Origin of the sequence: Stenotrophomonas sepilia (assembly GCF_003244875.1) — a bacterium.
Lineage (GTDB): Bacteria > Pseudomonadota > Gammaproteobacteria > Xanthomonadales > Xanthomonadaceae > Stenotrophomonas > Stenotrophomonas sepilia.
Window position 1 is genome coordinate 1 of the sequence record NZ_LXXZ01000065.1, and the last position, 57671, is coordinate 57671.

Annotated in this window: 42 protein-coding genes and 1 pseudogene (1 of these 43 running past the window's edge); 30 read left to right on the top strand and 13 right to left on the bottom strand. The window is 64.4% G+C overall.

Annotated features, from left to right (window positions below; genetic code table 11):
* The coding region (locus A7X97_RS13425; protein ID WP_146260246.1) for a site-specific integrase at window positions 1–910 on the bottom strand (910 nt) is incomplete at its 3' end.
* 461 nt (window positions 911–1371) lie between these two features.
* On the opposite strand from A7X97_RS13425, the gene A7X97_RS13430 reads away from it, so the two are divergent.
* Complete coding sequence (locus A7X97_RS13430) at window positions 1372–2805, top strand: hypothetical protein (protein ID WP_146260247.1); 1434 nt, start codon at window positions 1372–1374, stop codon at window positions 2803–2805.
* A gap of 70 nt (window positions 2806–2875) precedes the next feature.
* Here the strand turns inward: A7X97_RS13430 and A7X97_RS13435 are convergent, their stop codons facing one another.
* Complete coding sequence (locus tag A7X97_RS13435; RefSeq protein ID WP_111008056.1) at window positions 2876–3190, bottom strand: hypothetical protein; 315 nt, start codon at window positions 3188–3190, stop codon at window positions 2876–2878.
* 531 nt (window positions 3191–3721) lie between these two features.
* Between A7X97_RS13435 and A7X97_RS13440 the strand changes: the two genes are divergently transcribed.
* Window positions 3722–4924, top strand: coding sequence for a site-specific integrase (locus A7X97_RS13440; RefSeq protein ID WP_172412108.1), 1203 nt, complete (start codon window positions 3722–3724; stop codon window positions 4922–4924).
* 5 nt (window positions 4925–4929) lie between these two features.
* On the opposite strand, the gene A7X97_RS13445 is transcribed toward A7X97_RS13440, so the two are convergent.
* Window positions 4930–5271, bottom strand: coding sequence for a helix-turn-helix domain-containing protein (locus A7X97_RS13445; RefSeq protein ID WP_088496458.1), 342 nt, complete (start codon window positions 5269–5271; stop codon window positions 4930–4932).
* Window positions 5272–5420: 149 nt separating this feature from the next.
* Here A7X97_RS13445 and A7X97_RS13450 point away from each other — a divergent pair, with 149 nt between their 5' ends.
* Window positions 5421–5954, top strand: coding sequence for a hypothetical protein (locus tag A7X97_RS13450; protein WP_088496446.1), 534 nt, complete (start codon window positions 5421–5423; stop codon window positions 5952–5954).
* A gap of 786 nt (window positions 5955–6740) precedes the next feature.
* Here A7X97_RS13450 and A7X97_RS13455 read toward each other — a convergent pair.
* On the bottom strand, window positions 6741–7238 hold the full coding sequence (locus A7X97_RS13455; RefSeq protein WP_088496445.1) for a MarR family winged helix-turn-helix transcriptional regulator: 498 nt from the start codon (window positions 7236–7238) through the stop codon (window positions 6741–6743).
* 115 nt (window positions 7239–7353) lie between these two features.
* On the opposite strand from A7X97_RS13455, the gene A7X97_RS13460 reads away from it, so the two are divergent.
* The 5 genes and pseudogenes from A7X97_RS13460 (at window position 7354) to A7X97_RS13485 (ending at window position 14105) form a co-directional block, all read left to right on the top strand.
* Window positions 7354–7806, top strand: a complete 453-nt coding sequence (locus A7X97_RS13460; RefSeq protein ID WP_088496457.1) for a hypothetical protein — start codon at window positions 7354–7356, stop codon at window positions 7804–7806.
* A gap of 291 nt (window positions 7807–8097) precedes the next feature.
* Window positions 8098–9171 (top strand): bZIP transcription factor, encoded by a 1074-nt coding sequence (locus A7X97_RS13465; RefSeq protein WP_143592506.1) that lies wholly within the window; start codon window positions 8098–8100, stop codon window positions 9169–9171.
* Between the two features lie 1526 nt (window positions 9172–10697).
* Window positions 10698–11972 carry a phospholipase D-like domain-containing protein gene (locus A7X97_RS13475; protein ID WP_172412107.1) on the top strand — a complete coding sequence of 425 codons (1275 nt, stop codon included), beginning with the start codon at window positions 10698–10700 and terminating at the stop codon, window positions 11970–11972.
* 11 nt (window positions 11973–11983) lie between these two features.
* Window positions 11984–12241, top strand: a pseudogene (locus A7X97_RS13480) (hypothetical protein); the annotation flags it as partial.
* A 130-nt stretch (window positions 12242–12371) separates the two neighbouring features.
* Window positions 12372–14105, top strand: coding sequence for a reverse transcriptase domain-containing protein (locus A7X97_RS13485; RefSeq protein ID WP_181503443.1), 1734 nt, complete (start codon window positions 12372–12374; stop codon window positions 14103–14105).
* A 329-nt stretch (window positions 14106–14434) separates the two neighbouring features.
* On the opposite strand, the gene A7X97_RS13490 is transcribed toward A7X97_RS13485, so the two are convergent.
* Window positions 14435–14767: a hypothetical protein gene (locus A7X97_RS13490; RefSeq protein WP_088496441.1), complete on the bottom strand. Its 333-nt coding sequence runs from the start codon at window positions 14765–14767 to the stop codon at window positions 14435–14437.
* Window positions 14768–14787: 20 nt separating this feature from the next.
* Window positions 14788–15423, bottom strand: a complete 636-nt coding sequence (locus A7X97_RS13495; RefSeq protein ID WP_072166893.1) for a GyrI-like domain-containing protein — start codon at window positions 15421–15423, stop codon at window positions 14788–14790.
* A gap of 353 nt (window positions 15424–15776) precedes the next feature.
* Between A7X97_RS13495 and cyoA the strand changes: the two genes are divergently transcribed.
* The 4 genes from cyoA to cyoD are packed head-to-tail and all read left to right on the top strand — an operon-like array spanning window position 15777 to window position 19793.
* Window positions 15777–16817: a ubiquinol oxidase subunit II gene (gene cyoA, locus A7X97_RS13500; protein WP_005415723.1), complete on the top strand. Its 1041-nt coding sequence runs from the start codon at window positions 15777–15779 to the stop codon at window positions 16815–16817.
* A 2-nt stretch (window positions 16818–16819) separates the two neighbouring features.
* Window positions 16820–18817, top strand: coding sequence for a cytochrome o ubiquinol oxidase subunit I (gene cyoB, locus A7X97_RS13505; protein ID WP_088496440.1), 1998 nt, complete (start codon window positions 16820–16822; stop codon window positions 18815–18817).
* A complete protein-coding gene (gene cyoC, locus A7X97_RS13510; RefSeq protein WP_005408583.1) occupies window positions 18814–19452 on the top strand; it encodes a cytochrome o ubiquinol oxidase subunit III in 639 nt (212 codons plus the stop codon). Before cyoB ends, cyoC begins: the two co-directional genes overlap by 4 nt.
* On the top strand, window positions 19452–19793 hold the full coding sequence (gene cyoD, locus A7X97_RS13515; RefSeq protein WP_005415725.1) for a cytochrome o ubiquinol oxidase subunit IV: 342 nt from the start codon (window positions 19452–19454) through the stop codon (window positions 19791–19793). Before cyoC ends, cyoD begins: the two co-directional genes overlap by 1 nt.
* Before the next feature lie 158 nt (window positions 19794–19951).
* Here the strand turns inward: cyoD and A7X97_RS13520 are convergent, their stop codons facing one another.
* Entirely contained in the window at window positions 19952–22009 is a 2058-nt protein-coding gene (locus A7X97_RS13520; protein ID WP_111008058.1) for a putative bifunctional diguanylate cyclase/phosphodiesterase, read from the bottom strand.
* 151 nt (window positions 22010–22160) lie between these two features.
* Here A7X97_RS13520 and radA point away from each other — a divergent pair, with 151 nt between their 5' ends.
* The 4 genes from radA (at window position 22161) to A7X97_RS13540 (ending at window position 28503) form a co-directional block, all read left to right on the top strand.
* Window positions 22161–23537 carry a DNA repair protein RadA gene (gene radA, locus A7X97_RS13525; RefSeq protein WP_005408586.1) on the top strand — a complete coding sequence of 459 codons (1377 nt, stop codon included), beginning with the start codon at window positions 22161–22163 and terminating at the stop codon, window positions 23535–23537.
* A 202-nt stretch (window positions 23538–23739) separates the two neighbouring features.
* On the top strand, window positions 23740–25596 hold the full coding sequence (locus tag A7X97_RS13530) for an ATP-binding protein (RefSeq protein WP_111008059.1): 1857 nt from the start codon (window positions 23740–23742) through the stop codon (window positions 25594–25596).
* A 49-nt stretch (window positions 25597–25645) separates the two neighbouring features.
* Window positions 25646–27952, top strand: coding sequence for a tetratricopeptide repeat protein (locus tag A7X97_RS13535; protein WP_111008060.1), 2307 nt, complete (start codon window positions 25646–25648; stop codon window positions 27950–27952).
* Between the two features lie 92 nt (window positions 27953–28044).
* The gene (locus A7X97_RS13540; protein WP_088496956.1) at window positions 28045–28503 is read left to right on the top strand and encodes a YqhG/Tai3 family protein; all 459 of its coding nucleotides are present in this window, start codon (window positions 28045–28047) and stop codon (window positions 28501–28503) included.
* 41 nt (window positions 28504–28544) lie between these two features.
* Here A7X97_RS13540 and A7X97_RS13545 read toward each other — a convergent pair whose 3' ends face one another.
* The gene (locus tag A7X97_RS13545; RefSeq protein WP_005415730.1) at window positions 28545–29339 is read right to left on the bottom strand and encodes a cytochrome C assembly family protein; all 795 of its coding nucleotides are present in this window, start codon (window positions 29337–29339) and stop codon (window positions 28545–28547) included.
* A 122-nt stretch (window positions 29340–29461) separates the two neighbouring features.
* Between A7X97_RS13545 and ffh the strand changes: the two genes are divergently transcribed.
* From ffh to A7X97_RS13595, 10 genes are all read left to right on the top strand, one after another.
* Complete coding sequence (gene ffh / locus A7X97_RS13550; protein WP_005408591.1) at window positions 29462–30838, top strand: signal recognition particle protein; 1377 nt, start codon at window positions 29462–29464, stop codon at window positions 30836–30838.
* A gap of 148 nt (window positions 30839–30986) precedes the next feature.
* A complete protein-coding gene (locus A7X97_RS13555) occupies window positions 30987–32063 on the top strand; it encodes an NAD(P)H-dependent flavin oxidoreductase (RefSeq protein WP_088496957.1) in 1077 nt (358 codons plus the stop codon).
* Complete coding sequence (locus tag A7X97_RS13560) at window positions 32060–32872, top strand: aminotransferase class IV family protein (protein WP_088496958.1); 813 nt, start codon at window positions 32060–32062, stop codon at window positions 32870–32872. Before A7X97_RS13555 ends, A7X97_RS13560 begins: the two co-directional genes overlap by 4 nt.
* A gap of 87 nt (window positions 32873–32959) precedes the next feature.
* Complete coding sequence (rpsP, locus tag A7X97_RS13565) at window positions 32960–33220, top strand: 30S ribosomal protein S16 (protein WP_005415733.1); 261 nt, start codon at window positions 32960–32962, stop codon at window positions 33218–33220.
* Window positions 33221–33264: 44 nt separating this feature from the next.
* A complete protein-coding gene (gene rimM, locus A7X97_RS13570; RefSeq protein WP_005415734.1) occupies window positions 33265–33777 on the top strand; it encodes a ribosome maturation factor RimM in 513 nt (170 codons plus the stop codon).
* A gap of 8 nt (window positions 33778–33785) precedes the next feature.
* Window positions 33786–34544 (top strand): tRNA (guanosine(37)-N1)-methyltransferase TrmD, encoded by a 759-nt coding sequence (gene trmD, locus A7X97_RS13575; protein ID WP_005415735.1) that lies wholly within the window; start codon window positions 33786–33788, stop codon window positions 34542–34544.
* Window positions 34545–34698: 154 nt separating this feature from the next.
* Window positions 34699–35100: a 50S ribosomal protein L19 gene (gene rplS / locus A7X97_RS13580; RefSeq protein ID WP_005415736.1), complete on the top strand. Its 402-nt coding sequence runs from the start codon at window positions 34699–34701 to the stop codon at window positions 35098–35100.
* Window positions 35101–35182: 82 nt separating this feature from the next.
* Window positions 35183–35563: a DUF6404 family protein gene (locus tag A7X97_RS13585; RefSeq protein WP_072166884.1), complete on the top strand. Its 381-nt coding sequence runs from the start codon at window positions 35183–35185 to the stop codon at window positions 35561–35563.
* 78 nt (window positions 35564–35641) lie between these two features.
* The gene (locus A7X97_RS13590) at window positions 35642–36076 is read left to right on the top strand and encodes a DUF1801 domain-containing protein (protein WP_088496959.1); all 435 of its coding nucleotides are present in this window, start codon (window positions 35642–35644) and stop codon (window positions 36074–36076) included.
* 38 nt (window positions 36077–36114) lie between these two features.
* The gene (locus A7X97_RS13595; RefSeq protein WP_072166882.1) at window positions 36115–36522 is read left to right on the top strand and encodes a DUF1801 domain-containing protein; all 408 of its coding nucleotides are present in this window, start codon (window positions 36115–36117) and stop codon (window positions 36520–36522) included.
* A gap of 68 nt (window positions 36523–36590) precedes the next feature.
* On the opposite strand, the gene A7X97_RS13600 is transcribed toward A7X97_RS13595, so the two are convergent.
* Window positions 36591–38063, bottom strand: coding sequence for an MATE family efflux transporter (locus A7X97_RS13600; RefSeq protein WP_088496960.1), 1473 nt, complete (start codon window positions 38061–38063; stop codon window positions 36591–36593).
* A 62-nt stretch (window positions 38064–38125) separates the two neighbouring features.
* Here A7X97_RS13600 and A7X97_RS13605 point away from each other — a divergent pair, with 62 nt between their 5' ends.
* Together A7X97_RS13605 and A7X97_RS13610 are read left to right on the top strand one after the other, a co-directional pair.
* Entirely contained in the window at window positions 38126–38365 is a 240-nt protein-coding gene (locus tag A7X97_RS13605; protein ID WP_088496961.1) for a hypothetical protein, read from the top strand.
* Window positions 38366–38374: 9 nt separating this feature from the next.
* Complete coding sequence (locus A7X97_RS13610; RefSeq protein WP_005415742.1) at window positions 38375–38782, top strand: RNA-binding S4 domain-containing protein; 408 nt, start codon at window positions 38375–38377, stop codon at window positions 38780–38782.
* Between the two features lie 219 nt (window positions 38783–39001).
* On the opposite strand, the gene katG is transcribed toward A7X97_RS13610, so the two are convergent.
* From katG to A7X97_RS13630, 4 genes are all read right to left on the bottom strand, one after another.
* Window positions 39002–41239 (bottom strand): catalase/peroxidase HPI, encoded by a 2238-nt coding sequence (gene katG / locus A7X97_RS13615; protein WP_072166880.1) that lies wholly within the window; start codon window positions 41237–41239, stop codon window positions 39002–39004.
* Window positions 41240–41386: 147 nt separating this feature from the next.
* Window positions 41387–41986, bottom strand: a complete 600-nt coding sequence (locus tag A7X97_RS13620; RefSeq protein ID WP_088496962.1) for a DUF937 domain-containing protein — start codon at window positions 41984–41986, stop codon at window positions 41387–41389.
* 257 nt (window positions 41987–42243) lie between these two features.
* The gene (gene mutS, locus A7X97_RS13625; protein ID WP_072166879.1) at window positions 42244–44835 is read right to left on the bottom strand and encodes a DNA mismatch repair protein MutS; all 2592 of its coding nucleotides are present in this window, start codon (window positions 44833–44835) and stop codon (window positions 42244–42246) included.
* 135 nt (window positions 44836–44970) lie between these two features.
* A complete protein-coding gene (locus A7X97_RS13630; protein WP_088496385.1) occupies window positions 44971–45363 on the bottom strand; it encodes a barstar family protein in 393 nt (130 codons plus the stop codon).
* A 437-nt stretch (window positions 45364–45800) separates the two neighbouring features.
* Between A7X97_RS13630 and A7X97_RS13635 the strand changes: the two genes are divergently transcribed.
* Together A7X97_RS13635 and A7X97_RS13640 are read left to right on the top strand one after the other, a co-directional pair.
* Entirely contained in the window at window positions 45801–47489 is a 1689-nt protein-coding gene (locus tag A7X97_RS13635) for a ShlB/FhaC/HecB family hemolysin secretion/activation protein (protein WP_409349628.1), read from the top strand.
* A 21-nt stretch (window positions 47490–47510) separates the two neighbouring features.
* On the top strand, window positions 47511–57671 hold the 5' portion of the coding sequence (locus tag A7X97_RS13640; protein WP_111008061.1) for a hemagglutinin repeat-containing protein. The gene runs 2544 nt beyond the window's last position; only the first 10161 of its 12705 coding nucleotides appear in the window; it begins with the start codon at window positions 47511–47513; its stop codon lies off the right edge, out of view.

The following is a 57671-nucleotide window of genomic DNA, read 5'->3' on the forward strand; positions in this document are numbered from 1 at the left end:
GGTTTTTGGGGGAGGGCGGGATGCGATCCTTGCGCAGCTTGGCGGCGTGGAGTTCTTTAGTCAGGGTGTCCAGCACTGCGACGGCCTCGGATGTGAGGAAGATGGTCCGATTGATGGGCTTGCCCCCCGTGGGGTCCTTGGTGTCCCGGAACGTGGCCTCGGGACGCTGCTTGCTGTAGTCCAAATCCTCCCAGCGTAGATTGATGGCTTCGCTGCGTCGGGCCGCAGTCCAGCGCAGGAAGGCAATGGCAGCACGGGTGGATGGGGACATGGGGGCGAGGGCGGTCAGGATGTCCGCCCACTCCTTATCAGTAACCACCCGCTCACGCTCGTTCCGAACCTTGGGCTTGAGCGTGGCGTGGATGGGGTTGTCAACCTTGAAGCCCCAGCGCTTGATCGCCGCGGTAAAGACGCTGGAGAGAACGGCGAGTTGGCGAGTGATGGTGGCGGGGGCGAGGTAGTAGTCGTCTTCCAACGACCGGGCCATGCCGCCGTTGGCGAGGCCAAAGTCTTGGGGAGTGAGCTTGCCCACCGGCTTGCTGAAGGTGGCAGGGAAGCGTTGGGCGAGCAAGCGGAGGAGCCGGGCATCGTTGTCGCTCCCCTTCTTCTTGCCATCCTTGGCCTTGAGTGAGAGCACCTCGGAGATGTAGCGCTCGATCCAGACCCCCAGATTCTGGTTGCCCATCAGGTTGGAGGCGGGTTGCTTCTCTTCGTGGAGCGCGGCGCGCTCTGAAGAAGCGAACGCCTCGGCCTGGGCGAGGGCCTTGGCTCGGGTCGCTTCGCTGTAAGGGAAGGTGCGGTTGATGGCGTGCAGGTTGCCCGCTGCATCCTTGCGCTTGATCTTCACCTGGAACGCCGAGCCGCGGTCGTAGACGCCCTTCGTGCGTGCAGTTTTTTTGGGGCGGGCCATTCGTTCAGTCCTTGATGAGAAGAATGGATTTTCCCAAGAGTTTCCCTTGAGTGCAATAAGCCATTGTTTTTAAATGGCTACGATGAGAATCGTTCGCATTCGTAATGCGTAGGTCGCAGGTTCGACTCCTGTTTCCGGCACCAGTTGCAATGAAAAGCCCCGGCCTTTGGCCGGGGCTTTTTTTGTTGGGGGGGCTGGAACCTATTGATTGGCCAAGGATTCGTTGCGAGCTGGTCATTGGAGCGGGCATCCATGTCGCTCGTTGCGGGTCGTTCACGTCCACGCGAATCGGACGGGTTGGTCCTGATCACTTGGCTTCATTCCAACTTACATGGAAGCACCTAACCGCCTCACTGATCGAGCGTCCCCCGGTAGCTCGGCGAATTCGCATGGTAGTAGCAAGGTAGTCATTGATGAGGTACGTTCCGCTTTGGCAGTGAAGCCAGCACAGGGGGGATAGGATGCGCGTATCTCAGCAGTACAAGCTAAAACGAAAACAGGCAGAGCTCGATTTCGTTGACGTTCCTTTGGATACAGATCTTCCAGTTTTTGTGGAGCCCACGGCAATTCGGGCAATGGACACTCCGTGGTCTAGTGAGTGCGTGGCACTCCTTCAGAACTTCTTTAGCAATGTTCTCAGTGCGGTGCAAAAGGGGGACAAGGCTAGGGCTGTCTCGCTACTTGGGTCGTTGAACGAAAGAAATGATTTTCATCTTGGTTATTCATCTGGTAAGTCGCGTGGCCACGCATTCGGCAAGGGATCTGCAGGGTCAGTGTGGGAGTCACTCCTGACAAGCAAAGCCGCGAAGTCTGGGGTGCTATCTGACTTGGAAGATACCGCCCTTCTCATCGAAGGCGTGGGTGCTGATATGATCTCTGATGCGGTCTGCAACATAATCCGAGCGCCGCTAATTGAGTACACTCAAGACATGTGCCGATACTACGGCATTCCTATGGTCGCAAATGTTTCATCAGGCCCATGCTGGGACATGCAAGCGCAGAACTGGGTGGCGAGGCATGTAGAGCTTCCCATGCCGAAGGGCGAGAGTCTCGTGTTGGTCCCAAAGTCGATTGTTCGACTCGCGGGTGCTTATGACGCTGGGACCTACTATCGGCACTACTTGTTGCCGGAACTACAGAAACAACACTTGGCCAGTGGATCTGGCCTGGTAGAAGTGCTGAAGAGTAAGAAGCGAAGGGTCACGAAGACCGCTTTGATGAAACACTATGGCAAAGACAAAAATGCTGTAGCAAAATTGACGGAGGACAATCCTGATGTCCTCGCCAAGTATAAAAAGGCGAAATCGGCAGATCCTTCGCCTCCGATCAGTAATGGTACGTTTGCGGAGATTGAGAACGTCGCGAACGTTCAATTGTACGATCTCTATAAGAAGGTGGTAGCTGTCCCTCCTGGAAGAGCCCACGCCCACGACTATGAGCGAGCTGTCGAAGGCCTCCTTTCGGCCTTACTTTACCCGTCTCTCATACACCCCGTGCGCCAAGCCCCAATCAATCAGGGGCGGAAGATTGTCGATCTCCGGTTTTCTAAATCAGCCACAGCTGGCTTCTTCAGTTGGCTTTCAAAGCACTATACCGCGCCTTACGTCTTCGTTGAGTTCAAGAATTACACAGAGGATGTTAAGAATCCGGAGCTTGACCAATTGTCTGGGCGGTTCTCAAAATCCGGAGGGCAAGTTGGCATTCTGATTTGCCGCGCGGTTAGTGATCGCAAGAAGATTGATGCTATGTGCCGAGATACCGCAAAAGATGGGCGCGGCTACATGATCGTGCTTGACGATGCGGACTTGGAGACCCTGGTCAAGTCAACGACGGCGATGCATTACGATGTCTCGAGAACCATTTTGAACGATCGGTTTGATCGCCTTGTCCTTTAGGGCGCGTGCCTTGCCTATCGGCTAGTTGAGACGCTGCGGAAACCAGCCGCAGCGTCTGTTTGGCTTGCTTTTACTCCTCGGAGTTGAGCTTCTTGAGAGTCGTGCTTGCCTTCTGTCCGTCAAAATTCTTGCCGAGGACGCAGCCTGCACCGTGCTGCGACTGCACTTCAGGCACAAACGCAACGCCGTCCCAGCCTTCCTCCACAGCCTTTTGAGAGAACCAAGTCCTGACTGCCTTGGAAATCCTCTTGGCTTCTTTTCCGGAATCTTGGTTGTAGAGCTTGAGTACGCGTTCGCTGGTGCAGAGCACCACCGGTTTTGCCTCGGAGCGCTCAGCTGCTTTAGGGAATTTAACGCGGCGCGGTGCAGTTTTGGTTGTTGCCATGGCTTCTTCCAGTGAGAGTGGGTGCGGGTGCTTAGGATTGAGTCCGCGTGGTGGATCCTGGTTCAGTGAGTTTGATGAGTCAAGTATGGATTAATCAATGTGCTTCGCTTTAGCGTCGTAGCGGCTGCTTGGCAGTCCACGTGGTTTCATGTCTCTCCATACATCAATCGCCGCCAATTCACTCAGCAGGGTGTTCGGCGCCACAATTTCATCATTGTGATTCAATGAGGTAGGTGTTGATCGAATGGCGTACCTGTCTACAATCCTTGGAGATTTGAGGGTGGTCGTATTCTTGACTTTCCTGGTGGCCAATCCTTGATGCCCATGAGTGTCATCATCCGTGTTGATTCCGGGGCATGTGCCCATGCATCGACCTATCGGCAGAATCTCAATTAACTTTAGTGAAGATGGTCGAGGCACGTAAATTGCTTAAGAGCACGAGGTGTACACGCTGCGGACGATCCGCATCCAAACATGGCCTTGCATCCTGTCCTAAGTTGGCCTTATCGCCACTTACGGACGCTCCGCCCGATGTCATCTGCCCTCACCAAGCGCATCGTTCTTACAGCAGAAGCCCGTGACCGCCCCTATGAGCTTAGGGACGCTCAGGTTCGCGGCCTGATCCTGCGTGTGCAGCCAACAGGGCACAAGGCTTGGATCGTGACCTGGGCGCACGGTAAGCGTCGTACCTTGGGTTCGGTCGAACATCTGTCACTTGATCAGGCCCGCGACCAAGCCCGGCAAGCGGTCGCTGAATACGTTCAGTCCGGATTGCCGACACTCGCAAAGTCCAAGCCCACCAGTTGCACGCTTGAAACACTGCTCAATGACCACTTCGAACCTTGGGCGATAGCTGAGCTCAAGGGTGGTCGTCAGTACCCGGACCGCATCCGATCAGTGTTCCCGTGGCTGTTACGCCGTCAGATCATCGAAATCGACGTGCCCACGATGGAGCGATGGTGGCGCGGGCGTGTCACTGGCCCCGATGCCGTCACCAAGGCTACTGCAGCGCGCGACTTCGCTTGCCTGCGATCTGCCTTGTCCCGTGCGGTCGAGTGGAGGTTGATCGAGACCAATCCTTTGATGGGTATGCGTCAACGATCAGCGGCTAGCCGCAAGGTGGTCCGGTTCCTGTCCCCGGACGAAGAAGCGATGCTCCGGGCTGCGCTCGCCGCGCGCGATCTAGCTGGGGTTGAGGGGAGGGCTAACGCCAATGCGGCCCGACGCAAGTACCGGCAAGCGGTTCTGCCTGATTTGCCGATGGACGGGTACGTCGATCACCTGACCCCGGTGGTTCTTACAGCCATTAATACCGGTATGAGACGTGGTGAGCTGTTGTCGATGAGTTGGGCTGACATCAACTGGGAAGCCAAGATGCTGACCATTCGAGCCGAGAACGCCAAGTCCGGTAGGCAGCGTCACATCCCGCTAAACGTCGAAGCCATGGAAGTCCTGCAGCGTTGGGCTAGACAAGCGGGCGAACGCCGTGCGGGCAAGGTCTTCGACGTGACCGACATCAAGAAGGGGTGGGGAAAACTCATAGCCGATGCCCGCATTGAAGAGTTCCGCTTCCATGATCTGCGCCATCATTTCGCATCACGCTTGGTGCGGGCAGGCGTGGACCTGAACACGGTGCGAGAGCTCTTGGGTCATGCTGACATCACCATGACTCTTCGTTACGCCCACTTGGCCCCGGACACACTGGCGGCGGCTGTCGCCAAGCTGGCGGCGTGAGCGGGCTAGCGCCTCTGCTTCCCAGCCAAACGCTCGAGCTCTTCCCGCATCCTTTGGCGCTCCGCAGAGGGAAGCTTGGCGAACGCCAAGATCGCCGCAGCTAGGTCATCGTCCTCAGCGAACAGGTAGGCGACCGGGACATCCAATGCCTTGGCTAACTCCGCAGCCTTGGTCATGTCAGCTTGGTTTCGTTCGCGCTCGTACCTGTTGATCAGCACGGCACCCCGGTTCTTGTCCTGGTCCTTATCCACCAGCGCCCCCAGCGCGCGCTGGGAGAGCCCGCGCAGTGCTCGAGCTTCGGAGAGCCGCTTGGAAAACGTTGCAGTAATGACAGTGGGCGAGGGCACGCGAAGGTAACGGTCTGTGAACCTGTAGAAGCATGGGACATATACCTGATCAGTAGAAGTCATTACCATAGCAGTATATAGCGTTGTGCGTGGTATGACTGGCCGCAAGGGGTGGTCGGGCCCGTCAGCGCTCAGTCGGGGACGTTGAGATGAAGAACCGGATTACGCATGTTGCCGTCATGTCGTTGGTGCTGACGGCTGTTGTTCCCGGGGAGGTAGTGGCTCAACAACAGCGGTCTTACGACCGTTTCAAGGATCGAACCTCCTACGAGGCCAAGGTGGAGCTATCGGAGCTGTCGAAGACCAGCAGGGGCATTTCTCTGAGCCTGCAGAGCGTGGTAGACGGAGACCGCGCCGTGACGAAGTTGGATTCTTTCACCGTCTCGGCCATCGTCACCTTCAACATGTCCTATGACGTTCGCTGTGCTGGTACAGGCTTTGACATGCTCGTGGACGGAAGGGCTGTTTCGCTTCCCAGCGACATGCCGGCGTTCAATCGATATGAGTACGCCATCCTTTCCTTCGGCAAGAAGATGACCTTGGCAGAAGCAGGGGCCTTCGCCCGTGCCAATAGGATCGAGGTCCGGGTCTGCGATACCGAATACAGCCTAGATGACGAGCAGCGCGCTGCGCTGCGTGATCTGGTCAAGGACGCTCAGATTAGTAGTTCAACCGGTGGCTGATGTCGGAAACGTCGCACATCCAATCATGGAGGAGAGAACATGCAAACCAGCGATTCAGCAACTAACCTTTATCAACGCCCTGCTTGCCGTGCTGCCATCCCCTCGGGTAGATCATCCGCGAAGTGTCCTAAGTGCTATGCGAACCTGCCCAAGGCAATTGTTGAATCGAATCGTGCGAGCGCGAATGCCAGGGAAGAGTGTGGCTCGACAGCGGCGTGTGTGGCATTGGGGCTAGTTTCACTCGCCATTGGGCTCTACTTCCTGACAACCCCTCAGCAAGCGGCTACCGCAACATTGCCAACATGCATGCGCTCGCAGTGGGGCAAGCCCTGACCATCGCTGGGGCTGTGTTCCTGGGGCTTGGTATCCGCCCTCGTTGAGGGACTAAATGCATCCCAACCGGGCCTGCTGATGGCAACGTCAGCGGGCCTTTCTATGTCAGTTGATGCACCATCTGGCTGCTGTCTCAGTCGCCGGGTTAGCAGCATCGAGTAGGCGCTATAGGATCGCGCTACCGATCAATGTGGGGCTGTCCGAGGACTGTCGATGCAGGGGTGTAGCTGCTTCACCAGGCGAGCCTTGTGCAGCGATTGGTGCGCGTTGGCAGACATTGGGCTTTTAGTGCGGATGCGGATGAGTTGCGTCCAAAACACGAAGTCCTAGGTGGTTCGCAAAAGTCGCAGTGCATAAGCGGCGAAGTGGCGTCGTCGGCAGATTACTCCATACATAGCATGACGCACCGTGCTCGCTGCCGTGTGATCGCCTGCTACGTGTATGCCTGTGACATCAGGGAGCCCGCATGTACTTTGCCCTCTCCTCAATCCGCCTTTTCTCCCGTGCAGTGGTGAGCTTTTTGATCATCTCGAACATTTGTTGCCACTCTAGTGGCGACAGATCGCATTTGGACCTTTGAAAGCAAGTCTTCCAGTCAGCAGCTGCCTGGGCAAGCAGGACTCGCCCCTCCTGCCTGATTTGAAGTCCACGAGACCGGTCATCCAACGGCCTGTCCTCTAGAAGTTCTTCTCTGATCAATCGGGCGACGAGAGACGACATCGACGAAGGCGCAACTTTCATGAGCCGGGCCAAGCTGGCTCGGGTCAGTGGTCTTGCCTTGGAGGAATCGGCCCGAGCGACCGCATCTAGCACCATTAACGCGGCGGTGGAGAGCTTGATGGGCTTGTATAGCAATAGCTCTGCATCCAACTCGCCGGTCAAGTCATTAGCAAGGATCAGGAGTTCCTTGAATTCAGCATGCGATAGGGGGGTGTAGGGTGCGGTTGCCATACCGCATTTTAGGTTGGCGGACTGTTCGACTTCAATGAGTCCCCCAAATTATTCGCCCTCAATATTGCTTTTGACGGAGGCCGCCGGCAACCGCGACAAAAGAAGGGAAAATTCAATGAAGAAGAATAGCTGCATCGAGCGCTTGACCCGCCTGTTTGCTGCGCAGCGCGAAGGTAACGAGGCATCTCGCGTCGCCCAGTACAGCATTGCCGAGGAAATCATGGGCCCGGAATCGCTTTCTGCGGAAGATTGCTGCAAGGCGCGACGGGATTCTCCCTGTCGCGACATGACTGCTTTTGAGGCAACGATGGAGTTCGCCAAGGTGGTCCAGCTGAACACGGGTGTCTCTGGCCGTCGCTTCGACCTGCGCGTATGCGATGCCTCGATGTTCCGTGCGATCTGGAAAGCTCGCCAGATGGTTGACATGACCGGTATCAACTACCGCGACTACGTTCAGCGTGCTGTGACCTACTTGCGCCACTGCGGCAAGAAACGCATCACTCCTGCAATGCTTGTCTCTGCTGAAGTACAGCTGCACGTGATGGAACTCGACGCCGTCAGTCGCTGAGGCCCGAGCCGGTAGCGGCCCTTGGCGACCATGTTGGGTGCGGAGGGGCCCCTCTGCGCCTAACGGCACTAAGGAGCGTGATGGCTAGGGATGGCCTGGGACCAGGTGAAGTTCAGGCTGTCACATTTGGCGATAGCGCCATCCAACCGCTTGGGGGCCGTTCCCTCATCCAATCCATTGCGCGCCCGCAGCGGAAGCGTCCGGGCGCGCCGTGCGCTAGTGAAATCAGAAGACCGGCGATTTCATCGGCCCGGTCGGTATAACACTGTCTTTATCGAGGAGGGCAGGAGAATGGCTAGGAACAAAGAGTCAGGCGCGACGGGCGGGAAGGCAAAGGTAAAACGGCCTAATCCGGCCCGAAAGAAGGCGTCTGCGAAGAACATGATGGAGGCGCAGAGCAGGGATGCCTCGTATCAGCGCGCGCTGAAGTCGGCTGATCCCGTGGAGCGACAGGTGGGAGAGCTGGTCTTCCAGCGCACGTACATCGATAAAGGCTTGCTTGCTAAAGAGGCATTGTTGCTGCGCAACCGTTGGATCGGGAACCGCTACATGTCCCCGGTGCAGGCCACGCAGGCCTTCACGGAGGCATACACCGCCGCGTACCGTGCTGCTTGGGCGCGCCACTTTGACCTTTCCGAAGCGCCGCATAAGCAGCCCTGTGCGCCAAGTCTCGCATTGAACGACAGGGCGGTTATTACCAGCTTGTGGCGGGCCCGTCAGAAGGCTGACGAACTGGGAATGCCGTACGATCTGTTCTGCGAGGTCGTCATGGAACGATGGATCGTGGGCCGGAAGGCGAAGCGCCCACCATTGCCAAACCAGCTGATTTCCGGGAAGTTGTTCGGTGCATGGATGCGAGGACATCCGACCTGGGCTGAAGCTAGTGAACGGTTGTTCTTGCCCGCTTGGGATCGGCGCTTCTTTATGGAGCCGTCTGGAGAAGATCCCGTGCATGCTGCGGCAATGCGAGCATTGCGTGCCGATGTGTTGCATGCAAAGGACCGTTCCGCCCAATTGGCGCGATATCTTGGGGCTGGTGGACCGCTGACAGAGGCGCGTGCCAAGGCGATGTTTGAAGCAGATATGGTCCGGGATGCGCTAGCGATGGTCGCCGTGCCTGCTGAGGTCAACGACGCGCCTGAAGGATACGTTCCGGCGTGCATCGGCAATCGTAACGACGTGCGGGATATGCCGTGTCACAACTGCCCATTCGCCGTGCGGTGCTCGAGCGTAAAGCGGAAGGTGACACGCGCGCTGAACGCGGCAGGCGCCTCTGGCGATCCCCGTGCGGACAGGAGGCGTGAGCAGAACCGGAACAGCCAGCGCAAGCATCGCGAGGAGCAACGGCGAAAACTGGCTGCATAGCGAGCGCCAATAAGGTCTTATGAGCGCAAACGAGCTTGCTTGTCAGCGGCCCCATAAGAGCTATAAATCAAGAGCAACTACCTTCTCTTTGAGAAGGTAGATATTTATTGGGATGCCAACGTTGATGTCCCGTGACTGGTCCCATCGGTACTCGGGCCTTCGGCCCTCGCACCTCGGGTCCAGATGCGCGCCCCTTCGGGGACGCGCAGAAAATTATAGCCGGGGTTGTGTGGAGAGCGCGCCTCGGAGTCATCGAGGATGATCTGTAAGCCTCTGTGTTGAATCCCACCGGTATTTGCGTAGGGGTGTCGCTGGCCGGTCCTGCGGCGCGCTCAGCGAGCTTCTGGTGAGCCCTGGCGAGCATCCTGCAGGCCGCTTATGAGCGCAACCTCCCGGCAATCACTGTGATGTATAGATTGCTCGCCCATGTATGCAGTGTTTATGACGATCCACATGACACATGGTCGATTCGATGGCTACCCGGATAATCATGTCGATTGTTGTGAACCGCAGTTGTCATTGATCCACGGCGAAATGGCCGCGAGGTTGCACGGGGACTTGGCCGTGAAAGCGCGCTTTGGAGGTCCCGCATGCGGATGTAAAGCGCATACGAAGCGCTATCAAAGTCCATGTGCCCTAAGCCTAACGTGCAACGTGTGGGCGGCGGTGTACGAGCTCGTGCCTGCAACCGCAAGATGTGGTGGCCATGTATGAAGCGTGCGGTGGTGTTCGATCTTGTACGAGCGGTAAGGAATGTGTTCCTTTCAAGTCTCATCCCCTGCGACCGATATGCTCAAGGATGCATAAAACAATCAGCGGGACGGCTACATGGATCGTTGGACGTGGATGATGGTAAGGATGTATGCGCCCGCACTTGGGGCTTTGGCGCTGGGGTTGCTGCTGATGCTGCCGTTGGGAATGCTCCGGGAGAGTCCGGTGCTTGCAGGGGTGTATGCGATGGCGCGATGGCTCCCTGCGTTGGCTATCGCGGTATCGGTCACCCTTGCACTTGTCGCTACTGTGCGGCTATGGCGCTGGGATCAAGGGCGCAGCCAGCTGGTGTGCGAATGCGGTGGCTTGCTTGGCCGGGAGCGTACTGGGCGCTTTGGTGCATATCGGAAGTGTCTCGCCTGCAACCGTAACGTCAATGAGAGGTACTACACGTAGGTTCGGTCTCGAGGCGCGTACACCGCGAGCCGCTGTCCGCCTTGAAAGTAGGTGTGAGTCCAACCTGGCTTTCCATGGGGCTTCACGGGCCCGAATCGGCTCAAAGTGACGGCTACTTGGCTTACAAGGCACTTATCGGCACCCTGGTTGCCAGTTGGGGTTGGCTAAGTCATTGATCCAAAAGGGCGCCTGACCATCTGTGGTGCCATGGGTAACTGCATCAGTACTGCGTGACCCCTTCGTGCGGCGAGTGTGGGGTCTGATGTGAGTGAGTAGTGCGCTTTCCGAATTGGTGGCTCCTGCCAGCGCTTTGGCGGGCTATACAATCCTTCCATACATACAGCGAACCGGGGACTTGCGTGAGATCGATCTATGCAAACAGGAATTCCAAGGGCGATTTTCTGCTGAACGAGTTGGAGCGATGGGCAGATCGCGGTCTCTCCGTCTGCATTGCTTCTGCATTTTTCACGGATGCTGAAGTTGTCGAGAGGTTGTTGTACAAGGGTTGCAGCGTCTATATGGTCGTTCGACTCGGATTTCCTACAAGTCCTGATGCGATAGAGCGTGTGCGAAAGCACCCGAACATGAACTTGCGAGTCTATACAAGCAGAACATTCCATCCAAAGCTCTACATCCTAGGGGATGAGGAGGCCTTGGTCGGATCTGCGAATCTGACTCGATCTGCTCTGATGACGAACCAGGAGGTTGTGGTCCACATCGATCAGCATGACGGCTGCCTTCAGGATCTTGTATCGATATTTGATGACTATTGGGCCGGCGCTTCGGTGCCGACTGACTCAGAGCTGTCGACTTACAGAGGCCTCTATCGACAATTTTCCAAGCTCGACCATGAGGTTGGAGTGCTGGAGCAGAAGGTCCTTGGAGAGCTTGGTGAGACGTCACCTGCAAACATCGATCGCAGTGAGGCCAGGCAGGATAAGCGCTCTGCCTTCGTCGATGGGTTCAGGCGTAGTTATCAGGAAACCACTTCAGCCTTCAATGTCATCAGGCGGGTCTATGAGGCTAGTGGGTATAGAAAAGTCTCTGAGGAGGAAATTCCTCTGCGCATTGAGATCGACTCGTTCCTTAGCTATGTGCGCGAGACTGTGGCAAGTGGCGACTCTTGGGCGAGTGCGCCGTTACGTTCAGAGACTGAGCAGCGGTCGATGCTTGAGCCGCTGATTGAAGCTTGGAGCCGAACCCCTTGGCCGCATTTTGAGGGGAGGATTGTCGTCGATAACTATCCTCGCTTGAGGTCTGTCTTCTCAACCGAAGATTCGATTAGTCAGGCCGACGACTCGGAGTTGTTCGATGCCTTGGCAACGCTGCACTCATTCCATGATCGATTCAGGTTCTTTGAGGGAGGGCTGCCAACCTGGAAGAAGCAGTTTCCAGCCCTCAATGACCCGGCCAAGACGAGGAAGACCCTCGCATACATCGTACATGGCCGAGGAGACATCGTGGAGAGGATGGCGAACGCCATCTACTCGCCGAAGTTCAAGTTGAATGAGTTTGGGCGGGCGAACGTACAAGAACTGGTTGGCTGGACCAATCGCGAGGAGCTGCCAATCATCAATGGTAGAACGACAAAGGTCTTGCGGTACTTCGGCGCGAGAGTAAGTCAAGTAGGATGAGGTGGCTGTTTGGGCATTGCGGCGACAACGCGGCGTGCGAAGGCACTTTGGTGCCGTTCAAGCGCGAAAGGATCTGCAGAAAGAGCTACCTCACAATGGGTGCGGCACGGGCGGGTGCGCTTGACTAGATCGAGCGAACCCATCACTTAAGAATGAGGCGGAGGGTTGCCAGGCAGAATCAGAAGGTCGCAGCTCCTTTAGAGCCGTCCGTGAAGGGGGGTATCCCTCTTTTGTCTGCGATTGCGGTGAGTTATCATCTGAATTGGTGAGGCGGCATGGACATGTTGTTGGCCGATGCATTCGTCGGCATTGAACGGACCTGTTGGTCCAAGAGCGTCCCCGCTGTCCCAATGTGGACTTTGCGCACTTAACGTTACATTACGCGGTAAGTTGATGCCCATGTCAGCCTCACCACCTCCTATCAAGAAGACATCACTGCTCTCGCCCAACGCGATCGCGTTTAGGTCCATCAAAAGCAGGAGTGAGCTTGCCAACTGGATTGGCATCAAAGAGTCCACGCTGATTTACATACTGTACCGACTGCCCACCAGCAAGAAGTACACGGACTTCCTGATTCCAAAGAGGAATGGGGGAACTCGAATGATATCGGCGCCGCGTAAAGCGCTGAAGTATGCTCAGAAGCGAATTTCGAGCGTGCTTTATGATATCTCGCCTCCGCGCAACTTGTCGAAAGGCTATATTCCAGGTCGCGGCATTTTTGATCACGCATACAGACATAGGCGGCGCTCTACCGTCGTTACAGCTGATATTAAGGGATTCTTTCCCAGCATCAATTTTGGCAGAGTGCGAGGCATGTTCGCGGCGGCACCTTTTGGCCTGCCTTTGGACGTAGCAACAATGCTCGCCCAACTTTGCTGCAAAGACGGTGAGCTGCCGCAGGGGTCTCCTTCCTCTCCCGCCATATCAAACATCATCTGTCGCTCTCTTGATCTAGATCTCGCTGGATTTTCGCGCAAGCATCGAATCACGGTCACACGTTATGCTGATGACGTGTGCTTCTCTACCAATATGCGAAAGAACCTGTTCCCCCTGGTCGAGCGAAATGACTTGCTGGGAGAGGTGCCGGGAGGAGAGGTATCCCGGATTTTTGAAAAGAATGGATTTGAGTTGAATCTGAAGAAGTTCAATTTATCTAAGTCCAACTCTCGTCAAATGATCACAGGCTTAATCGTCAATTCGCACGTGAATGTTCCGAGGCAATGGAAGCGGCAGCTCCGCACCCTTCTGCATCTTCGCAGCAGGATGGAAGATGCGCAGGCTACTGAGATCGCCAATACGTGGGCACGCCCTCAGGCATCAAGGAAGGGCGTGACAGAGTCTATAGACCACCTGATCCGCGGAAAGGCCAGTTTCGCGGCGTACATTGATTCCCGCTCCGGCACCAGACATATTGCATCACTGCATCGGGGATACCCCAAGCTGCGGCAGATGCTTCCTAGGATGAATCCTAGCTTTCCAGTCCGAATTATGGCGGAGGGTCCAACAGACTTGCTACATCTAGAGGCAGCATTGCGCCACTGTTCCGATCGGATCGACTTCTCTAATGTGGCACTAAGACTCCACAACTACCAAGGGGATGTCGGTGATACAGACATGATCAAGACGCTCCATCGGATCAACAAGGTTGACGTCGAAGAGCTGACCATTGGGATATTTGACCACGACAACCCGAGCTTCCTTAAGGAAATTTCACTGAACGAGGGTTCGCACGTTCGACTCGGAAGAATGGTTTTTGCTGCGTGCCTTTCTAGGCCAAAGTTCGTAACTGGGAATTACTGTATCGAATCACTCTACAGGAGAATTGATTCCTCCAGGGTTACATCAGAGGGCAGGCGCCTGTACTTCTCGGACGAATTTGATGCTGAGGGTCTTCACTCGCAAGGGGTTTTGAGGCGGCAGTACCCGAAGAAGACTGCTCTTGTGCTATCTGAGCGAGTGTTCGATCCCAAGGATCCCAACGTTTCGTTGACACTATCGAAGACCGATTTTGCTGCGATGGTCAATGCTGGCGCGGCTCCGTTTAGCGACATGGACTTCTCAGGTTTTCTACCCACGCTGGCGCACTTGAGAAAAATGATTGACGAGGCAATGTACTTTTCCGGAAATTCCTAGGGTTGTTTTGAACAAATATCAAGCTGGTAGAGGCTTAGATGGCGCTTACGGCCGTTCGGGTCGCTTCTGGTCAGTTTCAGGAACTGCTTCTTGGCAGTTGGAACTCAGATCCCGCACAGTGTGCCATTGGCGACGGTCCTTGCCGGTCCGCTCTGCGCGAGTAGTGCTTATCCTGTCTGTTGCTAGCCGCTTTGTTTGCTCGCGTGACTTATCGGTCGGGTTCGTAATGCGTAGGTCGCAGGTTCGACTCCTGTTTCCGGCACCAGTTGTAGAAAAGCCCCGGCCTTTGGTCGGGGCTTTTTGTTTGGCCGATTAGCGGCGCGACGCCATCAACGCCGCGTCATACCCGCATCCTTCGCCAGCCACCACGCCAGCTGCCGGAGATAACCACCTGCTGCTCCCGCCGATGCGCCGATCATCAGGCGTGCAAGCACTCTGATCCCGCGCGCGGCCCGCTCCCGCACCCAAGGCAGTACCGCCACCACCTGCGCACCCAGCAACAGCATCAGCACGTCCAGCCCCAGCGCATCCACCACCGGCAGCAACGGCAGCAGATCCGGATTGCAGGCCAGCACGATTACCAGTGCAGCACCCAGCACGGCCATCAGGCGGCGCCCGGCGGGCACGGTGGTCCAGTGCAGCAGTCGGCTGATCAGGCGCATGGCATTCCTTGTGCCTTGTGTCATCTGCGGGAATCCTCATCAGGCCCGATCGGCCGCACCGGCTGCCGCAGCACGGTTTTCAACCGCGCCGCCGCGGTCCTGCGTGGGTCGCTGAGGTAGATCTCATGATGGGGCCCGGCAAAGGTGTATCCCAGTGCGGGCATCACTTCGTCATGCAGCTGCGCCAGGATGGGGCCTTCGTCGTCGTAGGCGCCCACGTGCAAGGTCTGCAGGCTGGGGCCCTCGGCAAGGAGTTCATGGCGAAGGCTGGGCGGAGCCTCTCCCAGCTTCGTGCGCGCCTTGCTGATCGCGGACTGCCACTGTGCAGGGCCGATGCCCTCGGGCGTGCGGATCATTACGGTCCAGGCCCACTCATCCTTGCGCCGCGCGGCGAAGCTGGCCGGGTCCTCGGCGCTCCACAGCGCTTCCAGCGGTGGCACCACGTAGTCGCGCCCTTCGGCCTTCAGCGCGAACTTCAGTGCATAGCTCACCGAATACAGCCACTGCACGGCCTGCAGGTAGGCGGGGGCCGTGTTCGGGTCGCCGCGACCATCGACCATCACGTAGGGCAGGGGCGGTACGTCCACGGTCACGAACCGGCCCATCGGGGCCTGATAGAGCGCCCGGTCGCGCTTCCTGAAGTCGATCTTGTCCACGGGCCTTCCTCCTGCGCCGAGCATCCCACGCCAGGCACCTGCCAGCACGCCTGAACAGGTTCAGATGACTTTGCCGAACGAGGGCGGAGCGCCGGCCACCACTCGATGCTAGGATGCCGCCCCCGGCTGTTTTGCCCGTCGCGCCTGCGCGGTGCGACAACGTGTCGCAGCCAGAATCGGGCCTTTCCTGCGCTCGATCATTGTCAATGCCTTTCTTAAATGGTGGGTGACGGCCTAAAATTGAAAGGCTGACTCGCCCCCACCTCCCTGCCTGTCTTCCGGACCGGTGGGACCGGCTTTGGCTGGAACAGGCAGGGACGGGGAACGGCATTCCCTCGCAATTGGATCGACCGATGATTCCGTTGAAAACCCTTGGGCGCTGGTTGCGCCCGGGCCTGCTGCTGTCGTTGCTGGTGATGCTCACCGGCTGCGATGCCGTGGCCATCCTCAGTCCGAAGGGCCAGATCGGCCAGGATGAGAAGACCCTGCTGATCACGGCCACCGTGCTCATGCTGCTGGTCGTCATCCCGGTCATCATCATGACCCTGACGTTCGCGTGGAAGTATCGCGCCTCCAACACCAAGGCCCGTTACGAGCCGAAGTGGTCCCACTCGACGGCGATCGAGGTGGTGGTGTGGTCCATTCCCTGCATGATCGTGCTGGTGCTGGCGGTCCTGACCTGGCGTTCGTCGCACGCACTGGACCCGTATCGTCCGCTGGATTCGGACGTCAAGCCGGTCACCATCGAGGCGATCTCGCTGGACTGGAAGTGGCTGTTCATCTATCCGGAAGAGAAGGTGGCGGTCGTCAACGAAATCAAGTTCCCGGTCAACACGCCGCTGAACTTCAAGATCACGTCCGATTCGGTGATGAATGCATTCTTCATCCCGCACCTGGGCAGCATGATCTACTCGATGGCTGCGATGGAGACCAAGCTCCACCTGATCGCCAACGAGACCGGTGAATTCCCGGGCATGTCCTCGCACTACAGCGGCGCGGGCTTCGCCAAGATGCACTTCACCGCCTACTCGGTCACCGATGCCGAGTACCGCCAGTGGCTGGACCAGGTCCGCGCCGGCGAGCAGACCCTGGACAAGGCCTCGTTCAAGGCCCTGGGTGAAGCACGCAACGCCGAGTGGTATCCGGTCACTTACTTCGGCAAGACCGAAGAAGGCCTGTTCGACTGGGTCATCGCCAAGCACATGGGCGACAACAAGCATTACGGCATGAAGCACTCGCATGCTGGTGCCGCCGCTGCCGATGCCGCCACCCATGAAGCGCACGAGGGCCACGCCCCGAGTGACGCGCATGATTCCAAGGAATCGGGTGAAAACCTGGATGCCACCGAACACGAACACGCAGGCCATGCCGGCCACGCGGGTTCGGGAGAATGAACATGTTGGGAAAACTCTCTCTTGAGTCGATCCCCCACGATCCGATCGTGCTGACCACCCTGGTCGGCGCGGTTCTTGGTGGCCTGGGCGTCGTCGCCCTGATCACCAAGTTCAAGCTGTGGGGCTATCTGTGGAAGGAGTGGTTCACTTCGGTGGATCACAAGAAGATCGGCGTGATGTACCTCATCGTCGCCTTCGTCATGCTGCTGCGCGGTTTCTCCGACGCCATCATGATGCGTACCCAGCAGGCAATCGCCGTCGGTGGTTCCGAGGGTTACCTGCCGCCGCACCACTACGACCAGATCTTCACCGCCCACGGCGTGATCATGATCTTCTTCGTGGCGATGCCGCTGATCACCGGCCTGATGAACCTGGCCGTGCCGCTGCAGATCGGTGCGCGCGACGTCGCGTTCCCGTTCGTCAACTCGCTCAGCTTCTGGCTGTTCGTGTCCGGTGCGGTCCTGATCATGCTGTCGCTGTGGATCGGTGAGTTCGCTGCCACCGGCTGGCTGGCGTTCCCGCCGTTGTCGGGCATCGAATACAGTCCAAGCGTCGGCATGGACTACTACATCTGGGGTCTACAGGTCGCTGGCCTGGGTACCACGCTGAGCGGTATCAACTTCTTCATCACCATCCTGAAGATGCGCACCCCCAGCATGAAGCTGATGCAGATGCCGGTGTTCACCTGGACCGCCCTGGTGACCAACGTGCTGATCGTCGCCGCGTTCCCGGTGCTGACCATCACCCTGGTGCTGCTGACCCTGGACCGTTACCTGGGTACGCACTTCTTCACCAATGACGGCGGCGGCAACGCCATGCTGTACATCAACCTGATCTGGATCTGGGGTCACCCGGAGGTGTACATCCTGGTCCTGCCGGCGTTCGGTGTGTTCTCCGAAGTCATCGCGACCTTCTCGCGCAAGGCGCTGTTCGGCTACAAGGGCATGGTCTACGCCACCGCCTGCATCGGCGTGCTGTCGTTCATCGTGTGGCTGCACCACTTCTTCACCATGGGTTCGGGTGCCAACGTCAATGCCTTCTTCGGCATCACGACGATGATCATCTCGATCCCGACCGGCGTGAAGATCTTCAACTGGCTGTTCACCATGTTCCGCGGTCGCGTGCACTTCACCAGCCCGGTGCTGTGGACCATCGGCTTCATGGTCACCTTCGTCATCGGCGGCATGACCGGCGTGATGCTGGCGATTCCGGCCATCGACTTCGTGCTGCACAACAGCCTGTTCCTGATCGCCCACTTCCACAACGTCATCATCGGCGGCGTGGTGTTCGGCATGTTCGCCGGCATCACCTACTGGTGGCCGAAGATGTTCGGCTTCCGCCTCAATGAGTTCTGGGGCAAGTGCGCGTTCTGGTGCTGGTTCATCGGCTTCTACGTGACCTTCATGCCGATGTACGTGCTGGGCTTCATGGGCATGACCCGCCGCCTGCAGAGCACCGTGAACCCGGCCTACGAGCCGCTGCTGCTGGTTGCTGCCTGCGGCGCGTTCATCGTCGGCGCCGGCATCCTGTGCCAGATCATCCAGGTGGCCGTGTCGATCCGCGACCGCAAGAAGACCGTCGACCTGACCGGCGACCCGTGGGATGCCCGTACGCTGGAGTGGGAAACCTCCTCGCCGCCGGCCTTCTACAACTTCGCGACGCTGCCGGAAGTCACCGAGCTGGACGATTTCTGGGAGCGCAAGCAGCGGGGTGAAGCCTGGCCGAAGCCGGCCAAGTACACCGACATCCACATGCCGCGCAACACCGGCACGGGCGTTGTCATCGGTGCCTTCAGCCTGGTGTTCGGCTTCGCGATGATCTGGCACATCTGGTGGCTGGCCATCGTCGGCTTCGTCGGCATGATCGCCACGTTCATCTACCGCACCTTCGACCAGGACGTGGACTACTGGGTCCCGGCCGCCGAGGTGGAACGCATCGAGAACGAACACCGCAAGCACCTGGAAGCCCAGGGCCTGGTGAAGTCGGAGCTGAAGGCATGAGCACCAATACCTCGACCCTGAGCCACGGGCACGCCGCGCATGCGGCGGCCCATGGCCATGACGACCACGAGCACCACGATACCGGCGGCAACACCGTCTTCGGTTTCTGGGTGTACCTGATGAGCGACTGCCTCATCTTCGCCTCGCTGTTCGCCACCTACGTGGTGCTGGCAGGCGGTACCGATGGCGGTCCCACCGCGAAGGACCTGTTCGAGCTGCCGTTCGTGGCGTGGGAAACCGCGCTGCTGCTGACCTCGTCGCTGACCTTCGGCCTGGGCATGATTGCCATGCACCGCAAGCAGATGGGCCAGATGTACCTGTGGCTGGGCATCACCTGGCTGCTGGGCTTCGGCTTCATGTGCATGGAAGTGTGGGAGTTCCAGCACCTGATCCATCAGGGCTACGGTCCGGACCGCAGTGCCTTCCTGTCGGCGTTCTTCGCCCTGGTCGGTACCCACGGCCTGCACGTCAGCGCCGGCCTGTTGTGGCTGCTGGTGATGTTCGTGCAGCTGAAGAAGTACGGCCTGACCCCGACCAACAAGACCCGCATGGCGTGCCTGAGCCTGTTCTGGCACTTCCTGGACCTGATCTGGATCGGCGTGTTCTCCGTCGTCTACCTCAATGGAGCGCTGTAATGGCACATGACAACCATGCACACGACCACGGCACCGGCGGCGAAAGCCACGGCAGCGTGAAGTCGTACCTGATCGGCTTCGTGCTGGCGGTGGTGCTGACCGTCATCCCGTTCTGGATGGTGATGTCGGGCGATTTCTCGCGCACCGTCAACGGTGTGGTGATCGCGGTCACCGCGGTGCTGCAGATGCTGGTCCACCTGGTGTTCTTCCTGCACCTGGACCGCTCTTCGGAAAGCCGCTGGAACGTCAACGCTGCGGCCTTCACCGTCGTGGTGATCGGCATCATCGTGATCGGCACCCTGTGGGTCATGCACAACATGAACGTGCACATGATGCACTGACGTCCTCGCGACGTTGCCACGCAGAAAGGCCGCCCTCGGGCGGCCTTTCTGGTTTTCCGTTGTCCGGTAGTGCCGGCCGCTGGCCGGCAATTGCGGGACGCCGGCCAGCGGCCGGCTCTACCCGTGGTTCCACCCCGTGCGTGGAGGAGACGCGCGCCTCATCCCACCCGGCGCAGGAACTCTTCGGCTTCCATCGGCCGGCCCAGATGGTAGCCCTGCAGCTGGTCGCAGCCGAGCTCGCTCAGGTACTCGCGCTGCGCCTGGGTCTCCACGCCTTCGGCCACCACCTGCAGCTGCAGGGTTCGGCCCAGCGCGATGATCGACGAGACGATGGCGGCGTCCTCGTCATTGCGCTCCAGGTCGTGCACGAACGCACGGTCGATCTTCAGTTCGGTGGCTGGCATCCGCTTGAGGTACAGCAGGCTGGAGTAGCCGGTACCGAAATCATCGATGGCGATGTGCACGCCCATTGCGGTCAGGTCGCTGAGGATCGCCAGGCTGGCATCGACGTCCTTCATCGCCGTGGTCTCGGTGATCTCCAGGGTCAGCCGTGCCGGTTCGATCCGGTGCCGCTCCAGCACCTCGCGCACGCTGTCCAGCAGTGCCGGCGAGGCGAACTGCAGCGGCGACAGGTTCACCGCCATTGTCCATTCCGCATGCCCGGCATCGTGCCATGCCCGCAGCTGCGCGCAGGCCTGGTCCAGTACCCAGTCACCGATCGGCAGGATCAGGCCGCTGCGTTCGGCGATCGGAATGAACACATCCGGCGCCAGCAGCCCCAGCTCCGGGTGCTGCCAGCGCAGCAGCGCCTCGGCGCCGGTGGCCGGTGCGCCCGCGGCCGGAAATTTGGGCTGGTAATGCAGGATCAGTTCGTTGCGGGCGATGGCCTTGCGCAGGTCCTGCAGCAGGCGCAGCTGGCGATTGGCACTGAGCTGCATCGAGGGCGTGAAGAAGGTATAGCCGTTCCGCCCGGTTTCCTTCGTGTGGTACATCGCCGCATCGGCGTGCGCCATCAGCTCGCGCTCGTTGCTGGCGTCATCCGGGTACAGGGCGATGCCCAGGCTGGCGCTGACCTGCAGTTCGGCCGCATCCAGCGTGAACGGCTCACCGGCGGCGGCAATGATGCGCTCGGCCACCACGACCGCATCGTCGGGAGTATCGATGGCCAGCACGATCACGAACTCGTCGCCGCCGAGACGGGCGAACGTGTCCTGCGGGCGCAGCAGGTCGCCGATGCGCTGCGCCACCGCCACCAGCAGGCGGTCGCCAAGCTGATGGCCATAGGCATCATTGACCGCCTTGAAACCATCCAGGTCGCAGAACATCACCGCCACCGCATGATTGCGGCGCCGCGCCTTCTCGATGGCCTGCTCGATGCGGTCCTGCAGCAGCATGCGGTTGGGCAGCTGGGTCAAGGGATCGTGCAGCGCGGCCTGGATCAGCTTGTCGTTGGCGTGCGCCAGCGAATCGGCCAGCAGCCCGGTGCGCACGCGCATCTGCCGGTCGAACAGCGAGGCCACCAGGGCGATGCCCAGCGTGGCCACGGTGGTGACGATCACCAGCACCGCCAGCCAGCGCGTGTCGATGCCGCCACTGCCGACGGCGCCACAGAGGCTGCCTTCGGGGAAGCGCGCCGCCGCCATGCCGGTGTAATGCATGCCCACGATGGCCAGGCCCATCACCAGCGATGCGAGCGCGCGCAGGAGCAGGGTGTGGCGCTGCTCGGCGCGCAGGCGGAAGGCGATCCACAGGGCGGCGCCAGCGGCACCGATGGCCACCGCGATGGAGGCGGCAAACCAGCCCGGGTGGTAGTCGATGCCGGGCTGCATGCGCATCGCTGCCATGCCCAGGTAGTGCATGGCTGCGATGCCCAGGCCCATCAGCACGGCCCCGGCCAACAGCCGGCGCCACGGCAGGCTGGGGCGCGATACCAGCCACAGCGCATAGGCCGAGGCACCGATCGAGACCGCCAGCGAGTACAGGGTGATGCTGAGGTCATAGCCCACCGGGATCGGCAGGTCGAAGGCGAGCATGCCGATGAAGTGCATGGACCAGATGCCCAGGCCCATGGCCGCCGCGCCTCCGGCCAGCCACCAGCGCGCCACGCGCCCCTCGGCGGTGGCCAGGCGCCCGGCCATGTCCAGCGCCGTGTACGAAGCAAGAATGGCCACCAGCAGGGAGATGATGACCAGGCTCTGACTGTAACTGCCAGTCATGTTGAATCCAGTGGGGGAGGAAGGGGGGCGCCCGCAAGGCGCACGCCCGCGACCCCTATCGGCGCGGGTGGGCAGGACTTGAGCGGTCGCAGCAGCTGCGACCCGGCTCGGCTATCCTGCCACGCCTGTTCCCGTTGCTGGAAATCCTCCGATGGCCAAAGCCCGCACCGCCTACGTCTGCAATGAATGCGGCGCCGAATTCAGCAAGTGGCAGGGCCAGTGCACCGAGTGCAACGCCTGGAACTCGTTGTCGGAAATCGTGCTGGAGAGCGCGGCGGCGGCCAAGGCGCCGGCCTCGCGCCGGGCGGGCTGGGCCGGCAAGATCGATCCGCCGAAGATCACTGCGCTGAAGGATGTGGAGCAGACCGAGCATCGCCGGGTCTCCACCGGCATCGGCGAGTTCGACCGTGTGCTGGGCGGCGGCCTGGTCGAAGGCGCGGTGGTGCTGGTGGGCGGCGACCCGGGCATCGGCAAGTCGACGCTGCTGCTGCAGGCGGTGGCGAAGATGGCCGCTGAACTGCCTGTGCTGTACGTCACCGGCGAAGAGTCACTGGCGCAGGTGGCTGGCCGTGCGCATCGCCTGGAGCTGCCGCTGGACGGCGTCAATGCGCTGGCCGAGACCGGGGTCGAGTCGATCCTGCAGCATGCCTCCAGGGCTGGGCCGCGGCTGATCGTGGCCGATTCGGTGCAGACCCTGTGGACCGAGAGCCTGACCGCTGCGCCCGGTTCGGTCAGCCAGGTGCGCGAGAGCGCGGCGCGGCTGGTGCGGTTCGCCAAGGAAACCGGCACCGCCGTGTTCCTGGTCGGCCATGTGACCAAGGAAGGCGGCATCGCCGGCCCGCGCGTGCTGGAACACATGGTGGACGCGGTGCTGTACTTCGAAGGCGAGAGCGGCAGCCGCTTCCGCCTGTTGCGCGCGTTCAAGAACCGCTTCGGTGCGGTCAACGAGCTGGGTGTGTTCGCGATGGGCGACAAGGGCCTGAAGGAGGTCTCCAACCCCTCGGCGATCTTCCTGTCCGGCGGCAGCACCCATCAGCCGGGCAGCTGCGTGATGGTCACCCGCGAGGGCACGCGGCCGCTGCTGGTGGAGGTACAGGCGCTGGTCGACGCATCGCCGCTGTCGAACCCGCGCCGTGTCGCGGTCGGCCTGGAGCAGAATCGCCTGGCGATGCTGCTGGCAGTGCTGCATCGCCATGGCGGTGTACTGGTCGGCGACCAGGACGTGTTCGTCAATGTGGTCGGTGGCATCCGCGTCCAGGAGACCGCCGCCGATCTACCGGTGCTGCTGGCGGTGTTGTCGTCGCTGCAGGATCGGCCGCTGGCGGAGAAGACCATCGCCTTCGGCGAGGTGGGCCTGTCCGGCGAGATCCGCCCGGTGCCCAATGGCGAAGACCGCCTGCGCGAGGCCGCCACCCATGGCTTCAAGCGCGCCATCGTGCCCAAGGCCAATGCGCCCAAGGGCGGTTCGGTGAAAGGCATGGAGGTGATCGCGGTGGAACGCCTGTCCGAGGCCATCGACGCGGCGTGATGCCAGCCCTGTAGAGCCGAGCCCACGCTCGGCTGCTTTCTGTGGAGTCGAGCCATGCTCGACTGGTGGTCGAACAGCAGCCGAGCATGGGCTCGGCTCTACAAGTGCCCAATGCAGTAACGGTCAGCTTCACTGTGCTAGTTTTTCCCGCTCGACGAAGTCGCCCTCTGGCGTCTTTCCGTGCCCAGGAGTAAACGATTACATGCAGGACACCGCACTCACCACCCCCAACGCCGAGATCCGTCGTGCCGGGGTCGATCTCAATGGACTGATGACGGTGCTGGGCAAGCACCTGTATTCCACCCCGGTGGTGGCGCTGCGTGAGCTGGTACAGAACGCGCATGACTCGATCATCCGCCGCCGCATCGAGCAGCCCGGCGTTGACGTGCCTTCGCGCATTTCGGTGCAGGTTGATGCCGGTGCCGGCGTGCTGCGCATCACTGATACCGGTGCTGGCCTGACCCGCCAGGAGATCCACGATTACCTGGCCACCGTCGGCGTCGGCTACACCCGTGGCCTGCGCCAGGGCGGAGAGGACGATGAAGGGCTGATCGGCATGTTCGGCCTCGGCTTCCTGTCGGCCTTCGTGCTGGCCCGCCGGGTCAGCGTGCGCACCACCTCTTACCAGACGCCGGATCTGGGCCATCTGTACGTGTCCAGCAACGCCGAGCAATACACCGTCAGCGCAGTGCCTGCACGCGCGGTGGGCACTGAGGTGGAGCTGGAGCTGCATCCGGACTTCCTGCCGCTGGCCAACGAGGCGCGCCTGCATGAGGTGCTGGGCCGCTACTGCGCGTTGCTGTCCGAGCCGATCTTCATCGGTGCTGCGGGCGAGGCGCTCAATCCCGAGCCGCCGCCGTGGCGCGGCCAGGGGGAGGTCGCCGTGCATCCGGTGCAGGCCCGCCGGCAGGCGCTGCAGTTCGCCGCGCGGTTCGAGCACGATTTCGAACCGATCGTCACCGTGCCGTTGCGTGCCGATGGCAACAGCGATGCCACTGGCCTGCTGTGGGTGCAGGACGGCGCCACCTATGGCACCAGCGACAACCGCAACCTGTCGGTGTTCGTGCGTGGGATGCTGCTGGATGACGACGCGCGCGACCTGCTGCCGCCGTGGGCCGGTTTCATCGGCGGGGTGATCGAATCCTCGCGGTTGACGCCCACCGCCAGCCGCGAAGACCTGCAGCGCGATGACCAGTACCGCGCGGTGCAGCATGCACTGCTGGAGGCGCTGATCGACGGCCTGGCCGACGTTGCGAAGCAGCAACCGGAAGCCTGGCGGCGCGTGCTGACCCGCCACAACGAGGCGCTGCTGGGTGCGGCACTGTGCGATGACCGCCTGTTCGAACTGCTGATGGAGCATGTGCGGGTGCCGACTTCGCAGGGCGACCTGCCGGCCAGTGCGCTGCCGGCGCGCGGTGCCGTGCATGTCATCCTCGACAACGGCGGTGGCTTTGAAGAGATGCTGTTCCGCGCGATGGGCGTACCGGTCGCGCATGGCCATCGCTACGCGGTGGTGCCGTTCCTGCGGCGCTGGGCCCAGGCCAAGGGCCTGCGCCTGGTCGAGCTCGGCACCGAGCAGGGCAACCGCGCACTGTTCCGCAGTGATGACAGCCTCGACGAGGCGCAGCTGGCGTGGCTGCGCGAACAGCTGGGCGACGGCGAGCAGCTGCTGCCCGCACGTTTCAGCCCGGAGGCGCTGCCGGTGGTGGTGGTGCCCGACCGCGAGGCCGAGCTGAAGCAACGGCTGGAAGACGACGAGAACGACAAGCGCGTCTCGATGGCCGCGCTGCGCCTGGCGCGACAGTTCACCGCGCGCATCGAATCACGCGCACCGTCGCGGCTGTATCTCAATCTCGACAACCCGGCGGTGCAGGCACTGCTGCGCGCCCAGCGCGAGGGCCACCCACAGGCCGAGGCCGCAGCCCGCCTGCTGCGCTCGCTGAAAGTCATCGTCGCCGCGCAGGGCCGCCCGCTGGCACGCGCGACTGCTACGCCGGGCCCGGATCTCAATGGTGCCTTCACCGATATCGCCGGTGCCCTGCAGCAGATGCTGCGCTGAGCACCGCACCTTCTCATCCAGCCTTCGCTAGACAGGAGCAATTACCCCCATGGACATCTGGAACTGGGTCGAAAAGCTGCAGGGTGACCTGCGCCAGGCCGGCCAGGCGCAGAACGCGCACCTGCTGAACCGCCTCGCCGACGAGGTCAGTGAACTGCAGATCGACCGCGTCGATGCGCTGCTGCCCGAAGCACGCGCCCTGGGCAAGGCACTGGACAACCCGTGGCTTGACGTCTATGTCGGCCACTGGGCGCTGCGCAACCGCGTCGGCAACCGCGTGGAAGGCGAGAGCGCACTCGGCGAAGCCGTAGCGCTGTTCGAGCGCGCGCACCGCGAGGACACCCTGGAATGCCCGCAGTCGATCTGCGTGACCCAGGACCTGGCCGCCTGCTACGGCAACATCGACGGCCCGGGCTGGGTGCCCGAGCGCATCGAGGTCTGCGACGAAACCCTTGGCCGCATCGATCCGAGCTGGGCCTGTTTCCAGTGCCTGAGCTGCGAGAAGGCCGATGCGCTGCTCGATGATGGCCGTGGCCAGGCGGCGCTGGATTACCTGCAGGTGCAGGCCGATGCCGTGGAAGCCTGTGGCAAGGAAGTGTTCGACAGCTTCCCGGAGATGCAGATCAAGATCCTGCTGGGCATGGGCCGTGCCGATGAGGCACTGGCGCTGATCGAAAAACGGGAAGCCGAAGTTGCTGCGTCCGGAGAGTACGAGCCGGCCAACTGCACGGTGCCGCGTCGCTTGTCCAAGGCCTGGGCGCTGGCCCAGCTTGGCCGCGACGAAGAGGCGCTGCAGCAGCTGGTACCGTGGAGCGAGCTGACCCCGAACTACTGGCGGCTGTGGGCAAACACCGCCGCAGCACTGTGCCAGCGTGATCCCGCGCGCAATACGTGGGATCTGGGCACGCGCTTCAACACCATCATCGAGCACTTCGCACGGGTCGGTTCGCACCGCCTGCTGATCGAAGTCGCGGCGTTGAGCCTGGAACTCGCCCTGCAGCGTGGCGCGCGCTGGGTCGCACTGCGGCAGCTCGAACTGGCCCGCACCCATCTGGCGCAGCTGCGCCAGGATCGGGGTGCTGCGGCGCTGGTGGCAGGCCTGGCCGCGCGCATCGAGGCATTGCCGGACGTCGCGCCGCTGCCGGTGCCGGCGGGCGAGCTGCTGGTATGGCTGGACGCGCAGGGCGAACAGAACCAGTCGCGCGATCCCGAGCGCGAAGCGCAGTGGCTGCTGCAGGCGCATGCCGAGCTGCCCGATGACGAGGCGCTGGCCGACATGGCCGCCTCGGCACTGAATGCCTGCGGCGCGCAGGCCGAGGCGCGGTCGCTGCTGTGGCGGTTCGTACGCGGCCATGTGCAGCACGATGGCCCCGTGGCCTACACGTTGATGCGCTGGCTGGCCGAACAGGGCGACGACGACGGACTGCGCCAGCTGGCCGATCTGTATCGCGGCAGCGTGCCGGTGTTCGCGCACTGGTGCGAGGTGCAGCGTGCACGCCGCGTGTCCGACTGGCCGGCGCTGGAGCAGGCGGCCCGATCGCTTCTGGAGCTGTCTCCGGGCTCGCACGGCGCGCGCGGCACGCTGGCGCGCATGTACATGGAAACCGGCCGTTTCAGCGAGGCCCAGGCCTGTTATGCACAGCTGGTGGAGCTGCTGGACGAGCCCAATGCCGCGCATTGGGACCACATGAGCGCAGCCAGCGCCGCGCGCGACTGGGACGCCGTGCGCCGCTCGGCGGCGGCGCTTGGCATGGAATTGTCCAGCCAGGACGGCGTGGTAGAGGAGCCGTGGGGCTGGGTGATCATCCGCAGTGAAGAAAACGGCGAGCCGATGGAGTACTACGCCCGTCGCAGCGGTCCGGTGACCGCGCGCATCGTCGAGAACGCGCCGTCCAACCGCGCCCAGCAGGTGGGCGACTGGGTGGTGTTCGATGCCGCGCTGGTGCATCCGGCACCAGAGGAGGAGGAAGCACGCGAGCATTTCATCCCGACCTATGCGCAGGTGCATGTGCTGGAGCGCGGCGGCTTCGCCCGCAGCTGGATGATCGATGGCGCGCACCCGGGCGAAGATGCCTGGAATGCCTTCGTCGAGGCGGCCGAAGCACAGGGCTGGAAGGTGTGGTCACACAGCCGGCCGGACTACACCGTCACCGACCCCGATGTGGAAGAGGGTACGCTGCCCGGCCTGCTGTTCACCGTGGCCCAGCCGCAGGACCACGCACCGCTGGCACTGCACCGCTTCCTGCAGCAGCACACCGCGACGTGGCCGCATCCGCATTGCTGGCTGCGCCTGGCTGAAGCCTGTGACCAGGATCGCCAGCCGCATCTGGACGTGATCGAGCGTTACGGGTTGTAGGCCGGATATCGGGTAGTGCCGGCCGCTGGCCGGCAGCACCGGGAGATCCTGTATTGCCGGCCAGCGGCCGGCACTACCTCAGGGAAAAATACATGCGAAAGACAGGGATGTTGATGATCGCCGGGCTGCTGCTGGCCCCTGCCGTGCAGGCGTCACCCGCCTGCCAGGAACCAGAGGCGGTGGCCCGCGCCTTCTACGCGGCAACGACGGGCGATGGTGATCTGCTGGAGCCACCCCCGGCGCTGGTCAGCCCTGCCTTCGGCAAGGCACTGCGTGGAGAGCGCGCCTGCCAGCAGCGCGAAGAGGGCATCTGCACCATCGATTCGGATCCGTGGCTGGATGCGCAGGACGGTGACATCGAAACCCCGGTGCGCTACAGCTGGAAGGAGGCTTCGGCCTCCGCCGGCCAGGTCGAGATGCGCTATTCGGTGTGGAAGAAGGCCTACCTGACCCGCCTGCCGATGGTGCGCCACGGGCAGGGGTGCTGGCAGGTTGATGACATCGTCACCAACAGTGGTCGTTCGGTGCGGAAGATCCTGGCCCAGCCTTGACGGTAGCGCCGGTGGGTGCCGACCGTTGGTCGGCACACCGCCTATCGCGAATGCCCGAACACCAGTTCGATCACGAACTGGCTGCCGAAGAAGGCCAGCAGCAGCAACAGCATCGCCGCCAGCGTCCAGTGCACCGCCTTCATGCCGCGCCAGCCGTAGCGCCGGCGGCCGATCAGCAGCACGCCGAACACGATCCACGACAGCACGCTCAGCACGGTCTTGTGCACCAGCTTCTGCGCCAGCAGGTCGTCGACGAACAGCACCCCGGTGACGAGGGTCAGGGTCAGCAGCGCGAAGCCGACGGTGATCACCCGGAACAGCAGTGATTCCAGGTCGGCCAGCGGCGGCAGTGCCCGCAGCCAAGGCCGGAACTCGCGGCGGCGCAGCGCGCGTTCCTGCAGCCACAGCATGATCGCCAGCAACGCGGCGATGCTCAGCGTGGCGTAGGCCAGCAGGGCCAGCCAGGCGTGGCTGGCCAGGCGCCAGCCCAGTACCTTGCTCGGTTCGTGGCCGTAACCATGGTAGGCCAGCAGCAGCACGGCGGCCAGCGGGAACACCACCACGCCCAGCGCCGACATCCGCCCGCGCGCGCCGACCAGCGACGTCAGCCAGGCCATGCCCAGGCCGACCAGCGACAGTGCGGCGAAGAAGTGCATGTCCGGCCCGCCGTTGGTGCGCATCGCCACCATCACGTGGTAGCCGCCGTGCAGCAGCATGGCGGGCAGGGCCGGCCACAGCCAGATGGGGGAGCCGGTCGTCTCATCGCGGCCAAGCGCGCGCACCAGCAGGGCACTGGCAGCCAGGTAGAGCAGGACGGCGATGAGAACGATTGTCATCGTTGCAGTTTCGCATACCCCCGTGATGCTGGCGACGGCCCCGTGGCCGCAGTCCGGGGAGACAGCCGGACCCGTTATACTGCCTGCCTTATTGTCCCCCGCTTTCAGACAGGTTGCGCCGCATGTTCGAGTCCCTGACCCAGCGCCTTTCCGGCACCATCGAGCGCCTGCGTGGCCGTGGCCGCCTGACCGAGGAGAACATCCGCGAGGCGACCCGCGAAGTGCGCATCGCGCTGCTCGAGGCCGACGTTGCGCTGCCGGTGGTGCAGGCCCTGATCGAGCGCATCAAGGTGCGCGCGGTCGGCCAGGAAGTGCTGAAGTCGCTGACCCCGGGCCAGGCGCTGATCAAGGTCGTGCGCGACGAGCTGACTGCGGTGATGGGCGCCGAAGCCAGCGACCTGAACCTCAATGTGCCCGCTCCGGCCATCATCCTGATGGCGGGCCTGCAGGGCGCCGGCAAGACCACCACCGTGGGCAAGCTGGCCAAGCACCTGAAGGAAAAGCGCAAGAAGAAGGTGATGGTGGTCTCGGCCGACGTCTACCGTCCGGCCGCGATCGAACAGCTGAAGACCCTGGCCGAGCAGGTCGGCGTGCTGTTCTTCCCGTCCAGTGCCGACCAGAAGCCGGAAGCCATTGTCCGCGCCGCCATCGACGATGCACGCAAGTCGTTCGTCGACGTGCTGCTGGTCGATACCGCCGGCCGCCTGGCCATCGACGAAGCGATGATGGCCGAGATCAAGGCCCTGCACGCTGCGGTGAATCCGGCCGAAACGCTGTTCGTGGTCGACGCCATGACCGGCCAGGACGCGGCCAATACCGCCAAGGCCTTCGGCGATGCCCTGCCGCTGACCGGCGTGGTGCTGACCAAGACCGACGGTGACGCCCGCGGCGGCGCCGCGCTGAGCGTGCGCTACATCACCGGCAAGCCGATCAAGTTCGTCGGTGTCAGTGAAAAGCCGGAAGGCCTGGACGTGTTCCACCCGGACCGTATCGCCAGCCGCATCCTCGACATGGGCGACGTGCTGTCGCTGGTCGAGCAGGTCGAGCAGCAGGTCGACAAGGACAAGGCCGCCAAGCTGGCCGAGAAGGTCGCCAAGGGCAAGAAATTCGACCTGAACGACATGCGTGACCAGCTGGAGCAGATGCAGAACATGGGCGGCATCGGCGGCCTGATGGACAAGCTGCCGGGCCTGGGCAACATCCCCGACCATCTGAAGCAGCAGGTCAGCCAGGGCAAGGAAGTGCCGCGCATGATCGCCATCATCAGCTCGATGACCAAGAAGGAACGGCGCAATCCGAACCTGCTCAACGGCTCGCGCCGCGCGCGCATCGCCAAGGGCTCGGGCGTGACGCCGGCCGACGTCAACAAGCTGATGAAGCAGTACATGCAGATGGAAAAGATGATGAGCAAGATGGCCGGCGGTGGCATGAAGGGCATGTTGCGCAGCATGAAGGGCATGATGGGCGCCATGGGCGGCCGCGGCATGCCGTTCCGTTGATGACGGCCCCGTCCGCAATCTGATGTAGCGCCCGGGCCCACGCTCGGGCGGCGGCGCACAAGCGCCGCAGCAGGCCGTCGGGCAGCAGGCTCGACTCTTCCCCTGTCCTGCGCGCACCATGGGGGCCTGTCCGAAACGATGGGCCGTCATGCAGAGTTCCGCTGTAGCTTCCCGCGCCGAGGCGTTCTGCCGGCGCTTTGGCGTTTCCGTTCCGATCCTGCTGGCACCGATGGCCGGTGCCTGCCCGGTACCGTTGTCGGCTGCGCTGGCCAACGCCGGCAGCATGGGCGCAATGGGCGCGGTGTTGTCCTCTTCGGCCGATATCGGTCGCTGGATGGATGACTTCCGCGCAGCCTCCAGCGGTCCGGCGCAGGTGAACCTGTGGATGCCGGACCCTGTACCTGCCCGTGACGTTGCCGCCGAGGCCGCCAGCCGCGCCTTCCTCGCGCAATGGGGCCCGGAGGTGCCGGCCAGCGCCGCCGACGCCACGCCGGCCGACTTCGAAGAACAGTTCGCCGCACTGCTGGCGGCGCGTCCTGCGGTGGCCTCGACCATCATGGGCGTGCTGCTGCCGCGCCACGTGCAGCAGTTGAAGGACGCCGGCATCGCCTGGATCGCCTGTGCCACCACCTTGTCCGAAGCGCGCGCGGCACAGGACGCCGGCGCCGACGCGGTGGTGGCGCAGGGCGCGGAGGCCGGCGGCCATCGTGGTTCCTTTGATCCGGCGATGGCCGAGCGCCAGCTGGTGGGACTGTTTGCGCTGCTGCCGCGCCTGGCCGATCAGCTGCAGATTCCGGTGATTGCCGCCGGCGGCATCGCCGATGGCCGTGGCATCGCTGCCGCACTCACCTTGGGTGCCAGTGCGGTGCAGATCGGCACCGCCTTCCTGCGCACGCCGGAAGCGGCGATCGCTTCGGCGTGGGCCGATGGGCTGGCCGCCAGCGAACCGGAAGATACCTGGCCGACCCGCGCCTTCAGTGGTCGCCTGGGCCGTGGCCTGGCGACGCCCTATGTGCGCGCCGCTGCCGCAGAAGGCGCCCCCGCGCCGCGTCCATACCCGGTGCAGCGCGGCCTGACCGCCCCGATGCGCGGGCAGGCGGCGCAGGACAATCGTCTCGCAGCGATGCAGGCCTGGGCCGGGCAGTCGGCGTGGATGGCGCCGGCGCAGCCGGCCGCCGACGTGCTGCGCGGCATGTGGGAACAGGCGCAGGCACTGCTGCCATGATGGTGAGCTGCAACGGCCGGGCGGCGCAGGTGGAGGATCTCCTGCCGGCGCTGGTGAATTACGGCCACTTCACCTCGCTGCAGGTGCGTGGTGGTGCAGTGCAGGGGCTGGACCTGCATCTGGCGCGGCTGTCACAGGCTACGCGCGAACTGTTCGGCAGCGAACTGGACACGGTGCAGGTACAGGCATGGATGGCGCAGGCATTGCAGCAGTCAGGGCAGGCCGATGCCTCGCTGCGGGTGACGGTGTACTCGCGCCGCTTCGATTTCCGCAATCCGCTGGCGGCGGTGCCGGTGGACGTGCTGGTGGCGGTGTCAGCGCCGGTGACGCTGACCGTCGCCAAGCGCGTGCGCAGCGTGGCCTGGCAGCGTGAACTGCCGCAGATCAAGCACGTCGGCACGTTTGGTTTGTTCGCCGAACGCCGCGCGGCGCTGGCGGCCGGATTCGACGATGCGCTGTTCGTGACCGCCGATGGCGACGTGAGTGAAGGCAGCACCTGGAACCTGGCCGTGCACGATGGTGAGCGGCTGCTCTGGCCACAGGCGCCGGCCCTGCGCGGGACTGCCGAGGCACTGCTGAAGCAGCATTGGCCGGGACCTCAGGTCACTCAGCCGCTGCCGCTGGCCGATCTGGCCGGCGTGAAGGCGGCTTTTGCCTGCAACGCCAGCGGCCTGTGGGCGCTGGAGGCCATTGACGGGCATGTCCTGCCCGGCTCGCAGGCGCTGGCTGAACAGGGCAGGGTGGTGCTGGCGGCGGTGGCCTGGCAGGGATTGGGGTCAGCCCGCTTTTGCGGCACAAAAGCGATCTGACCCCCCGGGGTTGGCCCGGCCGCGATCTGCCGCTATAATCGCCCGCTTACCTCGCCATCCTGGCGACTGGGCAATAGGAAAAACACCATGGTCAAGATCCGACTGACCCGCGGCGGCGCCAAGAAGCGTCCGTTCTACCACATCATCGTCACCGACGTGCGCAGCGCGCGCGACGGCCGCAACATCGAGCGCGTTGGCTTCTACAACCCGGTCGCCCAGGGCGCCGAGAAGCGCATCGAGCTGGACCTGGCCCGCGTTGACCATTGGGTCAAGAACGGCGCCCAGCCGACCGACAAGGTCCGCAACCTGATCAAGGAAGCGACCAAGTCCCAGGCCGCTGCGGCCTGATCCTGACGGGCCACGCTTCGGCGTGGCCCTCTTGGTTGACGCAGATGAAAGATATCGAGCGCCGCATCCTGCTGGGCAGGGTTGTCGGCGCTTTTGGTGTGCGCGGCGAAATCAAGCTCGAGTCCTGGACCGAGCCTCGTTCCGCCATTTTCCGTTACCAGCCGTGGATCGTGCGCAGCCCGTCCGGCGTGGAAACCACGGTTGAGGGTGTACGCGGCCGCGACAGCGGCAAGCACCTGGTGGCCCGTTTTCCCGGGGTCGAGGATCGCGATGTGGTCGAAGCGATGCGCGGCACCGAGATCTACGTGGCCCGCAGTGCCCTGCCGCCGCCGAAGCCCGATGAGTATTACTGGGTGGACCTGGAAGGCCTGGATGTGAAGACCACCGAGGGCGTTGCCCTGGGCCAGGTCTCGCATCTGTTCAGCACCGGCGCCAATGACGTGGTGGTGGTCCGGGGTGATCGCGAGCGGATGATTCCGTTCGTGCAGCCGGACTTCGTCAAATCCGTCGATTTCGAGGCCAACCTGATCGTGGTCGACTGGGACCCCGAGTTCTGAGTGTGAGCATGCGTTTCGACGTCATCACCCTGTTTCCCGAGTTCCTCGCCCAGTCCGCTGGACTGGGCGTGGTCGGGCGCGCGCAGGAGAAGGGACTGTTCAGCCTGCATGGCTGGAACCCCCGTGATTACGCCGAAGGCAACTACCGCCGGGTGGACGACCGTCCGTTCGGCGGTGGCCCGGGCATGGTGATGCTGATCGAGCCGCTGCAGGCCTGCCTGCAGGCGATCCGCGAGGCCGATCCAACCCCGGCGCGGGTGATCTACCTCAGCCCGCAGGGCGCGCCGTTGACCCAGGCCAAGGTGCGGGAACTGGCGGCGCTGCCGCGCATGGTCCTGCTCTGTGGCCGCTACGAGGGCATCGACGAGCGTTTCCTGGAGGCCAATGTCGACGAGGAAATCTCCCTCGGCGACTACGTGCTGTCCGGGGGCGAGCTGGGCGCGGCGGTGATCATCGACGCCGTGGCCCGCCTGCAGGACGGTGCCCTGAACGATGCGGAGTCGGCGGCGCAGGACAGCTTCGAGGGCGACCTCGGTCTGCTCGACTGCCCGCATTACAGCCAGCCGGCCCAGCACCCGCTGGGGGACGTGCCGGAGGTGCTGCGCTCGGGCAACCACGCTGCCATCGCCGCCTGGCGCCGCCAGCAGTCGCTGCTCCGGACCGCCCAGCGGCGCCCGGACCTGCTGGATGAACAGGCACTGGGCAAGGCCGACCGCAAACTGCTGGAGCAGGGCCGCCAGGCCCGGAACCAGAAGGCCAGCCCCTAGCGCAGGGCTGGCTTTATCGGCTATCATGGCCAATTCCCGCCAGCCCCGGTTGGCGCGCGCAGTACCCAAAACAAACGTGCAGCACAGTCCGGTGACTGCATGAGCCCACGTTGTCGATATGACACGCCCACCCGAACAAGAATCGGTGTAACCCATGAGCAAGCTGAACAAGTCCATCGTCGCGGAATTCGAATCCGCCCAGATCACCCGTGAACTGCCGAAGTTCAGCCAGGGCGACACCGTTGTCGTCAACGTGAAGGTGAAGGAAGGCAGCCGCGAGCGCGTGCAGGCCTACGAAGGCGTCGTCATCGCCACCAAGAATGCCGGCCTGAACTCCTCGTTCACCGTCCGCAAGATCTCGCACGGCTACGGCGTCGAGCGCGTTTTCCAGACCCACAGCGCCATCATCGACTCGGTCGAAGTGAAGCGTCGTGGTAAGGTCCGCGCCGGCAAGCTGTACTACCTGCGTGGCCTGGAAGGCAAGGCTGCCCGCATCAAGGAAGACCTGGCTGCCGCTGCTGCCGCCAAGGCTGCCCGTCTGGCCGACAAGGCCTGATAAACAACTTCGGTTGTTGCCGCGACGGCCACCTTCGGGTGGCCGTTTGCGTTTCCGGCATCGCATCGGCCACGATCAGGTGATGAGCGACATCAACCCGCGCTATCCTGCCGTGATCCAGTCGGCGCTGCGCTTCCTGGACGGCCAGGGGCTGGCGCGCGTGCAGTCGGCACCGCTGCTGCATCGCCTGCTGTGGCGCCTGGGCATTGCACTGCCGCCGCCGATCCTGGCCGGATTTGCTACCAACGCGTTGGTGCAGGGCCTGCTGTTCGGGCTGTTCTGGACCGCGCTGATGTGGCTGATGCTGTGGCAGGGCAGCGAGCGCCCGCTGGCGCTGTTGCTGGTGGCCGGCCTGTCGGCTGGCGTGCTGTTCGGCATGGTGATGGCGGCGCTGATGCGCTCGCTGCGCCGCCACCGCAAGCTGCCGGACTGGCGACGGTTCCGCGCACGGCAGGCAGACTGAGCCGATGGCGCACTGCGCCGTGACCACACGGCGGGCCCGCGCTAGGCTGCAGCTTCATCCCGATGCCCGTGCCGTGCGATGCCTGCCAAGCGAACCGCACCTTCCACTGCGCCCACGCTGCTGTCCGGTGGCAACCCGCAGATCGCCAAGGGCGAGGGCGATGCGCCGGTGCAGGCATACATCGCCGCCATGCCGGACTGGAAACGTGCGATCGGCGCGCGACTGGATGCATTGATCGAGCAGGCCGTACCTGGCGTGCACAAGGCGGTGAAGTGGAACTCGCCGATGTATGCGGTTGCGCCGGGCGAAGGGTGGTTTCTCAGCTTCCATTGCTTCACCCGCTACATCAAGGTGGCGTTCTTCCGCGGCGCGGCACTGGCGCCAGTGCCGCCCGAGCCGTCCAGGAGCGCCAATACGCGTTACCTGCACATCTTCGAAGATGCCCCGTTGGATGAAACGCAGTTCCGCGACTGGGTGCGCCAGGTCGCCGCGTTGCCCGGCGAGCGCATGTAACCCCGACGTTCCGATTCCCTTCCCGACGAGAGCCGCTGATGGTCACGCATGCACCGAACCCTGCCGATGCCGGAACACCGGCCGCTGAACTGATCGACGCGCGCATCGCCGAACTGGGTGACTGGCGCGGCGAAACGCTGGCACGCGTGCGCGCCTTGATCCATGAAGCCCTGCCCGACGTGCAGGAAACCTGGAAGTGGCGCGGCACGCCGGTGTGGGAGCAGGACGGCATCCTGTGCACCGGCGAAACCTACAGGCAGGCGGTGAAACTGACCTTCGCCCACGGCGCGGCGCTGCCGGACCCGAAGGGCCTGTTCAATGCCAGCCTGGACGGCAACACGCGGCGTGCGATCGATATCCATCAAGGCGCGATGCCGGATGCCGCTACGTTCAAGGCGCTGCTGCGCGCGGCGGCGACGTTCAACGCGGCGAAGAAGAAGCGCTGACCGTCTTCTGTAGAGCCGAGCCCATGCTCGGCTGACAGGCCTGTGCGGACCAACGGTCCGCACCCACCTCAACGTGGCGGCGCTGGCTCCAGTGCCGCATCCGGGTCGGCCACCGGCGAGGGTGGGCAGGCGGGAATCTCCGAGGGCGTGGCCAGCGCTTCGGCATGCGAGGGCTTGCCCATCATCTTCGCCTTGCGCCAGCCACCCCAGCGGTAATACGCCAGCGACAGCAGCATCGACACCAGCGAGCTGACCGGGAAGCTCCACCAGATCGCATCGGCGCCCCAGTAAGGCTGCAGCAGTTCGGCGAACGGCACGCGCACGCCCCACAGCGAGCCAGCCAGGATCAGCAGCGGTGGAATCACCGCGCCGGTGGAGCGCACCACGCCGGAGATCACGAAGCTGACGCCGAAGAACAGGAACGAGCCGATCACTACGTGGTTGAGGTGGCGCGCGATCTCCAGCGCCTGGCTGGCCGGTGGCAGGAACAGCGCCAGCAGCTGGCGATCGAACAGCACCAGCGGCAGGATCAACGCGCCGGTCAGCAGGAAGTTGAACAGCACGCCTTGGCGCGCGGTGCCGCGCACGCGGTCCCAGCGCTGCGCCCCCACGTTCTGTGCGGCCATCGAAGAGCACGCTGCACCGATCGCCATCGCTGGCATCTGCAGGTAGTTCCACAGTTGCAGGGCAGCGCCGTAGCCCGCGCCGGTGTCGGTCCCGTACTGGTTGACCATGGTCATCAGCAGGATCACCGACAGCGAGATCAGCACCATCTGCAGGCCCATCGGCACGCCCTTGACCACCAGCGCCTTGAGGATGGTCATGTCGAGCTTGAACAGGCGCATGTCGGCGCGGCCCAGCCACAGGGTGTGGCGCTTGTGCCGCATGTACAGCAGCAGGCCGGCCAGCGACAGCGTCTGCGCGACCAGCGTGGCCCACGCCGAGCCGGCGATGCCCAGCGCAGGGAACGGCCCCATGCCGAAGATCAGTACCGGGTTCAGCACGATGTCCAGCGCCACCGACACCATCAGGAAACGGAATGGCGTGCGCGAATCACCGGCACCGCGCAGCGCGGCGGTGAGGAAGGCGAACGCGTACAGCGTCGGCATCGCCAGGAAGATGATCTGCAGGTAGGCCTCGGCCAATGGCAGCGAAGCGGCCGGCGTGCCCATCGCCGCCAGCAGCGGATGGGCCATGAACCAGCCGGCGAGGGCGATGATCACCGACAGGCCGATGAAGAAGGTGGCGCTGGTGCCGACCACGCGCCGCGCCTGCGCGATGTCGCGCGCGCCGATCGCCTGGCCGATCAGGATGGTGGAGGCCATGCCGAAACCGAACACCGAGCCGATCAGGAAGAACATGATGTTGTTGGCGTTCGCGGTGGCGGTCAGTGCCGCCTCGCCCAGGAAGCGCCCGACCCAGACCGCGTTCACCGAACCGTTCAGCGACTGCGCGATGTTGCCCGCCAGGATCGGCAGGGAGAACAACAGGAGATTGCGCCCGATCGGGCCGGAGGTCAGGTCAAGCGGCGCTTTGGCCATGGAGTGGTGATCGAATCCCGGGAGGCGCACACTAGCACCAAGCCAGTTTGCGGGATGTGGCAATGCATCAACGACTGCAGGTGGAGCGGAGGTTGGCGCTGGCCTTGATCGGCGCTGTATTGGCCGCATGTTCGATGGACGACCGGCTGGGTGATACCCAGATCCGGCCAACCGACCGTCCCGAGTGCCTGGTCGGCAGCCAGCGCCAGGACCTGGCCTCCGGGGTGCGGCCATTGATCGGCGGCACCGGCTGCCGGGCCGACCCGGACAACCCGCGTCCCCTCAACAAGCCACTGGAGTAGCCTGCCCCCATGCCCGAGCTTTCCCCGCTGTCACCCAGTGTCCGCCTGGACATCTGGTTGTGGGCGGCCCGTTTCTTCAAGACCCGCAGCCTGGCCAAGCAGGCGATCGAGACCGGCAAGGTCAGCGTTGCCGGGCAGCGTCCGAAATCCTCACGCGCGGTGCGCGTGGGCGAGCAGCTTCAGGTCGACCGTGGTGAAGAGCATTTCGAGGTCCAGGTGCTCGGCCTGAGCGATCAGCGCGGGCCCGCAGCGACGGCGCAGCAGCTGTATGCCGAGAGCGAGGCCTCCAAGGCGCGTCGTGCCGAACAGCGTGCGCTGCGCATCGCCGCGCGTGACGGGTTCCAGCCGCCGGAGCACAAGCCGGACAAGCGCGCACGCCGGTTGATCCGCGCGCTGGGGGACATCGACGCGCTGTGACGCAGCCCCGGCGTTCGCCGGCGACATCACCTTCCGGGATACGCCGCAGCGCGGTGGCAACGGCTTCAACGAGAGCTCGCCGGACCGTGCCTGCGTCCAGGCGCTGCGGGACGCCAGCCGAAATGGCGTACTGCTGCGGAGAGCATGCGAACCGACGCTTCGCACCCGGTTGAGCGCGCCGGTAGCGCCGGGCCATGCCCGGCGACTACCCCGAACGCCTCAACCGTGCAGGTCGTAGCGGTCCAGTTCCATCACCCGCGTCCAGGCGGCGATGAAATCCTGCACGAACTTCTTCTCGCCATCGGCGCTGGCATAGACCTCGGCCAATGCGCGCAGCACCGCGTTTGAGCCGAACACCAGGTCGGTGCGGGTACCGGTCCAGCGCACAGCGCCGTCGGTGCGGCCACGGCCTTCGTAGCTTTCGCGGCCGGTGGCCTTCCACTGCGTACCCATGTCCAGCAGGTTGACGAAGAAGTCGTTGCTGAGCGTGCCTGGGCGCGTGGTGAACACGCCGTGCTTGCCACCATCGGCATTGGCACCGAGCACGCGCAGGCCGCCGACCAGCACGGTCATCTCCGGCGCGGTCAGCGTAAGCAGCTGCGCCTTGTCGATCAGCAGCGCCTCCCCGGGCACGCTGTAGGCGCCCTTCAGGTAATTGCGGAAGCCATCGGCGACCGGCTCGAGCACCGCGAACGATTCGACGTCGGTCTGTTCCTGGCTGGCGTCGGTGCGGCCCGGGGTGAACGGCACGCTGACCTCATGGCCACCGGCCTTGGCCGCCTGTTCGACACCTACGCCACCGGCCAGCACGATCAGGTCGGCCAGTGACACGTGCTTGCCGCCGGCATTGAAGCTGGCCTGCACCTTTTCCAGCGCGGCCAGCACCTTGGCCAGCTGCTGCGGCTGGTTCACCTCCCAGTCCTTCTGCGGCGCCAGGCGGATGCGCGCACCGTTGGCGCCGCCGCGCTTGTCCGAACCACGGAAGGTCGAAGCCGACGCCCATGCGGTGGACACCAGCTCGGCGACGCTCAGGCCCGCTGCGGCGATCTGCTGCTTCAGCGCGGCGATGTCCTTGGCGTCGATCAGCGGGTGCTGTGCTTCCGGCAGCGGGTCCTGCCAGATGAACTGTTCGGCCGGAATTTCCGGGCCGAGGTAACGTGCGCGCGGGCCCATGTCGCGGTGGGTCAGCTTGAACCAGGCGCGGGCGAAGGCATCGGCGAAGGCCTGGGGCTCGGCGAGGAACCGGCGCGAGATCTTCTCGTAGGCCGGATCCATGCGCAGCGACAGGTCGGTGGTGAGCATGGTGGGGCGGTGCTTCTTCGACGGGTCGTGCGCGTCGGGAATCACCGCTTCGGCGTTCTTGGCCACCCACTGGTGGGCACCGGCCGGGCTCTTGCTCAGCTCCCATTCGTTGCCGAACAGGATTTCGAAGAAATCGTGGCTCCACTGCGCCGGGGTGCGCGTCCAGGTCACTTCCAGGCCGCTGGTGATGGCGTCGCCGCCCTTGCCGCTGCGGAAGCTGCTGGCCCAGCCCAGGCCCTGGTTTTCCAGCCCGGCGGCTTCCGGTTCCTTGCCGACGTTGTCGGCCGGGCCGGCACCGTGGGTTTTGCCGAAGCTGTGGCCGCCGGCGATAAGCGCGACGGTTTCCTCGTCGTCCATGGCCATGCGGCCGAACGTATCGCGGATGTCATGCGCGGCCAGCACCGGATCCGGGTTGCCATCCGGCCCCTCCGGATTGACGTAGATCAGGCCCATCTGCACTGCGGCCAGCGGGTTTTCCAGCGTGCGCGAGTGCACGTCGCCGTCGGCATCGTCATCGGATACGAGCACGCCATGGTTCTCTTCAACGCCTTCCGAGCCATGCTTGTAGCGCACGTCACCGCCCAGCCAGGTGGTTTCGCGGCCCCAGTACACATCCTGGTCCGGCTCCCAGGTATCGGGGCGGCCGCCGGCAAAGCCCAGGGTCTTGAACCCCATCGATTCCAGCGCGACGTTACCGGTGAGGATGAGCAGGTCGGCCCAGGAAATGGCCTGGCCGTACTTCTGCTTGATCGGCCACAGCAGGCGCCGGGCCTTGTCCAGGCTGACATTGTCCGGCCAGCTGTTGAGCGGTGCGAAGCGCTGCTGGCCACGACCGCCGCCGCCGCGGCCGTCGCCGATGCGATAGGTGCCGGCACTGTGCCAGGCCATGCGGATGAACAGGCCACCGTAGTGCCCGAAGTCGGCCGGCCACCAGTCCTGCGAATCGGTCATCAGCGCCTTCAGGTCCGCCTTCAGCGCGGCGTAGTCCAGCCCCTTGAAGGCCTTGGCGTAATCGAAGCCGGCATCGAGCGGATTGGAGCGCGCCGAATGCTGGTTGAGCAGGTCCACGCGCAACTGGTTCGGCCACCAGTCGCGGTTGGTCGTCGCGTCGCCGACGACGGCATGGTTGAACGGGCACTTCGCTTCGCTTTTCATGGGTCTCTACCTGTGGACTGGCGAAAGGTGGAATCGGGGGAGGCCTGACCACGATAGGTGGCGCCTAGCAATGGGTAAATTCGATTGATTCAACCGATGCGATAGTGGTGAACTATGGAGCCGTCCGACTAGGACGGTCGTGTCCGATCAACGCTTCAGCAGACCCGCGCCCAGCTTCATCAAGTCACTGGCTCCGAACTGGCCGTCGCCGTCCTGGTCCAGGACGCCGCCGAGCAGGTTGCCGATGCCGCCGGACTGCTGCGTTTCCTGGCCCAATGCCTGGCTCAGCTGGCCTGCGTTGCCACCCTGGGCGAAGCGCTGGGCCAGGAAGGACATGACGATGGGGGCGAGGATTGCCAGCAGCTTGCCCGAAGTGCCGCTGTCGAGACCGGTCTTCTGCCCGAGCAGTTGTGCCGCCTGCGGTTGCTGGCCACCGAACACGTGGCCGAGGATGCCGGCGCCATCGGTGGCGCCGCTGCCGCCCCCGCCCATCACCGCGCCCAGGATCCCGCCCAGGTCGAAACCGCCGCCACCGCTGTGGTCGCGCTGCAACGCGTTGAGCAGCGACTGCGCGCCCTGCGGCTCACTGGCGTTCTGCCCCATCGCGCCGAGCAGCAGGGGCAGGGCGCTGCCGACGGCCTGGGCGGTCTGGCTGCTGTCCAGGCCGAGTTGCTGGGACAGCTGCTGCAGGCCCTGGCCCTGCTGCAGCTGCTGGAAGAGGGATGCAGCGAGCGATTCGGTGTTCATGGCAGTCTCTGTTCTGTGAAGGAAGGACGGCCCGAGCATAACGCTGCGTGCACTACGGGAATGCGAAGGCAGCCGAGCATGGGCCCGGCTCTACATACAGAGCGCGACGGGGTCGTTGTGGAGCCGAGCATGGGCCCGGCTCTACATACAGAGCGCGACGGGGTCGTTGTGGAGCCGAGCATGGGCTCGGCTCTACAGGCAGGGCGTGAGTTGTAGAGCCCTGCCCGCGCTCGGCCCAGGCCTGCCAGCGGGCGCGGTTACAGCAGCGTCTTCAACCGGTACAGCGCCTCAAGCGCCTGCTTCGGCGTCAACTCGTCCGGGTCGATCGCCGCCAGCGCTTCCTGCGCCTTGCTGGACGGCGCGCTGAACAGGCCGAACTGCTGCGGTGCATCCAGTGCCTGCGGTGCCAGTTCGGCCGCGTGGCTTTCACCGCCGCGCTGTTCCAGCTCGGCCAGGCGGCGACGCGCCTGCGCCACAGTAGCCCGCGGCAGGCCGGCCAGTGCGGCCACCTGCAGGCCGAAGCTGCGGTTGGCCGGGCCATCCTTCACCGCGTGCATGAACACCAGCGCTTCACCGTGCTCGACTGCATCCAGGTGCACGTTGGCAATGCCGCTGCGGCCGCCCTCGTGTTGTTCGTCGGCCAGCGCGGTCAGCTCGAAGTAGTGGGTCGCGAACAGCGTATAGCAGCGGTTCTGGTAGGCCAGGTGACGTGCGACCGCGTCGGCCAGCGCCAGGCCGTCGTAGGTGGAGGTGCCGCGGCCGATCTCATCCATCAGCACCAGCGAATGGGCGGTGGCGTGATGCAGGATGTAGCTGGTCTCGGCCATCTCGACCATGAAGGTGGATTGCCCGCGCGCCAGGTCGTCGCCGGCGCCGATGCGGGTGAGGATGCGGTCGATCGGGCCGATCACAGCGCGGCTGGCCGGCACGAAACTGCCGATATGGGCCAGCAGCACGATCAGCGCGTTCTGCCGCATGTAGGTCGATTTACCGCCCATGTTCGGGCCGGTGATGACCAGCATGCGACGATCGGGGTGCAGGTCCAGGTCGTTCGGTTCGAACGGCTGCTCACGCACCGCTTCGACCACCGGGTGGCGGCCACGTTCGATCTTCAGGCACGGTGCCGTTTCCAGTTCCGGGCGTGACCAGTCCAGTGCCTGCGCGCGCTCGGCGAAGGCGGCCAGCACGTCCAGTTCGCTCAGCGCAGCGGCGCACTGCTTCAACGGTTCCAGCTGTTCGCCGAGGGTGTCCAGCAGCTGCTCGTACAGGTACTTCTCGCGCGACAGCGAACGGTCGCGCGCGGACAGCACCTTGTCTTCGAACGCCTTCAGTTCTTCGGTGATGTAGCGCTCGGCATTGGTCAGCGTCTGGCGGCGGGTGTAGTGCACCGGCGCACGGTCGGACTGGCCCTTGCTGATCTCGATGTAGTAGCCATGCACGCGGTTGTAGCCCACCTTCAGGGTGGGAATGCCGCTGCTTTCGCGTTCGCGCTGTTCCAGATCGACCAGGAACTGGTCAGCATGGGTGGACAGGCGGCGCAGCTCGTCCAGCTCTTCATCGAAGCCGTCGGCCAGCACGCCGCCGTCGCTCAGCTTCAGTGGCGGCATTTCGGCAATGGCGCTGGCCAGCAGCTGCGCGCACGCGTCATGCTCGCCCAGCGCGGCGTGCAGGGCCTGCAGGCGCGGCGAATCCAGCGGCGCCAGCACCTCGCGCACGGCGGGCAGCAAGCCCAGGCCATCGCGCAGGGTGGAGAAATCGCGCGGGCGCGCCGAGCGCAGCGCGACGCGGGTGAGGATGCGTTCCAGGTCGCCCAGGCGGCGGAACTGTTCGCGGATATCGGCGTCGCTGCCGCGGTCGATCAGGGTTTCCACCGCATGGTGACGCTGTACCAGGACCTCGCGCAGGCGCAGTGGGCGGTGCAGCCAGCGCCGCAGCAGGCGGCCGCCCATCGGCGTCACCGTGCTGTCGAGCACGCCCAGCAGGGTATTACGGGTATCGCCGTCGACGCGCGTGTCCAGTTCCAGGTGGCGACGGGTGGCGGCGTTCATCGCGATCGCCTCGCCAGCGGTTTCCATCGCGATCGAGGTCAGGTGCGGCAGGCGCTGCTTCTGGGTCTCCTCGACATAGCCGAGCAGGGCACCTGCGGCAGCGGTCGCGCGCGGCTTGTCATCGATGCCGAAGCCGCTCAGGTCATGCAGCTTGAAGAAGTTCAGCAGCTGGCGGCGGCCGCTGTCGGCGTCGAACAACCAGGGGGCGCGACGGCGCACGCCGGTGCGCTGGCGCAGGAATTCCGGCCAGTTTTCTTCGTCGGGCACCAGCAGCTCGGCCGGCTCCAGTCGGGCCAGTTCGGCTTCCAGGGCGTCGTCGGTTTCCACTTCGTTGACCAGGAAGCGGCCACCGGCCAGGTCGGCCCAGGCCAGGCCGTAGCCCTGCTTCGTGCGCGACAGCGCCATCAGCAGGGTGTCACGGCGCTCGTCCAGCAGCGCTTCGTCGGTGACGGTTCCGGGGGTGACGATGCGCACCACCTTGCGTTCGACCAGGCCCTTGGCCAGCGCCGGGTCACCGATCTGCTCGCAGATCGCCACTGACTCGCCCAGCGCCACCAGCCTTGCCAGGTAGCCCTCGTAGGCATGCACCGGCACGCCGGCCATCGGAATCGGTGCGCCGCCGGAGCTGCCACGCTGGGTCAGGGTGATGTCGAGCAGGCGCGCGGCCTTGCGCGCATCGTCGTAGAACAGCTCGTAGAAGTCGCCCATGCGGAAGAACAGCAGCAGGTCCGGGTACTCGGACTTGGCTGCGAAGAACTGCTTCATCAGCGGGGTATGTTCGGCGGACTTGTCTTTGGACATGGGACTCGTGGATCAGGGCATCCGGCCGCGCCGGAGGGCAGCGGCAGCGGAGCGCGTACAGGTCCGTCCATGGTAACTGCTGGGGCGCAGGGCTGCCGCCACCGGTGGCAGGCCGGTACGGCACGGAAAGGGGGGTCAGGCCGGGACCAACGTGATCTGCTGGTGGCCGTCGATGATCTGCATGACGATCTCGAAGTAGGTCGGGCCTTCGCCCCGTTGCATGTCCTGCAGCTGGAGGGCAATGGCCTGCGTATTGAAACTGCCCGGTGTGTCCAGCTTTGCCTGCAGCCATTGGCGGGTGGTCTCCATGCCCAGGGCCGTGCGGCTGTGGGCGATATCGCGCCAGATCAGCGTGGCCTGCGCCTGGCCGGCCAACGCGCCATAACTGCCATGCAGCAGGTCGTCCAGCGCATCCAGGCTCGGCCCGAGCTGCCACGCCTCGCCAGCCATGAACACGCGGTTGATCTCCGCGTACAGGCTGGCGATGTCATCGATGGCGGCGCCTTCAATCTGTAGGACGATGGTCATGCGCCGACTGTAGCGTGACCCGCGCGCAGGGCGTGTGCGGCTGAACGGAATCGCTTTGCGGGCGTGGGCCGTGCACCGCATACTTCGCGGCTGCACTTCGCTGCACGGCTGTCGTGCAGCAGCATGCGCCGCTTTGCAGGCACGAGGCGAACGCTCGTTCCGCAACCTGCCAGCGCTTTGCCGCGAGCCTTTGCACCGGGCTGACGCGCGCCCTCCGGAAATTCATCCTTCAGAAACTCCCGCGCCGGCCGATCTGTACTCCGGCATTGCGCCTGTCGCGCGATGCCGTGGCTGTCCATGGTGGCGCAGCCTCGGTTCACGTTCCTGCAGCACCGCGGCTGGCACCGCGGGCGCTGGCAGGACGATTTCGAATGGAACGTAGCGTGGAAACAGGGAAGAAGCACCCGGGGCCGAGGCTCCATCGTGGTTGGTCATTGATGCTCGCCGTTGCCGCATGGCCGGCGACCGCCCAGCAGGCCGGTGATCCCGCCGCGCAGGAACTGCTGCGGCAGCAGGAGCGCGAACGCGTGCTGCGCGAGCAGCAGGAACAACGCCCCGACGTCCGCCTGGAGCGGGACGCGCAGAAGGAGGGCGACCGCCTGCCGGCGCGGGAGAACCCGTGCGTACGCATCGATCGCATCGTGCTGGAAGGCGAAGACAGCCAGCGCTTCGGCTGGGCACTGGCGGCGGCCGACCCGACGGACGATCCGGCCACTGGCCGTTGCCTGGGAACCGAAGGCATCAACGTGGTGATGAAGCGTGTGCAGAACGCGATCATCGCCCGTGGCTATGTCACCACGCGCGTGCTGTCGGCACCGCAGGACCTCAACCAGGGCACGCTGGCGTTGTCGGTGGTGCCGGGCCGGTTCCGCGAGGCCGTGTTCTCCGATCCGCAGGGACGGCATCCGGCCCTCGCCAATGCACTGCCGATCCGCAGCGGCGGCCTGCTCAACCTGCGTGACATCGAGCAGGGCTTGGAGAACCTGCAGCGCGTGCCCACCGTCAGCGCCGACATCAAGATCGCGCCGGCCGACGGCGAGGGCGCGGCGCCGGGCCAGAGCGACCTGCAGATCGACTGGACGCAGCGCTCGCCGGTGCGCGCCAGCGTCACCCTGGACGATGCCGGCAGCCGCGGCACCGGCAAGCTGCAGGCCAACGCGACGCTGTCGCTGGACAATCCGCTGGGCCTGAACGAGCTGTTCTACGTCAGTGCGGGCCGTGGCGTGTTCAACGGCCGCGGCAAGGACACCGACAGCTGGACCGCGCACTACGACGTGCCCTACGGCTACTGGCTGTTCGGTGCTACTGCCAGCGCCTACGACTACAGCCAGAACGTGGTCGGCGCCTTTGAACGCTATGAGTACAGCGGCCGCAGCCGCAACGCCGAAGCGCGGGTGGACCGGCTGCTGCTGCGCAATGCCAAGGTCAAGTTCAGTGCCTACGCACGCGGCTGGCAGCGCGAGTCGAAGAACTACATCGACGATACCGAGATCGAAGTGCAGCGCCGCCGCACCGCTGGCTGGGAACTGGGCCTGACCCACAAGCAGTTCATCGGCACTGCCACGCTCGATGCCAGCGTGGCCTACCGGCGTGGCACGGGCGCCTTCCACGCACTGCGTTCGCCGGAAGAGATGGCGCAGTTGTGGGACCCGACGTTGCCGCTGGAAGGCACCTCGCGGATGAAGCTGATCACCGCCGACGCGCAGTTCAGCGTGCCGTTCCAGCTGGGCAGGCAGCGCCTGCGCTACACCGCCGCATGGCGGGCGCAGTGGAACCGCACACCGCTCTCGCCACAGGATCGCTTCGCCATCGGTGGCCGCTATACCGTGCGCGGTTTCGACGGTGAAAGTTCGCTCAGTGGCGAGCGTGGCTGGTCGCTGCGCAACGATCTTTCGCTCGGTATCGGGGGCGGCCAGGAGTTCTACGTGGCTGCCGACTACGGCCGCATTGGCGGCCCATCCGCGCAGTGGCAGTCCGGCCATGACCTGGCCGGCATGGCACTGGGCCTGCGCGGCGGCTGGCAGCAGCTTTCCTGGGATGGCTTCGTGGGTTCGGCGCTGCACAAACCCGCCCATTTCCCCGCCGACTACACCACATTCGGCTTCAGCCTGGCCTGGCGCTACTGATCCGCCACAAGGACACGTGACATGAACACTATCTATCGTCTGGTTTTCAACCGCGCGCTGCGCGTCTGGCAGGTGGCTTCGGAGCTGGTGAAGGGCGGCGGTGGCCTGGTCGGCCATGTGCCGGGCCGGCAGAGCGTCGCGCTGTCGCCGCTGGGTTTCGCACTGATGTGCTCACTGGGCTGGGTCAGCCTGGGAACGCCTGCGCTGGCGCAGTCCGATGCGCGCATCATTTCCGATCCGAATGCGCCGGGCCGTGAACGGCCGACGATGGTGACCGCACCCAATGGCGTGCCGATGGTGAACATCACCACGCCGTCGGCGGCGGGTGTGTCGCGCAACCGCTATTCGCAGTTCGACGTGGGCCGCGATGGCGTCATCCTCAACAACGCCCGCGGCCAGGTGCAGACGCAGCTGGGCGGCTGGGTGCAGGGCAACCCGTGGCTCGCCACCGGCAGTGCACGGGTCATCCTCAATGAAGTGAATGGTCCGGCCAGCCGGCTCAACGGCTATGTGGAAGTGGCCGGGCAGCGCGCCGAAGTGATCATTGCCAACCCGGCCGGGATCCAGGTCAATGGCGGCGGTTTCCTCAATGCCAGCCGGGTGACCCTGACCACCGGCACGCCGATGTTCACGGGTGCAGGCGCACTTGAGGGCTATCGGGTCACCGGTGGCGCGATCCAGATCGATGGCGATGGCCTGGACACCAGCCGTGCCGATTACACCGACCTGATCACCCGTTCGTTGCAGGTCAACGCCGGCATCTGGGCCAACCAGCTGCAGGCGACGCTGGGCAACAACGTAGTCAGTGCCGACCACAGCCAGGCCAGCGCGACCGCGGCCAGCGGCGAGGCACCGGCCTTCGCGCTGGACGTTGGCGCGCTGGGCGGCATGTTCGCCAACAAGATCTGGCTGGTCGGCAACGAGCACGGCGTGGGCGTGCGCAATGCCGGCAGCATTGGCGCACAGGCCGGCGAGCTGGTGGTGACGGTGGATGGCCGGCTGGAAAACACCGGCGCCCTGCAGTCGCGGCAGAACATGCGCGTGCAGGCCAGTGGCGATCTTGCCAATGGCGGCACCATCGCGGCCAAGCGCGAAGTTGCGATCACCGCCGGTGGCACGCTGGACAACAGCGGCGGCACGCTCAATGCACAGCGCCTGCAGGTGGAGGCGCACGGGTTGCGCAACCATGGCGGCGCCATTGAACAGACCGGCGCGCAAGCGCTGGCGCTCAAGGCCGACGCAGCCAGCAACCGTAGCAATGGCCTGTTGGGTGCACTGGATGCCGTAGCGTCAGGTGGTAACGGGAGCAGCGCTGGCAGCGGCACGTCGCCCGGCAATGGCGGTGGAACACCGGGAACCGGCACGCCGGGAACGCCGGGAACCGGAGGCGGCAATGGCGGCTCGGCGGGTACGCCGACGTCGCCGGAGCTGCCCCTGGCCGAGGGCCTGATCGCCATCGCCGGTACGCTGGACAACGACGGCGGCAGCATCAGCAACGGCGGCACGGTGTCACTGGTCGCACGCAACGGTCTCGACAACAGCGGCGGTCGCCTGGGAGTGAGCGCGCTGCAGGCCGGGGGTGAGCTGCGCAATGACGGCGGCATGCTGCAGGTGCATGGCGATGCCGCGTTGCAGGTGGGCCTGTTGTCGAACCAGAAGGGTGCGCTGAGCGTGGCCGGCGACCTGTGGCTGGATGCGCAGTCGCTCGACAACCGCGGTGGTGAACTGCGCCACGCCGGCAAAGCGGCATCGTCGTGGACGGTGCAGGGCCTGTTCAACAACGACGGTGGTCTGCTGGCCACCAATGCCACGCAGCTGGCCTTGCGCGCAGGCCAGGTCGGCAATGCCGGTGGCCGTATCGAACATGCCGGTGGCGATGGTCTCGCGTTGGGTACGGGCGACTGGGCCGGCAGCGGTGGGCGACTGAGTACCCTGGGCCGCCTGCAATGGTCGGCCGGCAACGCCGATCTGCGCAACGGTTCGCTCAGTGCGGCCGGGTTCGAGATCCTGGCCGCGACGCTGGACAACCGGGGCGGCAGCCTGCTGTCGCTGGGTAGCGGGGCCAGTTCGGTGAAGGCCACGACGCTGGACAACAGTGCCCGCGGCACGTTGGCCGGCAACGGCGATCTGGCACTGGTCGCGACCACGCTGGACAACAGCAACGGCCTGGTTCAGCAGGCTGGCACCGGCACCCTGAGCGTGCAGGCCGATACGTTGCGTGGCAGCGAAGGGCGCCTGCTCAGCAACGGCGCGCTGGTGCTGTCCGGCGGGGAGTTGGACGTGAGTGGTGGTACGACATCGGCGCAGAGCGTGCAGATCCACGCCGGGGCACTGCGCAACCGCCAGGGCCAGATCGTCTCGCAGGGTGTCTCGGCGCTGGCGCTGGACGTGCGCCATGCGTTCGACAATCAGGGCGGCCAGATCGTCGGCAACGGAGGCCTGCGCATCGACGCCGGTCGCATCGACAACCAGAAGGGCACGCTGCAGTCGGCCGGCACGCAGGGTGTGGCGCTGACGGTGCGCGGCACGCTGGATAACAGCGGCGGCGCGATATCCGGCAATGGCCAGGTGCAGCTTCAGGCCGACAGCCTGGTCAACCAGGGTGGCAAGGTACTGGCCGCAGGCAGCGCTGCATTGCAGGTGCAGGTCCGCGAGCTGCTGGACAACAGCAACGGTGGCCGATTGGCCGGTACCGGTGATGTGCAGCTGCAGGCAGCGCGCCTGGACAACCGCGGCGGCGCGATCGAACACGCGGGCAGAGGCACCTTGCAGATCCGGGCCGACAGCCTGCAGGGCGCGGCGGGCCGGATCCTCAGCCAGTCGTCGCTGACGCTGGAAGGGGGCGAGCTTGTGCTCGGCGCCGGCAGCGTTACCCAGGCCGAGCGCACCGCCATCGATGCGCAGCGCCTGGACAATGCCGGCGGCAGCCTCAGTGCGACTGGCAGCGAGGCGCTGCTAGTGCGTGTGGCGCAGGCATTGGACAACAGCGGCGGCACGATCGCCGGCAACGGCGCGCTGGATGTTCAGGCCGGTGAACTGATCAACCGCAAGGGCACGCTCAGCGGTGCCGGAACGGCTGACAGCACGCTGCAGATCGTCGCTGCGCTGGACAACCACGAAGGCACGATCGCCAGCAATGCCAATCGCCTGACGGTCACTTCCGCACGGCTGGACAACAGTGGCGGCAGCATCCGCCAGGCCGGCAACCAGGGCCTGGACATCACCACCGGCCGCCTGGACGGCAGCAAGGGCACGCTGGTCTCCTCGGCCACGCTGACCCTGCGTGCTGGCGACGTGGATCATCGTGACGCGACACTGGGCGCCGATCGCCTCGACCTTGAGGCCACCACGCTCGACAACGCCGGTGGCCGCATCATCGCCAGCGGCGAAGGCGCCAGTCGCATCAAGGCCACGACGCTGGGCAATGCCGGTGGCACGCTGGCCAGCAATGGCGACCTGGCCCTGCTGGCACAGGTGCTGGACAACCGTGCAGGCAGGATCCAGCACGCGGGGAGCGGCCAGCTGCAGGTCTCGGCGAAGACCCTGCTGGGCAACGGCGGCAGCGTGCTCAGCAATGGCAGCTTCGCGCTGGACGGCGCCAACCTCGATCTGACCGCGGCAACCACCTCGGCGCGCCGCGTCGACATCACCGCCGATACCCTGACCACCGCCGGTGGCACGCTCACCGCAACCGGTGAAGACGCGCTGCGCCTGCGCGTACAGGGTGTGCTGGACAATCGCGGTGGATCGCTGGCCAGCAATGGCGCGCTGGCTGTCACCGCGCAGCAGCTGATCAATGCACAGGGCACGCTGCAGGGTGCAGGCGCGGGCCACTCCACGCTGGCGATCGGCCAGGCGCTGGACAACCAGAAGGGCCGCATCCTGCTCGGCGGTGCCGGCACGGTCACCGCGGCCAGCCTCGGCAACCAGGGCGGCACCGTGCATGCGGGCGGCAGCGCGCTGGTGCTGGGCGTTGACGGTCGCCTCGACAATGGCGAGCAGGGGCTGCTGTCCAGTACCGGCACGATGACCCTGGGCGCCGACAGTCTCGACAACCGCCACGGCACCCTGGTCGCTGGCAAGGACCTGAGCGCGACCACGGCGGCAGGCGTAGACAACAGCGACGGCGCGATGCAGGCCGGCGAACGGCTGCAGTTGCAGGGCAACGGCCTGCTCAACCAGCGCGGCACGCTGCTGGGCGGCCAGCTGGACATCGATACCCGCGGCCAGCGGTTGGACAACCGCGCCGGCACGCTGGGCACGCAGAAGGGCGCGCTGAGCGTTCGCAGTGGCGCGATGGACAACCAGGGCGGTCGCGTGCAGTCGGCGGCCGACCTGGCCATCAACACGGCCGGGCAGGACATCGACAACCGTTTCACGGCCGGCAGCGGTGGATTGCTGGCGGCCGGGAAGCTGCAGCTGGATGGTGGCGCGCTGGACAACCGTGGCGGCGCAGTCAATGCACAAGGCGATGCGCGCTTGCTGCTGGCCCGCGTCGACAACAGTTCCGGTGGAACACTTGCCAGCGCCGCGAAACTGTCGCTGCAGGCGGCGAGCCTGGCCAATGCCAGTGGTCGCGTGCAGGCCGGGCGCAACCTCGACCTGACCCTGGACGGGCACCTGGACAACGCCGACGGCGCGATCGCGGCCGGCCAGCTGCTGACCCTCACGGCCGCCAGCGTGGACAACCGCAACACCCGTGGCGGCGACGGCACGCGTGGCCTGCAGGCGGGCCAGCTGCAGTTCGGTGCACAGTGGCTGGACAACAGCCAGGGCCAGGTCGTCACTGATGGCGGTGCGCGGCTGCAGATCAACGGCCAGCTGCAGAACACCGGCGGCGTGATCAGCACCGGCGGCAACCTGGACAGCCAGGCGGACAACGTCGCCAACAGCGGCGGCCTGCTGCGCGCCGATGGCAGCCAGACCCTGGTCGCACGTGCGCTCAGCGAAGACGGCCAGGTGCATGCGCAGCGTGACCTCGGCCTCACCCTGCAGCAGGGCATGCGCCAACGTGGCGAATGGATCGCCAACGGCACGCTGTCGCTGAACCTGTCCGGCGACCTCGACAACCAGGGTGTGGTGCGCGGTGGCAACCTCGACCTCAACGCCCAGAACATCACCAATGCGGCCTCGGGTGAGATCTCCAGCCAGGGCACGACCCACCTCAATGCCCGTGGCCAGCTGACCAACCGGGGCCTGATCGATGGCGCGCTGACCCACCTGGAGGCCGGCGAAATCGACAATCTTGGCACCGGGCGCATCTATGGTGATCGCGTGGCGATCTCCACCGGCGTGCTGAAGAATCGCGCCGAAGAGGCCGGTGGTGCCACCCGCGTCGGCACCGTGGCTGCACGCGAGCGCCTGGACCTGGGCGTGCGCGAGCTGCAGAACACCGGCAAGGGCCTGATCTACAGCGGCGGTGATGCTGCCATCGGCGGCACGCTGAGTGCCGATCGCATCGCCAGCGGCATTGCCGGGCGGATCGACAACATCAGCTCGGTCATCGATGTCACCGGCAACCTGTCCATCGATGCGCAGGTGGTCAACAACATCCGCGAGAACGTGGTCATCACACAGACCACCACCGTGAACGCTCCGGTGCGCATGGATCGACCCGCCTGGTGGCGCAACGGCAAGAATGGCACCGAGGACATTCGCAGCACCAGTCACTATTCGGCGCACGAGGTGTACTACCTCAATCCGACCGATATCCTGGAAGACACGCCGCATATCACGCCGGATGGCTTCACCGTGCACCGTGCGGTGGTACGACTGACCGCGCAGACCAGTGCCTACTTCTTCGGGCGCGGTGGGCTGTATGCCGCGCTGGGTGAGCGTGCGCGGCTGAACGTGCAGGACGGCACGGTGGTGATGTACTACGTCGGCCGCCAGGACAACCAGGTCAATCCGGACCAGGTTGCCGCTGGTGCCGACGATCCGTTTGCCGAGCTGGCCACCCTGCATCCCGATTCGCCGGCATTCCGCTACGTCGATGACAAACTCACCTACTCGTCAGCGTATGGCACCTGTACGACCAACTGCGTGCAGTTGTGGACCTACAAGGACTACGATCCCGACCGCATTCTGACCAGCCCACAGTTTGCGGGCGGCAACTCCACCAGTGCCAACGAGCAGTATCGCCTGGCCACGCGCACCGTGACCGAAGATGTGTTGCAGCCGAGCGTCGGTGCCGATGCGGTCATCCGGTCAGGCGGTGCGATGCGCATCCGCAGCGATGATCTGCGCAACCACTACGGCAGCATTGCCGCCGGCGGCGATCTGGACATCATCGGCCTGACCGGCGCGGCAAAGGTGGAGAACCTGGCGGCCACGCTGTATCGCACGCACCAGTTCTCCAACGTCAGCCACACCTTCGGCGGGGATGTGATGACCTGGAGTGCTCCGGCCATTTCCGAGGTGACCGGTAAGATTGGCGGCCGCATTGTCAGCGGCGGCTCGTTGAGCATCGACGTCGGTGACCTGAGCAACCTCAACCAGGGACGGAACGCACCGAACGTGCAGAACGGTTCGGCCATGGCCAACCTCAACGTGCAGGGGCCCACGGCGCTGCCGGATGGGCCGGGCCATGGCGGTGCGCAGGGGCCGGGCCAGTCCGCCGGCACCGGTGCCGAACGCGCGCTGGCACAGGCGGCCGATGGTGCCAGTACCCAGCAAGGGAGCAGCGTCGGCGGCGTGAGCGGCAACACCGGTACGTCCGGGCCGCGCGTGGTCGCAGCCAGTGGAGGATCACCGGATCGCATCGCGATGGGTGCACCGGACACGCGCGCGCCGAGCGCCAGCCTGTTCAACGTCAATCCCAACGGCGGCCACTATCTGGTCGAGACCGATCCGCGCTTCACCGACCACAAGACCTGGCTGAGTTCGGACCATCTGCTGGGCCAGATGGGCTACTCGCCCGATACCGTGCAGAAGCGGCTGGGTGATGGGTACTACGAGCAGAAGCTGGTGCGCGAGCAGATCGGCCAGCTGACCGGTCGCCGCTTCCTCGACGGCTACGCCAGTGACGAGGCGCAGTACCGCGCGCTGCTGGAGGCCGGTGCCACGGTCGCCAGCGAATGGGGCCTTCGCCCCGGCGTGGCGCTGACCGAAGCGCAGATGGCACAGCTGACCAGTGACATTGTCTGGCTGGTCGAGCAGACCGTCACCCTGGCCGATGGCAGCACCACCACCGCGCTGGTGCCGCAGGTCTACCTGCGCCTGCGCCCGGGCGACCTGGACGGCAACGGTGCACTGCTGGCCGGCGCCAATGTCGATATCAAACTGGGCAATGACCTGGTCAACACCGGCAACATCGCCGGGCGCAAGCTGGTGACCATCGATGCCGGCAACATCGAGCATCTGGGCGGCAGCATTTCCGGCCAGTACGTCGGGCTGTCGTCGGACAAGGACATCCGTGTTGTGGGTGCCGCCGTGACGGCCACCGATGCGCTGTCGGTCAAGGCTGCGGGCAATGTCACGGTGGCCTCCACGGTGGAGACACAGCAGGGCGGTGGCACCTACCAGTACGAGACCAACCGCATCGATCGGGTCGCCGGTCTGTATGTAACCGATCCCAGTGGCGACGGCATGCTGTCGGTGGTGGCCGGTGGTGACATCAGCCTGCAGGCCGCACAGATCCGCAACGCCGGCGCCGACGGCCTGACCCAGCTGGCCGCAGGCGGCACTCTGGATGTTGGCGCGATTGCGCTGGAGGAACGCCGCGACGCCACCTTCGATGAACGCAACCATCAGCGCAGCAGCAGGACGACGCACGCTGCCACATCGGTGCAGGGCGCTGGCGATGTGGTGCTGGCGGCCGGCAAGGACATCAACCTGGCCGCCGCGCAGATCAAGGCGGCGGGCGGTCTGGCATTGCAGGCCGGTGGGGACATCAACAGCCAGGCGCTGGTGGACAGCGAGAGCCGGGATTTTGCGAACGCGGGCAAGCGCAGCTCGCTGCAGGTCAGCCAGCGTGATGAGACGGTGCGCGGTAGCACGTTGCAGACCGGGGACAATCTGCTGCTGAGCGCAGGCCGGGACGTGAACCTGACAGCCGCGTTGGTCGACAGCAATGACGGCGCGGTAAGCGTGGCCGCGGGCCGCGACGTCAACCTGCTCTCAGCCAACGAGATGCACGACTACAGTCTGGACAGCTACGACAAGAAAAAGAAGGCGCTGTCTAGTACCACCACCACGCGCAGCGTCGACGCCAGCGACAGCTATGCCATCGGCACGGCGATCCAGGGCGAGCGCATCAACATCACGGCTGGCCGCGATCTGACTGCGGTAGGTGCGGTGGTCGATGCCACCGGCAACGTGATTCTGGGGGCCGGTAACAATGTGCTGATCACTGCTGCCGAAGATCATCACAGCAGTGAGTCCAGCGAGAGCAAAAAGAAATCCGGCGTTACCGGAGGCTTCGGCAACGGCGTGGCATCGGTCGGCTACAGCAGCGCGAAGAACAGCAGCACCCGCGCCGAGCAGTCCACCACCCAGGTGGGATCGGCGATCGCCTCGCGCGACGGCAATGTGCTGATCAATGCTGGCAACACGCTGACGATCGAAGCCTCGGACGTCGCCGCAGGCGAGAACCTGACATTGGTGGGCAAGGACATTGCGCTGCTGGCGCGACAGGACACCACGGACAGCCAATCCAGTCAGGCCAGCAAGTCCAGCGGCTTCTCGGTGGGCGTGACCTACGACCCGACCAAGGCCTACCGCAGCGCCCGCGATTCGACCACCGACGGTATGGCCGATAGTGGCTCGGCGATGGGGCGGATCACCCGCACCGCCGAAGGCGCCGCCTCCGGCCTGCGCGCGGCCACCACGTCGACCGTGGTGACTGCCGGCAGCCAGCGCACCAACAGCGAACAGAGCCATTCGACCAGTGATGCCCGCGTCAGCCAGTTGGCTGCAGGCGGCGATCTCACGTTGATTGCCAACGGCGGCTCGATCCTCAGCCAGGGCACACAGATGTCGGCCGAGGGCAACGCTGTGCTGCTGGCCACCCAGGACATCGTGTTCGACGTGGCCCACAACACCGAGCGCAGCGACAGCAGCAGCCGCGGCAAGGGCTGGGGCTTTGCCAACAACACCAGCGGCCTGCCGTTCGGTACCAACAACTCGCAGAGCCAGGGCAGCGGCAGCAGTGACACCATCACCGGCACGCAGTTGTCGGTCGGCGGCGGCGTGCGCATGGCCACCACCGAAGGCAGCATCCGCCTGACCGCAGCCAACATCGCGGCCGAGAAGGACGTCAGCATCCGTGCCGCCGGTGATCTGCTGGTGCGCAGCGGGCAGGATACGGTCAGCAACGCCAATACGTCCGACAGCAAGGCGATCGGCACGGTACAGATATCGGATACCGAGAAGTTCTCCGGCTGGCACCGCGAGCAGCACCAGGACGACAGCGCGCAGGTGTCACAGGTGGCCAGCAGCATCGGCAGCCTGGGCGGCAGCGTGAGCCTGACCGCCGGGGGCAAGTACACGCAGACGGCCAGCAACGTGGTGGCCGCCAAGGACGTGAACATCACCGCCGCCGAGATCGAGTTGCTGACCGCGGACGAAAGTGGTCACTACTCGCAGAGCGACAAGGACCTGAAGATCGGCGTGTTCGCGCGGGTGAAGTCGCCGTTGATCGACCTGATCAACAACGTGGACGCGGCCCGTCAGTCCGATGATCGCCTGCAGAAGATGCAGGGCATGGCAGCGGGCGCCAACGCGTACCAGGCAGCCAGTGCGATCTCGGCACTGTCCGGCCGTGGCGGCAGTGGCGAACTGTTCCGTGCTGAAGCAGGCATCGGTTTCAAGACCGCCAACAGCAGTGCCGATGGCAGCAGCAGGGTGTCGCGTGGCTCCACCATCCAGGGCGGCGGCAACGTCAACCTCACCAGCACCCAGGGCGACATCCACGTGATGCAGGGCAATCTGAGTGCAGACAACGCCCTCAGCCTGGATTCGGCCGGCGACATCCTGCTGGAAGCAGGCAAGGCGCATGTGGCCGACCGCAGCAAGAGCAGCAATGCCGGCGCCGAAGTCGGCGTGGGCGTCTCGGTAGGGGCGCAGACCGGCGTGTACGTGTACGCCGAAGCCAGTGTTGGCAGCAGCAAGGCCAATGCCGAGAGCAGCACCTGGCAGAACACCACGCTGACCGGCAAGAACATTTCGATGAAGGCCGAGGGC

Excerpts from the sequence above, each read along its gene's own strand:
- A7X97_RS13535 (WP_111008060.1), top strand. The coding sequence starts at position 25,646 with ATGGACATCTGGAACTGGGTCGAAAAGCTGCAGGGTGACCTGCGCCAG.
- A7X97_RS13460 (WP_088496457.1), top strand. The coding sequence starts at position 7,354 with ATGAAGAAGAATAGCTGCATCGAGCGCTTGACCCGCCTGTTTGCTGCG.
- A7X97_RS13465 (WP_143592506.1), top strand. The coding sequence starts at position 8,098 with ATGGCTAGGAACAAAGAGTCAGGCGCGACGGGCGGGAAGGCAAAGGTA.
- trmD (WP_005415735.1), top strand. The coding sequence starts at position 33,786 with ATGCGTTTCGACGTCATCACCCTGTTTCCCGAGTTCCTCGCCCAGTCC.
- A7X97_RS13430 (WP_146260247.1), top strand. The coding sequence starts at position 1,372 with ATGCGCGTATCTCAGCAGTACAAGCTAAAACGAAAACAGGCAGAGCTC.
- A7X97_RS13440 (WP_172412108.1), top strand. The coding sequence starts at position 3,722 with ATGTCATCTGCCCTCACCAAGCGCATCGTTCTTACAGCAGAAGCCCGT.
- A7X97_RS13630 (WP_088496385.1), bottom strand. The coding sequence starts at position 45,363 with ATGACCATCGTCCTACAGATTGAAGGCGCCGCCATCGATGACATCGCC.
- A7X97_RS13610 (WP_005415742.1), top strand. The coding sequence starts at position 38,375 with ATGCCCGAGCTTTCCCCGCTGTCACCCAGTGTCCGCCTGGACATCTGG.
- radA (WP_005408586.1), top strand. The coding sequence starts at position 22,161 with ATGGCCAAAGCCCGCACCGCCTACGTCTGCAATGAATGCGGCGCCGAA.
- A7X97_RS13530 (WP_111008059.1), top strand. The coding sequence starts at position 23,740 with ATGCAGGACACCGCACTCACCACCCCCAACGCCGAGATCCGTCGTGCC.
- A7X97_RS13435 (WP_111008056.1), bottom strand. The coding sequence starts at position 3,190 with ATGGCAACAACCAAAACTGCACCGCGCCGCGTTAAATTCCCTAAAGCA.
- A7X97_RS13450 (WP_088496446.1), top strand. The coding sequence starts at position 5,421 with ATGAAGAACCGGATTACGCATGTTGCCGTCATGTCGTTGGTGCTGACG.
- rimM (WP_005415734.1), top strand. The coding sequence starts at position 33,265 with ATGAAAGATATCGAGCGCCGCATCCTGCTGGGCAGGGTTGTCGGCGCT.
- A7X97_RS13595 (WP_072166882.1), top strand. The coding sequence starts at position 36,115 with ATGGTCACGCATGCACCGAACCCTGCCGATGCCGGAACACCGGCCGCT.
- cyoD (WP_005415725.1), top strand. The coding sequence starts at position 19,452 with ATGGCACATGACAACCATGCACACGACCACGGCACCGGCGGCGAAAGC.
- cyoA (WP_005415723.1), top strand. The coding sequence starts at position 15,777 with ATGATTCCGTTGAAAACCCTTGGGCGCTGGTTGCGCCCGGGCCTGCTG.
- cyoB (WP_088496440.1), top strand. The coding sequence starts at position 16,820 with ATGTTGGGAAAACTCTCTCTTGAGTCGATCCCCCACGATCCGATCGTG.
- katG (WP_072166880.1), bottom strand. The coding sequence starts at position 41,239 with ATGAAAAGCGAAGCGAAGTGCCCGTTCAACCATGCCGTCGTCGGCGAC.
- A7X97_RS13560 (WP_088496958.1), top strand. The coding sequence starts at position 32,060 with ATGATGGTGAGCTGCAACGGCCGGGCGGCGCAGGTGGAGGATCTCCTG.
- mutS (WP_072166879.1), bottom strand. The coding sequence starts at position 44,835 with ATGTCCAAAGACAAGTCCGCCGAACATACCCCGCTGATGAAGCAGTTC.
- rplS (WP_005415736.1), top strand. The coding sequence starts at position 34,699 with ATGAGCAAGCTGAACAAGTCCATCGTCGCGGAATTCGAATCCGCCCAG.
- A7X97_RS13600 (WP_088496960.1), bottom strand. The coding sequence starts at position 38,063 with ATGGCCAAAGCGCCGCTTGACCTGACCTCCGGCCCGATCGGGCGCAAT.
- A7X97_RS13545 (WP_005415730.1), bottom strand. The coding sequence starts at position 29,339 with ATGACAATCGTTCTCATCGCCGTCCTGCTCTACCTGGCTGCCAGTGCC.
- A7X97_RS13490 (WP_088496441.1), bottom strand. The coding sequence starts at position 14,767 with ATGCGCCTGATCAGCCGACTGCTGCACTGGACCACCGTGCCCGCCGGG.
- A7X97_RS13540 (WP_088496956.1), top strand. The coding sequence starts at position 28,045 with ATGCGAAAGACAGGGATGTTGATGATCGCCGGGCTGCTGCTGGCCCCT.
- A7X97_RS13635 (WP_409349628.1), top strand. The coding sequence starts at position 45,801 with ATGCTCGCCGTTGCCGCATGGCCGGCGACCGCCCAGCAGGCCGGTGAT.
- ffh (WP_005408591.1), top strand. The coding sequence starts at position 29,462 with ATGTTCGAGTCCCTGACCCAGCGCCTTTCCGGCACCATCGAGCGCCTG.
- A7X97_RS13590 (WP_088496959.1), top strand. The coding sequence starts at position 35,642 with ATGCCTGCCAAGCGAACCGCACCTTCCACTGCGCCCACGCTGCTGTCC.
- cyoC (WP_005408583.1), top strand. The coding sequence starts at position 18,814 with ATGAGCACCAATACCTCGACCCTGAGCCACGGGCACGCCGCGCATGCG.
- A7X97_RS13555 (WP_088496957.1), top strand. The coding sequence starts at position 30,987 with ATGCAGAGTTCCGCTGTAGCTTCCCGCGCCGAGGCGTTCTGCCGGCGC.
- A7X97_RS13520 (WP_111008058.1), bottom strand. The coding sequence starts at position 22,009 with ATGACTGGCAGTTACAGTCAGAGCCTGGTCATCATCTCCCTGCTGGTG.
- A7X97_RS13485 (WP_181503443.1), top strand. The coding sequence starts at position 12,372 with ATGTCAGCCTCACCACCTCCTATCAAGAAGACATCACTGCTCTCGCCC.
- A7X97_RS13605 (WP_088496961.1), top strand. The coding sequence starts at position 38,126 with ATGCATCAACGACTGCAGGTGGAGCGGAGGTTGGCGCTGGCCTTGATC.
- rpsP (WP_005415733.1), top strand. The coding sequence starts at position 32,960 with ATGGTCAAGATCCGACTGACCCGCGGCGGCGCCAAGAAGCGTCCGTTC.
- A7X97_RS13585 (WP_072166884.1), top strand. The coding sequence starts at position 35,183 with ATGAGCGACATCAACCCGCGCTATCCTGCCGTGATCCAGTCGGCGCTG.
- A7X97_RS13620 (WP_088496962.1), bottom strand. The coding sequence starts at position 41,986 with ATGAACACCGAATCGCTCGCTGCATCCCTCTTCCAGCAGCTGCAGCAG.
- A7X97_RS13455 (WP_088496445.1), bottom strand. The coding sequence starts at position 7,238 with ATGGCAACCGCACCCTACACCCCCCTATCGCATGCTGAATTCAAGGAA.